Source organism: Phenylobacterium sp. (assembly GCF_044358365.1).
GTDB lineage: Bacteria > Pseudomonadota > Alphaproteobacteria > Caulobacterales > Caulobacteraceae > Phenylobacterium.
On record NZ_JBIKNZ010000018.1, the window covers coordinates 1 to 55,018 of the forward strand.

Below are 55,018 nucleotides of genomic sequence, written 5' to 3' on the forward strand. Positions count from 1 at the left end.
GGGTCGCGTGGTCACGGCCATCGATTGCGGCACGGCCATCTCGCCCGATCAGATCGCCGCCCAGATGGAGGGCGGCACCTGCTACGGCCTGTCGGCGACCCTCTACGGCGAAATCACCCTGACCGATGGCGTGGTCGACCAGGGCAACTTCGACACCTACCGGGTGCTGCGCAATTCCGAGGCTCCGACGGTGGAAACCCACATCCTGCCATCGACGAACCCGCCCACCGGGGTCGGTGAGCCCGGAACGCCGGTGATCGGACCCGCCGTCGCCAACGCGTTGCTGACGCTCACTGGAAAGCCGACGTTGAGCCAACCGTTCGTCAAGGCCTGATCGGGATTTTGCGCAGCCGAATGGGGTGGAAACCCTGATTCCCGTGCTACCGCTGCGTCGATGAACTTCGACCTGATGCGGTTGATCGCGGCGCTGCTTGTGGTGGTGAGCCATACCTACCCGCTGGCCGGGCAGGCGCCCGTGCGGATATGGGGCGTGGAGGACCTGGGCGCGCTCGGCGTCTCGATCTTCTTCGTGATCAGCGGTTACCTGGTGACCGGCAGCTACCAGCGAGACCCCAAGTCTTACCTCGTCAAGCGACTGCTGCGGATAGAGCCAGGCCTGATCGCGTCACTGGTGGTCACTGTCGTTGCGCTCGGGTTTTTCACGACGGCGCCGGCGGCCGAATACTGGCCCAAAGCCGCGCTCTATGTCCTGCGAAATGCGCTGCTGTACCCGGCCACCTATGACCTGCCGGGCGTCTTCGAGACCGTCGCCCTACCCAACGTCGTGAACGGCGTGCTCTGGACGCTGCGTCTGGAGTTCACCTTCTATCTGGTGCTGATGCTGATCCGGGCGCGACTGGCGTTGGTCCTGGCGCTGACGGCGGCATGCGGCGTGGTGTGGCTCGTGATGACGTTCACCCACCCGAACTGGGCCGATGAGCGCGCGACACGGATCGCGTTTCTGGGCGCCCGGAACGGCCTGTTATTCTTCGCCGGCGCCGCCCTCTATCTGACGCGCGCAAGGATCCCGCTCTGGATCGGTGTGATCGCGGCCGCCATCTTTCCGCTGATTGGCCCCCTGGCCCTGCCGTATGCAGTCCTCGGTCTGTCCCGCCCGGGAAAGCTCAAGGCGGATCTCAGCTATGGCATCTACATCTACGCCTTCCCGATCCAGCAGATCCTCGCGGGGTACGGCCAGCTTAACCTGCTCACCGCCATTCTCGCCGTTCTGCCCTTTGCTGCCTTTAGCTGGTTCCTGGTGGAGCGACCTGCCATGCGTCTGAAACCAGCAGCTGGGTCAGGTCCGCCGGAAGGATAAACCGGCCTGACATGGAACCGGACGGCGACTTCGCGCGCTGTGCCGCCAGCAACAGCTGGAGAACATAATGCGCAAGACTGGACTTATCGCCCTCGCCGCCCTCGCGTTGGTGGGCCTGAGCGCCTGCAGCAAGACAGAGAAAGCCATCGACGCCAAGGCCGACACCGTTGAGGCAGACGCCAAGGTCGTCGCAACGGACCTCAGGAACGAAGCCGACTCCGTAAAGGTCGCGGCCGAGGCAGAGGCTCAGGCGATGAAGGCAAAGGCGGCCGCTGTGAAGGATATGGCGACGTCCGAAGCCAGATCTCTCGAGAAAAAGGCCGACGTCGTGAAGGCGCAGGGCGAAGTCGCCGCCGAAGCGATGCGAAAGTAGCAAGTCCGCCGCCGACAGGGTTCAACCTTCAGGCGGCGGCTTCCGCTGAAACCCCCGGCCGCGCTTCAGCACGCGCGGCTCGCCCTTGGCCTTTGCATTGATTTCCTTGAGCTTGCGGTGCTGCATGGCAGACAGCGCCTCACCAGGGGCGCCCTTTTCGGGGTCGCCGAAGGCGCGGCCGTAGGTCTTGATGCGGTCGGCGACGCTGCCGAGGAATTCGCCCTCCCATTCCGAGAGCTCAATCCCCGCCTTGTCAGCGAGACGACGGGCGCGTTTCAGGGCGTTCAGCGCAGAGCGTTGGGCCTGCGCCTTGCGATCTGGAACGCCGCGCTTCAAATCTCTCCGATGGCCGAGAGATAGAGATCGAGGATCGCCTCTTCCTCCTGGCGCTTGGCGCGGTCCTGTTTGCGGATTCGCACGACCTTGCGGATGATCTTGACGTCGAAGCCGTTGCCCTTGGCCTCGGCGAAGACCTCCTTGACCTGTTCGGCGATCTCGGCCTTTTCCTGTTCGAGACGCTCGATGCGCTCGATGATGCTCTTCAACTGCCCCTGTGCGGTCGCATTGAGAATGTCGGGGTGTCCGGAGGAGTCGTCGGCCATAGCCACGCCTTTTAAGCTGGATGCGGAGGAAACGGAAAGCGGCGGACCCTACTGTCCCGCCCGCGCACTGTCATCCACGTCCGTAGTCTGAATCAATAAAACCCCCTGCCATAGGCAGAGGGCTCTCGACGTCCGTTCAATGTGCGGGCCTTCACGCGGTGCAGAGCGTCTGCCGGCGGAGCCGAAGCCCATGATCATCATCGCCCAGGTGGCCTGTTCCGGCGCAGCGGCGATGGCGCCCGCGAAGTTGTCGACCTCAAAGGAGTTGCTGGAGGGGCGCAGGATCACCTGGTTCACCACGGCGCCGCCGAAGTCGAAGTCGACCAAACCCTGCACCGGCCATGCCAGTGCGCCGTCTAGAGCAGGCCGTGGCCCACGAGCGCCGGACGCAGCGCCGCCGGTTCCGTAAAGTGGTGCGTGGCGAACCCGAGGCTTCGGGCGGCCTCGATGTTGCGGGCGCTGTCATCAACGAACAGCATTTCGGAAGGCGCCAGGCTGAAGCGATCACAGCACAGCTGGAAGATCGCCGGATCGGGCTTCATCACGCCTTCAAGGCCGGAGGCCACGTAGCCTTGCAGGAGACCAAAGGCCGGGCTCATCGCCAGAGTCGACTCCAGCGTCTCGTGCGAGATGTTGGAAAGGCCGAACTGGGGAATGCTGCGCGCCTGCAACTCCGCCATGGCCGCTTCGGTTTCGGCGATGGCGCCGGAGAACATTTCATTCCAGCGATCGCGCCAGGCGAGAATCTCGGCCTCATGGTGCGGGTGGACGGCGATCAAACGGGCGCAATTCTCGGTAAAGGTCACGCCACAGTCCGTGGGCGCGTGCCAATCGAGCGTGCAGATTTGGGACAGGAACCGGTCGCGCTGGACCGGATCCGGGAAGATTTTTTCGTAGAGCGTGCGCGGATTCCAGCGCACGATGACATTGCCGAAGTCCCAGAGGACGGCTTTCGGCATCGTCTTGCGGGCTTAGCCCTGCTTGGCCTTGAAGCGCGGGTTCGTCTTGTTGATGACGTAGATGACGCCCTTGCGGCGCACGAGCTTACAGTCGCGGTGACGCGTCTTCAGCGACTTCAGCGAGCTTCTGACCTTCATTGGACCGTATCTTCAATCGGGCCGTCACCGGCCGTTGGCGAACAAGAGCGGGCGCATATACGGGGCGGCCCCGCTCAAGTCAACCTGACGCCGTTTTGATTGGGCGCCTGCGCGACACGTCGTAGATATCGCGAATGCGTCGTCGCCTGACACTCTCTCTGATCCTGCTTGGTCTGGGCCTCATCTCGCCGGCCGCCTCGCAATCGATTGCACCTCCCACGGCGTCGGGCGATCAGATTTTCGATGCATGGGCTTCGGAGTTTCAAGGGCGAGCCCTGGCTGCAGGGATCGACCCCGTGGTTCTGGCGCGCGAGATGGCAGGCCTGACCCCTGACGCCCGCGTCGCCTGCGCTGACAGTCGCCAGCCGGAGTTTTCAAAGCCCATCAGCGCCTATCTAGGCGGGGTGGTGACGCAGGATCGGCTGATCATCGGCCGGCGCCGCGGCGCCGAGGTGGCGGCATTTCCCGCAATAGAGGCCGCGTCTGGCGTCCCGCCGGAAATCCTGCTGGGCGTCTGGGCGCTGGAGAGCGGCTTTGGCAGCCTGCAGGGCAACTATGACACTCTGCGATCGCTGGCGACCCTGGCCGCCCAGGGTCGCCGCCGCGCCTGGGCCGAGGGTGAGATGATCGCCACGCTCAGGATCATCCAGTCCGGAGAACAGCCCCGCGCCCGCCTGCAGGGTTCGTGGGCCGGGGCCATGGGCCAGACCCAGTTCATCCCCAGCACCTACCTCTCGACCGCCGTGGACCAGGATGGCGACGGGCGTCGTGACATCTGGAGCTCGAGCGCCGACGCGCTGGGCTCTGCGGCCAATCTGCTGGCCAAGGCAGGCTGGGTTCGCGGACAGAGCTGGGCCCGGGAAGTGACCGTTCCGGCCGGGTTCGACTACAGCCTTACCGAAGGCCCCCGGGAGACCCCTGCCTGGTGGGCGCAGCGCGGGGTGATCCGGACGGACGGCCGGCCCTGGGCGGCGGCGGATGTTGACGCAAGGGCCCAGCTGATTGCGCCCGCCGGCGCGGAAGGACCACAGTTCCTGCTGTTCCCCAATCACTTCGCGATCCGCGCCTACAACAACAGTCTTTCCTATGCGCTGGGTGTCGGCATGCTGGCGGACGGGTATCGGGGCGAGGGCGCCTTGATCCGGCCCTGGCCGCAGGAAACGCCGCTGCCGCTCGTGGACCGCATGACCGCCCAGCGCGCGCTGGCTGCATTGGGCTTCGATCCGGGCGCGCCGGACGGCGTAGTCGGCATGGGCACGCGCCGGTCCCTGCGAGCCTGGCAAGCCGCGCGCGGGTTGGTAGCGGACGGCTATCTGTCACATGCTATGGTGTACCGCCTGAAGGTCGAGGCAAGCGCCTTGCCGACGATCGCGGGAGAGAACGTCCATGAATAGACGATATGGCTTGATCGCCTCTACGCTGGCCGCCGTCCTGGCTTGCGCCGGCCCGGCCGGCAGTCAGGCGCCCGCACAATCTGCGCCCCCGGCCAGCCTGACCCGCACCTCTGGCTATCTGACCGCGGGCGGCGCGCCCAGCAGCCTGGCCCTTGTGCCCCCTCCGCCAACCCCCGGCTCCGGCGCACAGGCGCGCGACGACGAGGCCTCGTTGGCAGGGCTGGCGCTCCATGGCGGACCTCGCTGGGAGCTGGCCACACAGGATGCAGATCTTTCATTCCCCTTTGCGGCAGGCACATTCTCCTGCGCCATCGGCACGGCGATCAGCGAAACGGACACGCCAAGGCTCTATGGTCTGCTGCGCCGAAGCCTGGCGGACCTCGGCCTCTCGACCTATCCGACCAAGACCAAGTACCTACGCCAGCGCCCCTTCATGACCAATGACAAGCCGATCTGTACGCCGGCGGTGGAGGCCGGGCTGCGGCGGGACGGGTCCTATCCTTCGGGGCACAGCGCGATCGGCTGGGGCTGGGCCCTGATTGTGGCCGAGGCGGCGCCGGACCGGGCCGAGGCCGTGCTGGCCCGCGGTCGGGCGTTCAGTGACAGCCGCCGTGTCTGCAACGTCCATTGGCAGAGCGATGTGGATGAGGGCCGCACCATGGGCTCCGCTGTGGTGGCCAAACTGCACGACTCTGTCGAGTTCCGCGCTGACATCGCCGTCGCCCGGGCCGAGATCGCCGCGGCGCACGCCAAGGGCCTGAAACCGGTGAGGGATTGCGCCGAGGAGAGCCGACGCCTTGCCGCAGGGTAACGCTCAGCCCTCGTCGCTCTTCTCGAGCGCTGCAAGTGTGGTGGCCTCCTGCGTGGCCGGCTTCGGATCTGCGTTGCGAAGGGCCGGGTTCCGGAACGCGTAGACCAGCAGCCCCAGCATCAGCAGCGTATTGACGATGAACGGAGCCGGCCCGAAGTGCTGGTACAGGAATACAAACAGCGGTGCGAAGATCACATTGATGCCGTTGACGGCGGCAATAGCCCCGGCGACACGCGCCTGTTCGGCCATGCCGACGGCAATGGAAGACCCGGCAGTGAACCCTGGCCGCGCCAGACCAAAGCCCAGGCTCGACACGGCATAACCCACGACCACCCCGTAGTAGTCAGGCGACAAAGCCACGATCAGGTTGCCCAGCGCCGCAACGCCCACGCCCCAGCGCAACAGCTGGCGCGGCGTCATCTCGAACATTCGGATCAGGCCCCACTGGGCCAGTAGCCCGGCGACCGCGCCGAACATCATGGCGATGGCAATGTAGGTCTGTGCCTTCGCCGGCGACAGATCCAGCTTGTCGAGGATCAGGAAGCCCAGTGTCTGGGCCTGGGCTGTCTGGCAGGTCGCCACGATGAAGCCATAGATCAGGAACGGCATGATGCGGGGATCACGCCAGATCGGCAGGGCGGCGGGCGCCCCGCCGACGACCGGGCGCAAAGGCCGGCGCGCATCCGGGTCCGGTTTTGAGTCTGGCAGAAACCGCCAGACCACGAACAGCATGCCAAGAGCGATGAAGGCGAAGCTGTAGAGCGGGCCGGCCAGTCCCACGCCAGGAAAGATAAAGAGCGGCGCGAGAAATGGACCGATGACCGTGCCCAGACCAAAGGCGCCGGCCAGATTGGCCATGGCCTGGGTGCGCCCCTCGATCGGCGTGCGTTCGGCCACATAGGCCTGGGTCGCCGGATTGCTGGCCGCGCCAAACAGGCCAAACAGCGCCCGAGCCAGCAGGAAGAGGATAAAGATCGTCATCGGCGCCGCCAGCTTCGCCAGTCCGGAACTGACCACCGCGCCGCACAGCATCATCGATACGAGAAACCCGCTGAGCCCGACCAGCATCAGGGGCTTGCGGCCATAGCGATCCGAGGCCCTGGCCCATCCCGGCGAAGAAAACGCCCAGAGCAGCGCCGAGAGCGAAAAGATCGCCGAGACCATGGGATCAGGAATGTCGAGCGAGCGGCCAATCGCCGGAAGCACCGAGATCAGGCCCGTGTTGCCCATGGCGGTGGCCATCGAGACGCCGAAGATGATCGCAAAGGACCGCCGGGGCAGAGCTGTCGTGTCCGGGGCCTTGTCCTGCATGCCTTGGGCTTTAGCCGCTTGCGGCATGGCGGCAAATGGGGGACGCGCTCACGGCCCATTAAACATTAACGGCTATAGTCCTTCTCACCTTGCGGGGAAGTCCATGTTCCAGATCATTGGTATCGTTCTGCTGTTTGCGATGGTGTTCGGCAGCTACATCATCACCGGCGGCAACATCGGCGTGATCCTGGCCGCAACGCCGCATGAAATGGCGGCGATCGGCGGCGCGGGCGTTGCGGCTTATCTGATCTCGAACTCGATGGCGGTGCTCAAGGGCACCGGAGGCGGGCTGGCCAAGGTGTTCAGCGGCGCCAAGTGGAAACCCTCGGACTATCGCGACCTGCTGTCGCTGCTCTTCCTGCTGACCAAAACCATGAAGTCCAAGGGCGTGATCGCTCTGGAAAGCCACATCGAGAATCCGCAGGAGAGCTCGATCTTCTCGCGCTTCCCGCGAATCCAGAAGGACCACTTCGCCATCGATTTCATCTGCGACACGCTGCGGATGATGACCATGAACCTGGAGGATCCACACCAGGTCGAGGATGCGATGGAAAAGCAGCTGGAGAAGCATCACCATGAGGCCCTTGGCCCTGGACACGCCATCACCAATCTGGCTGACGCCTTGCCCGCCCTGGGAATCGTGGCTGCCGTGTTGGGCGTCATCAAGACCATGGGTTCGATCACAGAGCCGCCGGAAGTGCTGGGCGGGATGATCGGCTCCGCCCTCGTCGGCACCTTCCTCGGCGTGTTTCTGGCCTACGGACTTGTGGGTCCGATGGGCACGCGCATGAAGGATGTGGTGGAAGAGGAAGGCGCCTTCTACCGCATCATCCAGGCCGTGCTGGTGGCCCACCTGCACGGCAACGCCGCCCAGATCTCGGTGGAAATCGGGCGCGGAAATGTGCCCTCCGGCGCACAGCCCAGCTTCCTTGAGCTGGAAGAAGTGCTCTCCAATATCCCTGCGGAAGGCTGATCCGGCGACTGCTTTTGAGTTCGCCGGCGTCGCCTTGGGGCAGACGTAAAAAAGTGATCACAAGTCCGTGATTTTATGACTTGCCTTTCCCCCAAACCCAAGCGTATCTCTGGTGACAGCGTCGGAAGGACATGTTTGCTCGTTCTAATTTTGACATCAGGCGGGGACGTCCAGCCGACGCGTGGCTCTCCGATCAAAGGATTATGACATGACCAAGGAACTGCTCGTCGCCGCCGCCGCTTTCGCCCTCCTGGGCACCGCTGCTTGCACGAAGAAGGAAGAAGCCCCCGCCGCCGAAGCCCCCGCTGCTGAAGCCGCTGCTGCTCCGGCCGCCGACGCGATGGCCGCTCCGGCCGCCGCTGCCGACGCTGCCGCCGCTCCGGCCGCCGATGCGATGGCTGCTCCGGCCGCTCCGGCTGCCGACGCCGCCGCCCCGGCCGCGCCCGCCGCGAAGTAATACACTTCACGACGACGCAATTGCGTTACGGAAGGGCCGCCCTCTGGGGCGGCCCTTTTTCGTTGTGCAGCACCATATGACCACAGACGCCGGCCAACTCGACTGGACCTCTGACGGGCAACCGCGATCACGGCGATTTGGTGATGTCTACTTCTCCACTGAGGATGGACTGGCCGAGGCCCGTGCGGTCTTCCTGCGTGGCTGCGGCCTGCCGGACGCCTGGCAGGGCCGCAGGCGTTTCGTCGTGGGCGAGCTGGGGTTCGGCGCCGGGCTCAACACCGCCGCCCTGCTCGACCAATGGCGCCAGACCCGGCCGTCCGGTGCGGTGTTGCATGTCTTTTCCATCGAGGCGTTTCCGATCAGTGCCGAAGATGCGGCGCGCGCCCTGTCGCGCTGGCCGGCGCTGATGCCGGTCGTCGCGCCGCTCATCGCCGGGTGGCCGGGGCAAACCCGAGGCCGGTATCGCCTGGAGTTCCCACACCTCTCGGCGATTCTCGATGTGGCGGTGATGGACGTGGTTGCCGCGCTTCAGGGATGGTCCGGATGCGCCGACGCCTGGTTCCTGGACGGCTTCTCCCCGGCGCTGAACCCCGACATGTGGCGCGAGGAGGTGCTGGCGCTGGTCGCCGCCCGCTCGGCGCCCGGGGCCCGGGCGGCGACCTTCACGGTGGCCGGCCAGGTGCGCCGCGGGTTGAGCGCCGCCGGTTTCACTGTGGAGAAGCAGGCCGGCTTCGGACGCAAACGCGAACGGCTGGAGGCGGTGCTGGCCGGGACGCCAGGAGACCTCGTCCGTCAGCGGGTGGCGATCGTCGGCGGGGGTATAGCCGGCGCCTCGGCCGCGCGGGCCGTGCGCGCGCTGGGCGGCGAGGCCGTGGTGATTGAGGCCCAGTACCCGGGCGCCGGGGCTTCGGGCAATCCTGCCGCGCTGGTGACGCCCCGACTGGACGCCGGGCTGGGCGAGGCGGCGGGGCTGTTCGCCCAGGCTTTCGCCCGCGCGGGCCAGCTATACGACGAGGTCCCCGGGGCTGTGATCGCCCGGGGCGCCCTGCAGTTTACGACCGATGCGCGGGACCTCGAACGTTACGGCCGTATCTCTCACTCTGATCTGTTTCCGCCGAAGACCATGAACCTCCTGGGCGGTCCTGAAGCCAGCGCTCGGATGGGCGAGGCGGACCTCGGCCCGGCGTTGGACCAGCCCGACGCTATGGTCGTTGATCCAGCGCCTATCCTCACCACTTGGATCGGCGAACCCCGACGCGCCCACGTCGGGGCCCTGGAGCCCGCCGGCGAGGAGTGGCGATTGCTGGACGGGCAGGGTGCGGAGATTGTTCGGGTCGACGCCGTGATCCTGGCTGCGGCGCTGGGTACGGATAGCCTCGCGCCTGGCTTGCCGCTGTCGGCGGTTCGCGGGCAGGCCAGCTGGACCACAGACGGCGCGGTCGGGTCTGCTGCCGCGTTTGGCGGCTATGTCACCGCGACCCGGTCGGGGATCCTGTTCGGGTCAACCCATGACCGTGACGACACGGGCGCTGATCTGCGGCCCGAAGACCACGCCCGAAACCTGGCCACCCTGCGCGAGCGCCTGCCCCGGCTGGCCGAGTCGGTCCAGGAGGCTGACCTTCAGGGGCGCGCGTCGGTACGGGCTGTCAGCCGTGACATGACGCCTATCGCCGGCGAGACCGATCAGGCCGGGGTCTATGTCCTGACAGGATTTGGATCGCGGGGATTCTCATTGGCGCCCCTGCTGGCCGAGCATGTGGCCGCTCTGGCCTTGGGCGCCCCGTCGCCGATCAGCGTTGCGGCGGCCGGCCTCGTGGCGCCGGGCCGGTTCGCCAGGCGGGCGGCGCGTCGGGGGCGTTCCTGAGCCCGGTGTTTCGGGGTAGTATCGGCGCTTGAGGGACGCGACCGGGACCTGGAAGGAACCCTGCATGATCTGGAAAAACGCCCTGATCGCGGCGGCGGTGGGCACGCTCACCGCCAGCACCGGGATCGCAAAGTCACCCGAGGCGGACAAGCCCGCCAAGCCACGCAGCCAGTGCTTCTGGACCAACCAGGTGAACAACTTCGCCTCGAACGACAACCGGATCGTCAATCTGCGGATCGGCGTGAGCGAGGTTTATCAGCTTGAGATGTTTGGCCGCTGCCTCGACGTCGACTGGACGCACAACATTGCTGTGGTCTCGCGCGGCGGATCCCATATCTGCAGCGGTCTGGACGCCGAGATCATCGCGCCCTCGCCGATCGGATCCCAGCGCTGTCCTGTGAAGTCCGTGCGCAAGCTGACCGAAGCCGAGATCAAGGCCCTGCCCAAGGCCGCCCGCCCGTAAGCCTGCGAGAGCCAAAGAAAAGGGGGCGCTGTCGCCAGCGCCCCCCGGTTCTCAGGTCTGTAGATCGGATCAGAAGGACTTCTTGACGCCGACCTTCAGGACGCGGCCCAGCGGGTTACCGTTGGTGACGTCGTAGTTGTAGAAGCTCTGGGCGAAGGGCGGATCCTTGTCGAACAGGTTCTGCACGCTGACCGTAGCCGTTGTTTCCCAAGGCAGATTGACCTGCAGGGTCACGTCGCTTTGCCAGAAGTCCTTCAGCTTGCCGACGCTTTCATAGACGCCGGACGTATAGTTGTAGCGGCAGTCCGGCGTAGCGCCGGCGCCCGCATCGCCGACGCAAACAGGCGCCGCGATGGTCGTGCCCTCACGATAGAGCAGCTGGTAACGCAGGTTCCAGTTTTCACCCGTGACGTTGATGAACGCCGAGGCCCGCGTCTTGGGGAACGAATAGAACTCGCCGGACAGGTCATGCAGACCGGCCCGATTCAACGCCGGCGCGATGATAACCGACGGGTCTTCCAGGAGGGTCGTGGCGCCGCGCTTGTATTCCTCGGTCAGGGTTGCCTCGCCGCCGACCGTGACCTTGGTGTCGTAGAGGTCCATGCCGAAAAAGTTGTCGAACTCGTACTGGGCGCGTAGGTCAAAGCCGGAAGTCTTGGTGTTCTGGCCGTTGACGATCTTGATCGTGCCCTGAAGCAGGTTGGCCCCGGTGCAGACGCCGCCGATGAACACGAACCGCGCCGCAAAGGCTGGTTTGGCGCAGTTCGTCGCGTTAATGGCGGCGACCAACTGGCCTGCGTCCTCCGTGATCAGTTCCTTCTTGAAGTCGAAGGTCCAGTAATCGACCGAGGCGCTGAAGCCACCGACGTTGAACAGGACGCCGTAGTTGCCGGTGGTGGCGGTCTCGGGCTGAAGGTTGGGGTTGTTCTCGGTCACGACGGCGCGATAGGACCCGCTGATCTGGCGGACGCCCTTGGTGCTGCCGGGGGTCAAGGCTGCCTGGCCCGGGGCCCGGAAGGTGGTGCCCCACGATCCACGCACGGCCAGCCAGTCCATGACCTGCCAGCGGCCCGAGACCCGCGGGTTGGTCGTGGAGCCTACTTTGCCGCCGAATTCTTCCTGCCGGAGGGCGGCGCTGACCTCAAGGTTTTCGAGGATGGGCAGCCTGATTTCGGCAAACGCGGCGGCGACCTTGCGATCGACGTCGTAGTCTTTCTGGGCTCCGAAGAACACGAACGGACCCACCGGGTTGGCGCACTGGCCCTGCTGCCCATCGATGGAGTCGACGCATGGCGTGGCGCCCACGTCACCCAGGCCTTCCCAGTCATCAATGTTGCGGTCGAAGCGATACTGCACGCCGGCGGCGAAGGCGATGTTGCCGCCGCCCAGGGCAATGCCGGTTTCTTTCGAGACCACCGCGTCCGCGACAAAGAGCTGGTTCGTGCGGACGTTGGTGTACTGCCCGTAGAGCCACTCGACGGCCTTCGGATCATTGGCCACAGACGAGACGAAGTAGGGGTTCGCAGCGCCGTTGATGGCGCTGGTGCGGATGGCGTTGCTGAAGGGGTTGATGTATTTGCAATTTCCGACGCCGGGGGTCCCGGTCCGGAAATCGCAATTGGGTCCGCCTAGTCCGTTGAAGCCGCGCTGGATCCGGTTCACCAGCAGGTCGTTCGTGGTGACGATGCCCTGGTTCTCCATGAACATCAGGTTGGTGTCCCAGGTCAGGCCGTCCAGGAAGCCGCCGTTGAACTTGCCGCTCAGGCCGGCGGAGATCCGGTACTGAGTCTGCTGGATGTCCTGGTAGTCGGCGCCGTCCTTGTTGGTGGGGTGGCCTTCAACCCCGATCAGACGCCAGGAGGTCTGGCTGGTGGTGACGCCTGCCGCCATCGCCGCGCACTGGGCGGCGGAGAGCGGCGCGGCGCAGTTGGTGCGCAGGGCGATCAGGCCGGGGTTGCTGGCTGGAACGAAGAAGCGGGTCTGATTGTTGAAGCCTGGCGCGACAAGCGCCCCCGATGTGTTGGCGGTCGGGAACTGGGTGGTCAGGTTGGCCGGTGAGATCCGCTGGTTGGGCACATTGTTGCGGTTCCAGGCCACTTCACCGTGGAACTTTGCGTCATCCGACAGCTCGAAGTTGACTTCGCCGTACAGTTGGTAGTGCTGCTCCTTGTTCACCAGGTCATTGAAATTGCTGAACTGGTAGCGGCAGAGCGGTTGACCGGCGCCATTGCCGGCGACCGGCTTCAACCCGCCCGACAGGATCTGCGACCCCAGCTCGTTACAGCCGTTGTCGCGGAAGAGCGTAGCCCCGGTGGCGGTGCCGTAGGTGCCCGGGCTGGCCGAGCCTGACCAGCCGCCGTAGAAGACCGACTCGAATGGCCGGACCGCATAGTCGCGATCCTGGGCGTCCAGCCGACCCCGCACGCGGTAGCCAGCTGTCAACAGGACATTGCCGCGTTCAAACACGTGCCCATAGGCCAGGCTGGCGTCGTAGTCGCCACTGGAGTCCTGGATCAGGGCGTAGTTTCCGTTGAACTCGAAGCCATTCAGGTCCTTACGGGTGAGGAAGTTGACCACCCCGGCGATGGCGTCGGAGCCGTAGGTCGCAGCCGCGCCGTCCTTCAGGATCTCGATCCGCCCGATGGCGGCCGTCGGCATGAAGTTCAGGTCCTGGCCGCCGCCCTGGAAGGCGGCTGCGGTGGTGTCGGCCAGACGTCGGCCGTTCATCAGCACCAGGGTGCGCGATGACCCCAGGCCGCGAAGGTTGATTGAGGCTGTGCCGGCGCCGCCGTTGTAACGGTTGCTCTCGCCGAGTGAGGATTGTGCCGCAGTCAGGGTCTTGACCAACTGGACCACGCTGGGCGCGCCCTGCTTGGCCAGTTCGGTGACGCCGATAACATCCACCGGCTGGGCGGCTTTCTCGGACGAACCCGCAATGAACGAGCCGGTGACGACGACTTCCTCGACGTCGGTCGCGTCCTTGTCGGCGGCGGACTGGGCCGAGGCCGATCCGGCGGCGCCGAGCATGAGTGCGACGGCCAGGAACGAGCCGCCACGGAAATAGCTTCGCTTGGTCATAGTACCTCCCCTAATTGCCCCGACCGCATCTGATGTGCGGTGACCCGTAATGTACGGTTAGAGCAATGATCCTCGGCTTTTTACGTTTGCGCCAGTAAATTTTCGCTCACCTGGCAAACCGCAATTTCGAAGGCAGGAGAATGGGGCGTACAATTGACGTCGTAGCCAAAAACAAGAACGCCGCCGGGGTTAGCCGGCGGCGTCCAGGGTTTCAGATTTTCGCCCGTTCTAGAACTTCTTGCGGACGCTCACCTTGAAGGTCCGCCCGTAGGGGTTGCCGATGAAGGGGTCGTAGCTGGGTTCAAGGCGTGCCGCCGACGGGTCACGGTCCAGGATGTTGAACACCGAGGCGGTAACCGTCATGTCACCGGCCAGTTGCAGGCGGTAGGTCAGGTCGAAGGTGTAGAACTCCTTCACCTTCAGACCCAGCGTCGTCAGCTGGCAGTTGATCGCCGTCCCGGCCCGGGCGTTGGCGACGTTACAGTTGGTCGATGAACCGGTCTGGATGGTGGTCGGGCCACGGTTGTCGGTGGCGCCGCCCACATAGGTCATGTCCAGGCGAAGGTTGTGCTGATCGCGCGAGTATTCCGCATAGGAGCCCGCGCGGAGCTTGGACACGGTTCCCGGGAAACGGTCGTAGTTCGCAAAACCCAGCGCGCTGTACGCCGACGACACGAACACGCCGCCCAGACGGAACTCGCCGATGTCGTATTTCACCAGTCGGCTGAACGAACCGCCCACCGTGACATCGCCGCCCAGCACGTCCTTCAGCTTGTAGTCGATGCTGCCATCGATGCCGGAGACCTTGATCCGCGGACCGTTGACGGTATCCGACTTCACCCGCTGGATGTCGTTGCCGACCGTGACGCCCTGGATACAGGCGTTGTTGTTGGAGAAGGTGATCAGGCCGCGCAGCGCGCTGGCGCAGTTGACAGCCTGGGCTCCATTGCCAACCCCGCCGACGGCGGTGGCCACGATCTGCGCCGGAACCGTGACGATCTGGTCTTCTATGTTGAAGTGCCAGTAGTCAGCGATGATCCGAAGGCCGCCGCTCTGGAAGATGGCGCCGACATTGTAGGTGAAGGCCTTTTCCGGGCCGACACCCGGATTGCCGGCAAAATCGACCGACTTGAAGTTGTTGCCCGCCGCCTGGATGCCGGAGAGACCGGTCACGCCAGCCGTGGAGCGATTGGCCGGGGTCGGACCACGGAAGGTGGTGCCGACCGAGCCGCGCAGGGCGAAGCTTTCCACCACCTGCCACTTGACCGCGACCTTGGGGTTCACCGTGGAGCCGGTGAGGCCACCGTAGTCCTCGTAACGGATGGCCGCCTGTGCGTTGATCGTGTCGGTGATCGGCAGGTTGGTCTCAGCGAAGAACGCATAGACCGAGTCTTCAAGCTGCGTCGGCGTGCCCTGACCCAGGAAGATGTAGGGGCCGGTCGGCAGCGAGCAGTTCGTCGCGCCCGGGACGGGGCACGGCGTGACGCGAACGTCCTGGAAGGGGCTGCGGAGCGTGGACTGGAAATCGGTGGTGCGATACTGGCCGCCCGCCGCCCAGCCGATGGCGCCGCCCGGCAGTTCGATCGGCAGTTCGCCGTTGAACACCAGATCGACGACGAAGAGGTCCTGCACCTGACGGGTTTCGGCGCCACGCTCGAACAGCGAATCGACCAGAGCCGCGCTGTTGGCGTTTGCGGAGACGAAGCCCGGGTTTGTGAGGCCCAGAGCCGGGTTACCCGAATAGCCGTTGGAGAACGGGTTGAAGTACTGGCAGCCGTTGGCGCCCGGCGTGGCGCCGGTGCAGTTGGTTCCGCCGAAGCCATTCAGCGCCCGCTGCAGCTTGTCGATGAAGATGTCGGGCGTGTACTGACGATTCTGGGTCCTGGAGTAGGTGACGCCAACATCATAGCCAATGCCGGCGAACGGAAGCTCGCCGTTCAGTCCCGCCGACACCCGGAAAATGTCGTAGTTGCGGTAACCCTTCTGGCCGCCGTTGTCGAAGATCGGGTTGCCGCCGGAACCCAGCGGACGGAACAGGGTCAGCGAGACGCGGCTGGTCGCCGCGATCTGGGCCGGCGTGAAGCCGGCTTGCTGCAGCGCCGTCACCGCGCCCGGATTGCTGATCGGCGTCGAGAACACGCCCACGCTGCCGGGGCCGTTCGGGCCCTGGATCGGCGGGAAGCCCGGCGAGAAGCGGATCTGCGGGATGTCAGTCTTGGCCCAGTAGGCCTCGACGTGCAGCTTGGTGGTTTCGTTCAGATCAACATTGGCCTGGCCGAAGACGTGATAGCGGTCTTCGCGTTCGATCAGGTTGTCGAAGGGAATGAAGGTGAAGAAGCAGGCCGGTGTCGTGCCCGAGAAGCCGGAGAACCCACCAACGGCGCCGCAGTTGGCGTCGCGGGTCGGGCCGGCGATCGGCGCGCCTGTGGCGCCCAGCGGCAGGAAGGTGCCGGGCTGGCCCAGCACCGAATAGCCGGAGGGGTTCTGGGTGTAGGGGAGATAGGACCAGTCGCGATCCGTCGTCTTGAGTTCCGACCGGCGCTGATATCCGGCCGAGACCAGGATATTGGCGTTGTCGAAATTCTTTCCGTAGACGGCGTTGGCCGTGTAGTCGCCGTTGGAGCCGTCAACGAGGCGATAGTCGCCGCTGACTTCCAGGCCGTCGAAATTGGTGCGGGTGATGAAGTTCACCACGCCGGCGATGGCGTCGGAGCCGTAGGTGGCGGCCGCGCCGTCCTTCAGCACTTCGACCCGGCCAATGGCCGAGGCGGGCAACAGGTTTGTATCGACGCCGCCGCTGCCGGGGCCGGCCGATGCCGTGATGCGGCGGCCGTTGACCAGAACCAGCGTCCGGAGGCTTCCGAGACCGCGAAGGTTGATGGTACCGGCGCCGACCTGGCCCTGGGCTGCGGTCGAGAACTGGTTGGAGTCACCCAGAACCGGGCCGCTGATCGGCAGGCTCTTGATGAGATCGAGGGTGCTGGGCGAGCCGCGACGCTGCAACTCGTCCTGGCCGATCACCTCGACCGGAAGGGCGGCGTCTTCGGGGGTGCCCCGGATGAACGAGCCGGTGACGACGACTTCGTCGACTTCGGTCGCGGCCTGGCCGCTGTTCTGGGCCATGGCCTGGCCGGACGCTGCAAGCGTCATCGCGGCGGCAAGCACAGAAGCGCTGCAGAAGAATCTGCTTCGGGTCATATTTGTCCTCCCCTGGTGGCCTCTGGAGCGGGCCGAGCCTGGAAGAGGCCGGGTTATGTCGCGAAGATGAATTATTCTAGTCCTATTGCGCGGCGAAGCGGCGAACTTTTGACGTTGATGCGGCTTTGCAACACTTTACCACGTAAGCGATTGCGCCCTCTCGCTGGCCGTGAGGGGCGATCGGCTTCGATGATCGCCAGCGGGTCACGTTTTCGACGGAGCTGCCGAAAATCTGCGAAGGTGCGAAGGGCTTGAGCACTTCGCCGGACAAGTGATTCCTGTTGCGCTTCAGAACTGGGCGCCCTCATTTTGCACAACGTGGCTGCCCGGGGCTGCGGGGCGCGTCGATCTCGTCAGACTGATCGTGAGTGACGCAGGAACCCCCCTTTGATCCGCAAACGATAGTATTCGAGGGGCCAAACCTGGCGCGGGGCGGCGGCGCCGGGCTGGCGCTGATCCAGGCGTGGTGCAGGATCGCCGAATGTTGTCGGAAGCGCGGACGCAACCGGGTGGTTTTTGATATGCATTTGTCATGAGCGGTCCCGCGGCGCCGACGCGACATCACTGGAAGCTGGACGCGGCCGCGTTCGCCGCTCGGCCAAATCTGATCGCCGCTGTTGCAGCCGGTCTGGTCGGCGGCGTCGCGGCGGCGGCGCTGACGCCGGACCTGCGACTGGTTTCTTCCATGATCGTCGGATGGGATGTCTTCTGCCTGACCTTTCTGGTGCTGACGCTTCGCAGCCATGCGGGTCATGGGCCCGATGACATCCGCAGCTCGGCAGCCAGGCAGGATCAGGGACGGGCCACGATCCTGCTGATCGTCCTGACGGCCAGCGTCGCCAGTGTCGGCGCAGTTGGTCTGGAGCTATCCTTGGCCCAGGCTGAAGCTGGCTGGGCGAAAGGCCTTCGCGTTGCCGCCTGCGTGTTGACGCTCGGGGTGTCGTGGTTCCTGATCCAGACGGTTTACGCGCTGCACTATGCCCACGCCTACTACACTGTGGATCCAGCGACTGGGCAGGATGTGCGGGGGCTGATCTTCCCGGGCGGGGAGCCTCCCGACTATCGCGACTTCCTGCATTTCGCGATCGTGATCGGCGTTGCGGCGCAAACCGCAGACGTGGCCTTCAGTGACCGGCGGCTCCGGCGGCTGGGAACCGGACACAGCTTGATCGCCTTCGTATTCAACACATTGATTGTCGCCCTTGCGATCAACCTGGTGGCGGGTCTTTTCTGACGTTCGAAGCTTATCCACAAGCGGCCAACAGAAGTCTTTGGCCGCAACCAAAAGGCCGCATGGCGCGGCGTACGCCCTTCGCTAGAACAGTCTTATGACGCTCATTTCGTTCCCGCCCGTCGGCCAGCCCGTGTCGCGCATTCCCGCTGACCTTGAAGTCGAACAGGCCCTGCTGGGCATCCTTCTCTATGACAACTCGGCCCACGAACGGATCAGTGTGCCGCTTTCGCCTGACCATCTGCATGAGCCCGTCCATGCGCGGCTGTTTGGCGCCATTGAAGATCATATCCGAGCCGGGCAGCTAGCCGACCCGCTAACCATCGCCCAGCGATTCCAGGGTGACGTGGCATTCGAGGAACTGGGCGGCGTACGCTATCTCGCCGACCTCGTGGACAAGGCCCCCCCGGCCGCCAATGCGGCGGACTACGCCCGGGTAATTCACGACCTTGCGCTGCGCCGCGAACTGATCCGGCTTTCGGGTGAGATGTCCCTGGCCGCCGTGTCAGACACCGAGATGTCGGCCAAGGACCAGATCGAGGTGGTCGAGCAACAGTTGTTCAGCCTGGCCGAGAGCGGCGCCTCGTCCACCGGGTTCACAACCTTTCCAAACGCCTTGGCCCGCGCGCTTGAAAACACCGCCGAGGCGTTCTCGCGAGACGGCGGTCTGGCGGGAGTGTCCACCGGCCTCCACGATCTGGACAGGATGCTGGGCGGCCTGCACTCTTCGGACCTGCTGATCCTGGCGGGGCGGCCGTCCATGGGAAAGTCGTCGCTGGCGCTCAACATCGCCTTCGATGTCGCGCGTAAGTACGCCTGGGAGCCGCGGCCCGATGGCTCGAAAAAGACCATCAGTGGCGGGGTCGTCGCCTTCTTCCAGTTGGAAATGTCGGCTGATCAGCTGGCCATGCGCCTGTTGGCCGAGGTCTCGGGCATACCGTCCAACCTGATGCGAAAGGGCGAGATCAATCCGTCGGAATACGGGCGCATCCGCGAGGCTGCGCTCGATATCGAGGGGGCGCCGCTCTACATCGACGACACCGGCGGGATATCGATCTCCCAGCTTGCGGCGCGGGCGCGGCGGTTGAAGCGCACCTCCGGCCTCGACCTGATCGTTGTGGACTATCTGCAGCTGGTCACCGGTTCGGCCTCCAAGCGCAATGAAAACCGCGTGCAGGAAGTCAGCGAGATAACCCAGCAGATGAAGTCGCTGGCCAAGGAGCTGCAGGTGCCTGTCCTGGCTTGCGCCCAGCTTTCACGCCAGGTGGAGAGCCGTGAGGACAAGCGTCCCCAGCTGTCGGACCTGCGTGAATCCGGCTCCATCGAGCAGGACGCCGACGTCGTGATGTTCGTCTACCGGGAGGCCTACTACAAAGCCCGCCTGGAACCCCGGGAAAACACCCCCGAACACCTGGCCTGGCAGGACGAAATGGACCAGATCCGCAACCTCTCGGAACTGATCATCGCCAAGCAGCGTCACGGCCCCATCGGCACGGTCAAGCTGCACTTCGACGAGAACCTGACCAAGTTCAGTGACCTCGCGCAGCCCGGTCGGTATGAGCCGAACTGACGGGTAAGGCTGGCGCCCCGAAAAATATCAAAGCGGACCTTGGTTCCCGGTCTTTTAATCCGCAGGGGTGGGCGCCTGAAGCCCCCCACACGCCAGCGCGTGCCGGAGGAGAACCATGGAGTCGTCCACCCCGACCCCGATGTCATTGCCGGGGATTGCTGTTGTCGGCATGGATGCCCCCTTTCGCTGGCTCGGCGGCGGCTGGGTTGATCTGTGGCGTGCGCCACTGCCCTGCCTGACCTACGGCCTGGCGCTGTCGCTGGTCAGCCTCGGGCTGACGGCATGGGTCTATGTTCATGGCGCGTCACACTGGATCTTCGCCCTGACCTGCGGATTTGTGTTCGTGGCGCCGATCCTTGCAATGGGTCTCTATGAGGCCGGGCGCAGGCTGGAACTGGGCCAGAGGCCACAGTTGCCCGGAATGCTCCTGGTCGGTGCGGCGTTGCGCCAGGACATCGCCTACCTGGGTCTCGCGTTACTTCTGATCTTTCTTACCTGGGGCGGCATCGCCCAGATTGTCTATGGGCTCTCGACCAGCCAGATCCACCGCAATCTACCCGACCTGATCGCCTTCGCCGTCGGCACGTTCGAGGGCCGGCGCATGGTTTTGGCAGGATCATTGATCGGCGGCGCCATCGCCTTCTTCGCCTACAGTCTCGTGGTGGTGACGGCCCCCATGCTTCTGGATCGCCGCAATGACGTGTTTCGGGCGGTGGTCACGAGCGTGCGCACCGTGATCACGAACTTCTGGCCGATGGTCGTGTGGGCTGCGATCCTTGCCGCAATGACCCTGTCAACTGCAGCCACCGGATTTCTGGGCCTGACGCTGGTCTTCCCGTGGCTGGGTCTGGCCAGTTGGCGCGCCTACCGCGAACTGGTGCCCGACGATGCATAGCTCGCGGCGACGGGAAGGCGCACCCGATCTGCTCTCCCGAGGTCAGGAAAGAATGGTGGACGCGACTGGGATCGAACCAGTGACCCCCTCGATGTCAACGAGGTGCTCTCCCGCTGAGCTACGCATCCATCCTTCGGGAAGCGGGGATATATAGAGGGGTACCTACCTTAGCAACCCAGGTTTCAGGCGGCGATCATCCGTTCGACCTCGTTGACGATCTCGCGCAAATGGATCGGTTTACTCAGGACCTTGGCGCCGGCAGGGGCCTTGTCGCCTGCAGCCAGCGCAACAGCGGCGAACCCGGTGATAAACATGATCCGGAGGCCCGGATGTTTGGCGGCCGCCTGGCGGGCCACCTCGATCCCGTCCAGACCGGGCATCACTATGTCGGTCAGCAACAGGTCCCAGGGCTCATCCAGAAACGTCACCGCGGCTTCGCCGTCGGCGCAGGCGATCACCTCGTGGCCGGCGCGCTCAAGAGCGCGGGCCAGAAAGCCGCGGAGGGAATCGTCGTCTTCGGCGAGGAGGATGCGTGACATGGGCCGCTGCGTGGTTGAACCTCCATAATAGCCCAAGAAGGGTAAAGGCGCGATGAAGGGTCGTTTGACGCTGGGGGGCGGGCGCCCTTCTATGGCCCTGATGACCGCCCTCGAGCCCCTGCCTGCCGCCGATTCGCCCGACTATGCGGCGGCATTCGTGGTGCGTCGCGCCGGAAGCGGTGCTCCGCCCACGCCGCTGGTGTTCGCGTCACCGCATTCGGGACGTCACTATCCCGATGATCTGATGTCGGCGGCGGTGCTGGATGCGGTCAGCATCCGTCGATCCGAAGACGCGTTTGTTGACGACCTGATCGCCGAGGCGCCTGCTCATGGGGCCGCCCTGATCACCGCCAATTTCGCCCGGGCCTATGTGGATCTGAATCGGGAACCTTTCGAGCTGGATGCTTCGATGTTCGCCGATGAGGTGCCAGAATTTGCGCGCGGCCGAACGGCGCGGGTAGCTGCGGGGCTCGGCACCATCGCCCGGGTGGTTTCCGAGGGCCAGGAGATCTACCACCGCAAACTGATGTACGCTGAGGCCGAGACCCGGATCGCCGGCGCGCACCGCCCCTACCATCAGGCGCTGGAGAAGCTGATCGCCGAGACCCGGGCCACTCATGGCTTCGCAATACTGGTGGACTGGCACTCCATGCCGTCGGCCGCCGCGCGGTCAGGCGCCAGGGACCGGCCCAGCGATATGGTGCTTGGCGACCGATTTGGCGCAGCCTGCGCTGGCGTTCTGCCTACTCGCGTTGAGCGGGGGCTGGCGGAGTTGGGCTACCGCGTCACGCGCAACACCCCCTACGCTGGCGGCTACACCACCGAACACTATGGCAAGCCGCACCGGGGCGTTCACGCCCTCCAGATCGAGATCAACCGGGCCCTCTATCTGGACGAGGCGACGCTGGAGCCGACGTCGGGGTTTGACCGGCTGAAGGGCCATGTGGAGGGGCTGACGCAGGCGCTGGCGGCGGCGGACTGGTCGGGACTGCGGGCGGCGTAGGCGCGCGCAGATCGATAAGCGTCTCGGGTGAAGCTCGCCAAACCCCGCTTGCGTCGAGCCCACTGACCCGGGTTTGCAGCGCACAAAGTTTGCGGCCCCACGCCCAGGATTTCAGGCGTCAGCACGAAAAGTCGCAAATTCCTCGCAAAAACAGTGTATGGCCTCGCGCCACGCCGCCACACCCTTATGTGCGCCGCACAACGGGGTGGTGATTGTGGTCGCCTTCCCCTACAAGCGCGCCCTTCCGAACGAGACTGCCGAACCATGTCCCTCCGAAATATCGCCATCATCGCCCACGTCGACCACGGCAAGACCACGCTTGTGGACCAGCTTCTGGCCCAGTCAGGCGTCTTCCGAGCCAATGAGGCGACGGTCGAGCGCGCCATGGATTCCAACGACCAGGAGCGCGAGCGCGGGATCACCATCCTGGCTAAGTGCACCAGCGTGCTCTGGCACGGCGAGGCCGGCGAGACCCGGATCAACATCATCGACACCCCCGGCCACGCCGACTTCGGCGGCGAGGTAGAGCGGATCCTCGGCATGGTGGATGGCTGCGTCATCCTGGTGGACGCCGAGGAAGGCGTGATGCCGCAGACCAAGTTCGTGCTGGGCAAGGCGCTGAAGATGGGCCTGAAGCCGATCCTGTGTCTGAACAAGGTCGACCGCCCGCACGCCGATCCCGACCGGATCCTGAATGACGCCTTCGACCTGTTCGCCGCCATGGGCGCCACCGACGAGCAGCTCGACTTCCCGCACATCTACGCGTCGGGCAAGAACGGCTGGGCGACCATGGACATGGCCCAGCCCAACGACAATCTGGCCCCGCTGTTCGACCTGATCGTGCGCCACGTGCCGGAGCCGAAGGTTGTCGAAAACAAGGACAAGCCGTTCCAGATCCTCTCGGTACTGATCGAAAACGACCCGTTCCTGGGCCGCCTGCTCACCGGTCGGATCCAGTCCGGCAAGGCGACCCCTGGCATGGCCATTCATGCGCTGTCGCTGGATGGCAAGGAAATCGAGCGCGGCCGGATCACCAAGGTTCTGGCCTTCCGCGGCCTGAAGCGACAGCCGATCGACGACGCCGAAGCCGGCGATATCGTTGCGATTGCAGGCCTTTCGAAAGCCACCGTGGCCGACACCCTGTGTGCGATGGAAGTCACCGAGGCCCTGCCGGCGCAGCCGATCGATCCGCCGACCATTTCCATGACTGTCTCCGTCAACGACAGCCCCCTGGCCGGCCGCGAAGGCGACAAGGTCCAGAGCCGCGTGATCGCTGCGCGTCTGCTGAAAGAAGCCGAATCCAACGTCGCCATCCGCGTCACAGAGACTCCCGACAAGGACGCCTACGAAGTCGCCGGCCGCGGCGAACTGCAACTGGGCGTGCTGATCGAGAGCATGCGCCGCGAAGGCTTCGAACTCTCCATCAGCCGCCCGCGGGTGGTGTTCCAGAACGATCCCGAGACCGGCGAGCGGCTGGAGCCGATAGAGGATGTCATGATCGACGTCGACGATGAGTTTTCCGGTATCGTCATCGAGAAGCTGTCGGCCCGGAAGGCCGAGCTGAAGGACATGGGCCCTTCGGGTGCGGGCAAGACCCGCATCAGCCTGATGAGCCCGTCGCGCTCGCTGATCGGCTACCAGGGCGAGTTCCTCACCGACACTCGCGGCTCGGGCGTGCTGAACCGCGTGTTCAGCCACTACGAGCCCTACAAGGGCGCCATCGACGCCGGTCGCAAGGGCGTGCTGGTCTCCAACGGCGATGGTGAGACGGCGGCCTTCGCGCTGTGGAACCTGGAAGACCGCGGCTTCATGTTCGTCGGCGCGGGCGAGAAGACCTACCAGGGCATGATCATCGGCGAGAACTCGCGATCGGACGACCTCGACGTCAATCCGATGAAGGCCAAGCAGCTCACCAACGTCCGCGCGTCCGGCAAGGACGAGGCCGTTCGCCTCACCCCGCCACGCCGCCCGACCCTCGAACAGGCCATCGCCTACATCGAGGAGGACGAGTTGGTCGAGGTGACGCCCAAGTCCATCCGGCTACGCAAGCGGGTCCTGAACCCTTCGTTCCGCAAGAAGCGCGTCAAGGAAGAGTAGGGGCCCAACGGCCTCAATCCTCGACGATCCGGCTTGCCTTGCGCGTATCGGGCATCAGCACGTAGACCGCCAGTGACGCCGCGATCACCACGGTAACGTAGGTGAAGAACCAGGTCTCGGCGCCGGCCTGTTTCAATGCCAGCGCCACATACTCCGCCGTCCCGCCAAATACGGCGTTGGCCAGGGAATACGGCAAGGCCACGCCGAGCGCCCTGACCTCGGTGGGAAACAGTTCCGCCTTTACAACCGCATTTACCGAGGAATAGGCCGAGAGCACCACCAGGGCGGCGGTGACGAGGCCAAACGCCAGCCAGGGGTCGCGCGTGGCTGCAAGCGTCGAAAGCATCGGCCAGGTCAGCGCTGCGCCCAGCACGCCGAAGGTCATCAGAATTGCGCGCCGTCCCACCCGGTCGGACAGGGCGCCCATCAGCGGATTGATCAGCATGAAGATCGCCAGCCCGGCGGCGACGATCAGGTTCGCCTGGTCCTTGGTGAAGCCCGAGGTGTTGACGAGGAATTTCTGGATGTAGGTGGTGTAGGTGTAATAGGCCAGCGTGCCCCCGGCGGTAAGGCCGATCACCGTCAGCGCCTCTCGCGGATGACTGCGGATCAGGCCTATCGTCGTGGCTCTGGGGCCTGTGCGGGCGTGAAACGACGGCGTCTCGTCCATCCCGCGCCTGAGCCAGAACACCGCCACCGCCAGACCGCCGCCCATGAAGAACGGAACCCGCCAGCCCCAGGCCTGCATCTCCTCCGGCGTCAGCACAGCCGTCAGCACCAGCAGCACGCCCATGGCCATCAGTTGGCCGGCGATCAGGGTCGAATAGAAGACGCCCGACCAGAAGCCGCGATTCTTCCGGCTGGCCATCTCCGACAGATAGGTGGCGCTGACGCCATATTCGCCGCCCATGCTGATCCCCTGCAGGATCCGGGCGAACACCAGGATCGCCGGGGCGGCCACGCCGATTTCGGCCTCACCCGGACAGACCGCAATGAGCAGCGAACCCGCACACATCAGGCTGACCGCCAGCACCATCGCCGTTTTGCGACCGACCCGGTCGCCGTAGAGCCCCATCAGCCAGGCGCCCAGTGGCCGCGCCATGAACCCCACGCCGAACACCGCCGCCGTGCTCAGCAGTTGCGCGGTCCGGTCGCCTTCCGGAAAGAAGACCTTGGAAAAATAGAGGCCGAACGCCGCATAGACGAACCAGTCGAAGCTCTCGACCAGATTGCCCGCCGATCCGGCCAGGATCGAGCGGAGTCGGTTGGCGGGCAGCCCCGCAGTCTGCGTCATCGGTTGTTCGCCGCCCCCGTTCGCGGCTATCGATATCGCGAGAGACGAGGAAAGCCATGCTGAAACTGTTCACCGCCACCGGAACCATCGGCCTGGCCTGTGAGATCGCGCTTGAGGAGGCCGGTGCGGCCTGCGAGGTCGTCCGGATGAACTTTGCCGACAACGCCCAGCGCCAGCCGGACTACCTGGCGATCAACCCCAAGTCCCGCGTGCCGGCGCTGGTCTGCGACCAGGGCGTGATCACCGAAGCGCCGGCGATCCTCGGCTATGTGGCCCAGGCGTTCCCTGGCGCAGGCCTCGCACCGCTGGGAGACGCCTTCGCCATGGCCCAGGTGCAGGCGTTCAACAGCTATCTGTGCTCCTGGGTTCATCCCGCTGCCGCGCACCGTCACCGTGGCTATCGCTGGGCCGACACCCCCGCCGCCCTAGCCGATATGCGCGAAAAGGCGCCGAAGGTGTTCGCCGAGGCGATGGGCCTGATCGAGGCGGAATACGTGCGCGGCCCCTGGGTGATGGGCGAGCGCTACACGATCTGCGACCCGTACCTCTATGTGGTCTCAAGCTGGCTACCGCGCGACGGCATCGACATGGCGCAGTTCCCGAAGGTGGCTGACCACTTCGCGCGGATGGGCGAACGGGCCGCGGTGAACGCCGTGTTGGCGCGAGTGGCGGCCGGGTGACAGGAACGTCTGCAGGTGTAGGCCCAGCCTTGGGAATGACATCTGTTCGGCTTAAGAGACGGTCATGACCTCCTTAACGCCCCCTGCGAAACCCCCGCGCCACTATCCGACGTCAGCGGCCAAATGCGCTGATCTGGTGGTGCACATCGTGGGCCTGACGCTGGCTCTGGTGGGCGGGATCGTGCTGCTGGTGCTGGCAGTCCGCGACGGGTCGATCAGCCAGGTGGTGGGCGTATCCATCTATGCTGCCGGCGTGGTCGCCATGCTGGCCTTCTCGACCGCCTACAATTTCGCCAAGCCTCAGTATCGACCCACGCTGCGACGGCTGGATCATGCCGGCATCTTCCTGATGATCGCGGCTTCCTACACGCCCTTCACCACCCAGGCTCTGACCGGGCGGTGGGCGTGGGGCATGACCATCGCGGTCTGGTCGATCGCCGGGCTGGGTGCGCTGGGAAAGTTGTTCCTGCCGCACATCGGTCGCAAGCTGTGGGTGGCGGTCTATGTGGCGCTGGGCTGGCTGGTGGTGGTGGCGCTCAAGCCGATGATCGATGCCCTGGCCTGGTACGCCCTGTTGCTGCTGGTGGCCGGCGGCCTGCTCTATTCCACGGGCGTGATCTTCTATGTGAACAAGCAGCTGAAGTTCGCCCGCGCCATCTGGCACGGCCATGTGGTGGCCGCCGCCGCGACTCACTGGACCGCCGTGCTGGTGGGCGTGGTTCTGACCTCACAGACCTGAGTTCCAGTCGCCCCCTTGTGCTTGGGGGTAGGATTACGATGATGACCGGACAGGGCATCGTCGAACAGGGCCGCCACGACGATCTGATCGCGGCGGGCGGGGTCTATGCGGGCCTCTACAGTGTGCAGGCCAGTCTGTAGTCAGTAGGGCCGCTCCATGAAGACGTCGGCCCGAACGTAGGGTGTGTCTGTCGGCGGCAGGTCTCGAAAACCCATGGCGCGGTAGAGCGCCAGCGCCGGGGCAAGGTGCGAGCTGGTTTCAAGGTAGAGCCGGGTCGCGCCCGCTTCGGCGCCGGCGTCGATACAGCGCTGCATCAGACAACGACCCAGTCCCGAGCCCCGCAGGGTCTCGGCGACCGTCATCTTGGCGACCTCGAACCCGCCGTCTGCCATCTTCATCAGCGCCACGCAGCCGACCGGCGCGCCATCCAGCATCGCCATGAATATCCGACCGCCTTTGTCGATAATCTTCAGCTGGGGTTGACCCAGGACCTCGCGATCCTTGGCCTCGAGCGCGAAATACTTCTCGATCCACGCCTCGTTCAGCGTTCGGAACGCCTCGGCATGGGCCGGTTCGAATTCGACGATGTCCATGGCGCGTCCCCAAGGGTAGTCAACGGCCCAGTCCAAAGCCAAAGTCGCCGCCATGGTCAATTCGATTTACGCCGCCCTGCCCACCACGGTCTTCGCCGAGATGTCGGGGCTGGCCGCCCAGCTGGGCGCCATCAACCTCGGCCAGGGGTTCCCGGACGATCCCGGCCCGGAGGCCGTCCGTGCAAAGGCCGCCGACGCGGTGCTCAACGGCTATAACCAGTATCCGCCGATGACGGGCCTGCCGGAACTGCGCCAGGCGGTGGCGGCGCACTATAACGCTACGCAGGGGCTGGATCTCGACTGGGCCGGCGAAGTCACCATCACCTCCGGCGCCACCGAGGCCCTGGCGGTGAGTTTCTTCGGGCTTATCGAGCCGGGCGATGAGGTGATTGTCTTCCAGCCGTTCTACGACAGCTACCTGCCGGTGATCCGCCGCGCCGGCGGCGTGCCAAGACTGGTGACGCTGAAGCCGCCCCACTGGCGGTTCGATCGGGCGATGCTGGAGGCCGCCTTCAGCGCGCGCACCCGGCTGGTGGTGCTCAACAATCCCATGAACCCCACCGGCGTCGTCCTGCCCGATGAGGACCTGGTATTGCTGGCGGCGTTCTGCGTGGCCCACGATGCCGTCGTGGTCTGCGACGAGGTCTGGGAGAAGGTCGTGTTTTCGGGCGCTCGCCATCGTCCCCTGATGAGCTATCCCGGCATGCGCGAGCGGACGGTGAAAATCGGCTCGGCCGGCAAGATGTTCGGCCTGACCGGCTGGAAGGTGGGCTACCTCTGCGCCGCGCCGGCTCTGACCCACGCCCTGACCCGCGCCCATCAGTTCCTGACCTTCACCACGCCGCCCAACCTGCAGACCGCCGTGGCCTGGGGGCTGGAGAACGCCCACGACTGGTTTCGAGAGATGCCGGCGGGCCTGGAACGATCCCGCGACCGGATGGCCGAGGGGCTGCGGCGCGAGGGATTTTCGGTGCTGCCCGCTGACGGCACCTATTTCCTCTGCATGGATCTGATGGCCTCGGGAATCGAAGAGGGCGACCGCGATTTCTGCCTGCGCGCGGTCAAGGAGGCCGGCGTCGCCGCGATCCCGGTCTCGGCCTTCTATGAGACGGAGCCGGTGACGGGCATCGTGCGGCTGTGTTTCTCCAAGGCGGACGACACGCTTGACGAGGGCGTCCGTCGGCTGGCGCGGGCGCGAGACCTTTCGCGCGCGACCACGGCCTGATGCCTGAATACCGCATCTACCGGACCGACATCGTGCCGGAGCCACTGTTGATCGGCGCGGCGATCTTCGCCACGGATCAGGCCGCCCTGGCCGACACGGCGCGTTCCAGGCCGGACGGATGGGTCGTGGAGGTCTTCCGGCCCGCCCAGGACGTCTTCGTGGGTCGTATCGAAGCGGACGGTCGCGTCACGACCGAGCTGGATCCGGCGTAATCCGCGCCGGGCGGCCTGGCGCCTTACCTCCCGCCGCTATGCGGGGGAGGTAAAGTCGTTAGTCAGCAGGTGGACCCGCCATCCACAACGATCGTCTGGCCCGTGGTCCACGCCCCGGCGCGTGAAGCCAGGTAAAGCGCCGCGCCAGCCAGATCGTCCGGTTCGCCCAGACGGCGCAGCGGCGTGCCCGAACTGGCGCGTTCCTCGCCGGCCGGAGTATCCCACAGCGCCTTGGCGAAATCGGTCTTCACCAGACCGGGGGCCACGCAGTTGATGCGGATGTTGTAGGGTCCCAGCTCCTTGGCGAGGTTGCGGGCCAGCTGCATGTCGGCGGCCTTGGAGATGGCGTAGGCGCCGATGACCTCCGTGCCACGCAGGCCGCCGATGGACGAGATCACGATGATGGCGCCGTCCTTCCGCGCTTTCATCTCCGGCGCCACCATCTGGATCATCCAGTTGTTGGCGATGATGTTGTTGCTGAGGATCTTGCTGAAGGCCTCGTCGCTGATTTCCAGCTGGCTGCCGTAATAGGGGTTGGAGGCGGCGTTGCAGACCAGAATGTCGATCTTGCCGAAGGCCTTGCGGGTTTCGTCCATCAACCGCTGAAGATCATCTTTCGAGGAGATGTTGGCCGGGACGGCGATGGCATGGCCGGGGCGCTGCGCGTTGATGCCGGCGGCGACCTCATCGCAGGGGCCAGGCTTGCGCGACGAGATCACCACCTTCGCGCCCTGCTCGGCCATGCGCTCGGCGATGGCGCGGCCGATGCCGCGGGACGAGCCGGTGATCACAGCGACCTTGCCGGTCAGGTCGAACAAGCCGCCTGCGCCGACCATGGGGGCTTCCAGTACCTGGCTCACAGCATCTCTCCCGAACACTTGTTTGACTTTGAAGGCCATTTGCGATGGCGCCCGGCCTGCGGTCAAGCGTCCCAAGGTGGACGCGGGCGCAGGATGCCGTATCTTCGAAAACGAATGGGGACCGGTGAAGTCTTCGGTCTGAATCGGGGGAAGCAAATGAGAGTTCTGGGAAGCCTGGCGGCAGCGTTCGCCGTGGCTCTGACCTGGGTCGGATCTGCGGCGGCGCAGGACGACACCGCCCGACAGTTGCCGCATCCCGGCCAGGCGGTCTATCGCGCCAACTGTGCGGCTTGCCACGACAATCCCGAACAGACGCGTTCGCCGGCGAAATCGACGCTCGGGTCCATGAGCTATCAGGTCCTCAGCTTCGCCCTGACCAAGGGCAAGATGCAGGCGCAGGCCGCCGCCCTGTCCGAGGCGGATCGTGGAAACCTGATTAACTATCTCACGGGTCGTTCCACCGCGACTCTGGACGCATGGAGCAAGCCCATGATGTGCGGGGCTTCGCGCATACCCGTTGATCTGAAGCCGACGCCCAGCATCTCCACCTTCGGCTTTGATGCGCGCAACACGCGCACACTGACCGCCCGGCAGGCGGGCCTCACCACCGCGCAGTTGTCAAAGCTGGATCTGGCCTGGGCGATCGCCTTTCCTGACGCCACCATGATCCGGGCCCAGCCGGCGGTCGTGGGGAACACCCTGTTCCTGCCGGTGGCCGAAGCGTCGGCCATGTACGCCTTTGACGTAAGCGACCGGACGAAGCCCTGCATCAAATGGATCTACAATTCGCCCGGCGGCGCGCCGCTTCGCTCCAGCCCGGGCTTTGGCGTGATTTCTGATGGGCGATCAGTTCTCGCCTTCTCGGGGCTGGATTCCACAGTTCATGTTGTGGACGCGGCCACCGGCAAGGCGATCTGGACGAAGAATGTCGCAGCCTATTCCTACTCCCTGACCACCGGCACGCCGCGCGTCCTGAAAGACCGGATCATCGTGCCGGTCAGCCAGTTCGAGATCATGCAGGCGGCCGACAACGCCGTGACCTGCTGCACCAACCACGGCTTTGTCCTTTCGCTGAACCCGAAGACCGGCGACCAGCAGTGGCGCTATGACACCATGCCGGACGCCCAGCCGATCCGGGATCGCGGTGATGGCAAGATGCTGTACGGTCCGTCCGGCGCGCCGATCTGGAACTCGCCGGTGGTGGACGAGGCGCGCGGGCTGGTGTTCTTCGGAACCGGCGAGGCCAATTCGCCCCCCGCGCACCACAACACCAATGCCCTGATCGCCATCCGCCTGTCGGACGGCAAGGAGGTGTGGAGCCACCAGGCCACCGCCAACGACATCTTCAATGCCGGCTGCGGTCCAAAGCCGCGCCCCAACCAGTTCAACTGTGTCAGCGACACAGTCTATCGCGACGTGGATTTCGGCGCCTCGCTGATCCGGGGCAAGCTGAAGGACGGTCGCGAGATGGTCTTCGCCGGCCAGAAATCCGGCACGGTCTGGGCCATGCATCCGGACACCGGCAAGGTGATCTGGCGTCGCGATATCGGCACCGGCGCGCCCAACGGCGGGATTCACTGGGGCATCGCCTACAAGGACGACACGGTGTTTGTGCCGGTCGCCCAGATCGGTCGGCCGTTGCCGGGCGGGGAGCCCATTGATCCCGGCCTTCAGCGCGGCATGTACGCCGTCGACGCCCGTACCGGCGCAATCAAATGGCACTATACGGTCATGCCGGACTGCGCCAACGGCCGGGATAAGAAGGCGCCGCGCTGCGATCGGAACTATGGGTTCTCCGGCGCGCCCACAATCGTCGACGGCGCGATTATACAGGGCAGTCTGGATGGCCGGTTGTTCGCGCTGGACCTGAAGACCGGCCGCGAGATCTGGACCTTTGACACGCTTCGCGACTACGCCACCCTGAACGGCGTACCAGGAAAGGGCGGATCCATCGATGCGGCGTCCATCGTGGCGGTGAACGGGTTGCTGTTGTCGGGATCCGGCTACGGAATGTTCGGACAGGCGCCGGGCAATGTGCTGCTGGCGTTCAAGCCGAAGTAACGCGAAGGGCCTAAATCGTCAGGTAGCGCCCGGGGCGGCCATGGTTTTTGCGCAGCCCGCTTGCCGGACGGCGTCGGGATCAATAACTCCAAGGGTACGAAACATGGCCGTAGCGAGTCTGCGGCGACAGGATCAAGGCGACCCCATGCTGAAATGGACTTCCTACCTCGACGACGAAGATGGCGACGAGGACGAAAAGGGCGGTCGCCCCGACATGCCGATGACCGCAGGTCCTGTCCAGAACGCCCTGTTCAAGTCACGCACGGTTCTGATCTTCGGCGAAATCAACATGCGCCTTGCCGAGCGGGTCACCGCCCAGATCACAGCCTTCGCCGGCGAAAGCGACAAGCCGATCCGTGTGATCATCAATTCGCCGGGCGGCCACGTGGAAAGCGGCGACACGATCCATGACATGATCCGCTTCTGCGGCGCACCGGTGAAGGTCATCGGCACCGGCTGGGTCGCCTCGGCCGGCGCGCACATTTTCCTCGGCGCGCGCAAGGAAAACCGCCTCTGCCTGCCCAACACCCGGTTCCTCCTGCACCAACCCGCCGGCGGCGTGCGTGGCCAGGCTTCGGATATCGAGATCGAGGCCGAGGAGATCATCAAGATGCAGGAGCGGGTCAACCGCATGATCGCGCTTGAGACCGGCCAGACCTACGAAAAGGTCGTCAAGGATACGCTCCGGAATTTCTGGATGAGCGCCGACGAGGCCGTGGCCTACGGCCTGGTTTCCAAGGTGATCACGGACGCTAGCGAAGTCTGATTGAACAGGGCGCTCTCTCCTCCTCCATCGGGGGAGGGGGACCACGCGCAGCGTGGTGGAGGGGGCTTCGCAACAGGCTCGGCGGATGGGGCTGGCCCCCTCCACCGCGTTCCGCGGTCCCCCTCCCCCGATGGGGGAGGAGATGCAAATGCCCGAGGCTCAACCCTGGTGGAAGGGCGCGATCCTCTATCACGTCTACGTCCGCAGCTTCTTCGACAGCAACGGCGATGGCCACGGCGACCTGCCGGGCGTCATGGCCAAGCTGGACTACATCAGGAGCCTCGGCGTCGATGGCCTGTGGCTCTCGCCGATCCATCCCTCGCCCAACCGCGACTGGGGTTATGATACGGCCGACTACGAAGGCGTTCAGGCCGACTACGGCACGCTGGAAGACCTTCAACGGCTGCTCGACGCCGCCCATGCCATCGGGCTGAAGGTGGTGCTGGACGAGGTGCTGAGCCACACCTCCGACGTCCACCCCTGGTTTGTGGAAAGCCTTACCGGAGGTAGGGATGGTCCCAGGGCGAACTGGTACGTCTGGGCAGACCCCCAGGAAGATGGAACCGCCCCCAACAACTGGCTATCGGTGTTCGGCGGCCCGGCCTGGGCCTATCAGCCGGCCCGTCGCCAGCACTATCACCACAAGTTCCTGCGCCAGCAGCCCAAGCTGAACTGGCGCGATCCGGGCGCCCGGGAAGCCGCGCTGTCGGTGCTGGACTACTGGCTGGAGAAAGGTGTCGACGGCTTCCGGCTCGATGTGGCCGGTACATTCCTGCACGATGCCGACCTGACGCCCAATCCGGCGGTGCCGATGAACGAGCGCCGGGGCTATAACTGGTCGCATGCCGGCAATCTGCAACGCCACTTCTACGACTCCAACCTGCCGGAGAACGTCGAAACCCTCTATGAGATCCGCCGGCGGGTGGATGCGTTCTCCGGCCGTTTCGTGTTCGGGGAGTTTTCGGAGGAAGAGGAACGCTGCGGCGCCTATCTTCCGCCCGAAACCGGGCTGCACTCCTCCTACACCTTCGTGATGCTGCTGGCGCGCAAGCTGCAGTCGAGCTTTGTCACCGACCACTATGCAACTCTGGCCGCCCATCCCCACCATTGGCCGACGATCAGTTTCTCCAACCACGACGTCCCGCGCACTGTCAGCCGGTTCGGCGGCAAGGCGGCGTCGCCGGAGTTGGCCAGGATGCTGTTCGCCCTGCTGGTCGCGTTAAGGGGCACCACCCTGATCTATCAGGGCGAGGAACTCGGCCTGCCGCAGGCCGCCCTGCCGCGAGACCTTTTGCGCGATCCGGTGGGAGACCTCTACTGGCCCTATGACGGCGGTCGCGACGGATGCCGTACGCCAATGCCCTGGACAGCTGGTCCGCAGATGGGGTTCACCACCGGCGCGCCCTGGCTGCCGCTGGCTGTCGAGCATCGGGGCCTGAGCGTCGAGGAACAGGCGGCAGATCCGGAGTCGAACCTGGCGTTCTCCCGCGCCATGATCGCCTTCCGGAACGGCTCGGAAGCCATGCGGCTGGGCGAAATCAGCTTTATCCAGACCGCAGACCCCGTTTTGGGCTTTGTGCGGGAGTATGCCGGCGAGCGCATTGTCTGCCTGTTCAACCTTTCGGATGAGCCCCGGTTTGTGGAGTACCCGACCCTGGAGACGGCCAGTCTATTGCCGGTCAGGGCAGGCGACGCCGACATTCGCGGCGCCTCGATCGGGCTGGCGCCCTACGCAGCGGTCTTCCTGCAACTGCCCTAGGCGGCTACAAGCTCTGGATGGAAGACGATGCGCCCCGGACTTCAAAAGCCGACACCCGGTTCGGTCAGGGCTTCCTGACGGACACCTGGTACCTGGGTGCGTTGTCCCGCGATCTGAAACCTGGCCGGCTCACACGGATCGAGATTCTGGGCGAACCTGTGATGCTGGGGCGCTCGCGCCGGGGGGATACCTTCGCGCTGCGCGATGTCTGTCCGCACCGCGCCGCGCCGCTGTCGGCGGGGTCGTTTCATCTCGACGCCAAAGGTGTCGAAACCGTGCAGTGCCCCTACCATGGCTGGCGGTTTGGTCAGGACGGCGCCTGCGCGGCTATCCCCTCCCTCACGGCAGATCAGAGCCTTGATGTATCGAAGATCACGGTGCGGCGTTATCCCGTGGTGGAGAGTCAGGGCATTGTCTTCGTCTGGATGGGGTCTGCGCCGGCCAGCGAGCCCGACGGGCCGCCGCCGAATTTTCCGGGCATCGTGGGAGGGTCGCCCAAGCTGGTCGATCAGGTGGTGTTCGACTCCCATATCGACCAGGCGGTGGTAGGCCTGATGGACCCGGCTCACGGGCCTTACGTGCATCGCCAGTGGTGGTGGCGCAACTCGGGCAGCGAACACGACAAGCGAAAACGCTTCGAACCGCGCGAGCACGGGTTCGCCATGGTCCGTCATGAACCCTCGAAGAACAGCCGCGCTTATGCGGTGCTGGGCGGCCAGCCGCTGACGGAGATCACCTTCCGGCTCCCGGGCATGCGCTGGGAGCATGTGACGGTCGGCAAACACCAGGTGCTGTCGCTGACTTGCCTGACACCGATTGATGCCACGCGGACCCGTGTGACGCAGATCGCCTGGTCGGATCACCCGGCTTTCCTGCTGCTGAAACCTGTGATCGCGGCGTGGGCCCGCACCTTCCTGCGCCAGGATGGCGACATGGTGAACCTGCAGAACCAGGGGCTGAAGTACGATCCGACCCTTCTGTGGATCGACGACGCGGATCGTCAGGCCAAGTGGTACCAGGCGCTGAAGCGCGAATGGGTCGCCAGTCGGCGCGAGGGCCGGGCCTTCGTCAATCCCGTCGAGGCCGCGACGCTGACGTGGCGAAGCTAGGGTTCCTGGGGAGCCTTGCCGGGGTCGCCCTGATCGTCGGCCTGGGAAGTGCGGCAGGCGCTTCGACAGCCCAGCCCGCGCCCGACCTGGCGCCGCCATCGCTGGCTTGCCGCATTGAAGGCTGGACCGCAGCTTCGGAGTCCAATGCGGCGTCTCTGACCACGCTCCTCTGGAGGCCGTTCGGACGAGATGAGGTGGGCTGGGAGATCTACGCGCCGCTCATCCAGCGCGAAATCGCCACGACATGTCCCGTGACCGGCGAAGGCTTTGCCGCCGCGCTGGCCGCCTGGCAGTCGACGAGGAACCTTCCTGGCGACGGGGTGCTCAGCGAAGCTACACTCCTGCAGTTCAAGGCCCAGGCGCAGGCGCGACGGCCGTTCGTCGCGGCCATTACCGCCGGGATCTGCCCGGAGACGCCGGATCTGATCACCGAGGCTGCGCGCAGTGAGGGCACAGGCGGCAAGACCGTCTGGATGCAGCCGGCGGCCCTGCGGGCCTGGCGGGCGATGGCGGCCGCAGCGCGTGCTGAGGTCCCCGGGATCGCCGCCGACCCTGATGCGCTCACCATCTTCTCTGGCTATCGCAGCCCAAGCCTCGACGCCGCCCGATGTCTGGCCGAGGGCAACTGCGATGGTGTTGTCCGCGCCCGCTGCTCGGCGCACCGAACGGGAACGGCCGCGGACCTCTATGTGGGTCATGCGCCCGGCTATTCGGCGGATTCCACCGCCGACGAGAACCGCCTGTTCATGACGCGGACGGCCGCGTACCGGTGGCTGGTGACGAACGCGGCGCGGTTTGGCTTCGTCAATTACGCCTTCGAACCCTGGCATTGGGAATGGACGGGCGAGACTCCCTGATCCAAGCTCACAGCATGGCAAATGCAATCCTGAACGGCGTCTCCATAGCCTTTGACGACATTCCTCCGCCTGGCCCTGCGCAGCGGACGATCCTGTTGCTCCACGGCTTCGCCTCGAACCGCAACGAGGGCTGGAAGCGCACAGGCTGGTACTCCGCCTTCGAACGACGCGGCATCCGAACCCTTGCGCTGGATCAGCGCGGCCATGGCGAGAGCATGAAATCCCATGATCCCGCCGACTATGGCCGCGAGCACATAGCCGCCGACGCCCTGGCGTTGCTGGATCATCTGGGCGTCGGACGCTGCGATGTGTTCGGCTATTCGATGGGCACGCGCACGGCCATGCAGGTGGCGCTCGACGCCCCTGACCGGATCTCCAACCTGATGCTGGGCGGGATCGGCGGCAAACTGTTTGACCCACGCCCGGCAGGTTCGGTGGAAGCCATGGCCGAGGCCATGTCGGCCGAGGATCCAACCAACATCAAGACCGAGATGTTGAAAAGCTTCCGCCAGTTCGCCGATGAACAGGGCGAGGACCGGATGGCGCTGGCCGCCTGCTCCGCCGCCGACAGCCGGTCACTGGAACGCGACGCGCTGGGAACGCTGGCCATGCCGGTGCTGGTGGTCGCGGGCCGTCACGACGAACTGGCAGGTGATCCGGATGAGCTGGCGGCCGTGTTTCCGCGCGGCAAGGGCGTCACCCTGCCAGGCTGCGACCACTTCTCGGCGATCCCGCACGGCCTGTTGAAGGCGACCGTTTTCGACTTCCTCGACGGGATGCTCGACGACGACTTCCCGGACAACTACCGCTAGATCACGTCGAGATTGGATTGAATCAATCCAATCTCGAAAAACGTGATCGCCCTCATATGTCCAGAGCGGGTTGCGGGCGGAAAACCGTTTCCCACTCTTCCTCAACCCACTCTAGGTTTTCGGACCCATGTTGTAGGGGCCGCCCTTGGCCAGCGCGGTCTTGTAGGCCGGACGCGCCTGGAAGCGGTCAACCCATGCTGCGATATTAGGGTATTCGCCGCCGCGACCGGTCGACTTCACGATCTCGCCGACAAAGCTCATCTGGATGTCGGCGGCGGACAGGGCGTCACCCACCAGCCAGTCGCGACCGGCCAGCGAGGCATCGACATAGCCCAGGTGATTGGCCGTCTCGCTGTCGATGCGGGGTTTCAGCGGCGCGGCCGCCTCGCCAAGGCGACCCGTGTACATGGCCAGCATGAGCGGCAGCATCGCCGAGCCCTCGGCATAGTGAAGCCACTGGTTCCAGCTCTCATAGTCGGCGCTGCCTGCCGCCGGGACCAGTTGGCCGCCGCCGTGCTTGCGCACGATATAGTCGATGATGGCTCCGGATTCGATGATCGTATGCCCATCCTCCGTCACTACGGGCGACTTGCCTAGACGATGAACGGCCACCAGCTCCGGCGGCGCCAGACGGGTTGTCGCGTCGCGGGCATAGTGCTTGATCTCGTAGGGTACGCCCAGCTCCTCCAGGAGCCACAGGATGCGCTGCGAGCGTGAGTCGTTCAGGTGGTGGACGGTAAGCATGGGCGCGGTTCCCGTGATTGATTGGACTTATCCATCGCCCATTCCCCTTACGCAACGCAAGCCGCCTATAGTGGCGACATGACCCTGATCCTTCCCCATCTCCCGGACCTTCTGGACGAGGCGGCGCTTGAGGCCGCAGCTCTTGTAGCCTCTCTGCAATCCGCCGTGCTCGGCCGCGTCCAGAAGGATGGCCGGCTGGACCGGACCGCCCTCGACGCCGAGCAACATGCCTCCCACGGTCTCGCCTGGGCGGCGGCCTATGCCGAGACCCTCCGGCAGACGGCGGTCTGGGCACGGTCGCTGGGCGATGACTTCGGCGAGGCCGAAGCCCTGCCCGCACAACTCCTTGCTCACGAGTATCTGAGCCAGCTTGCCGGCGGCCTGCCCATGAACCAGGGCGAGATTTTCCGGCCGGCCGACGTGTTCGCTCCGGCAGATCGGCTGGGCCATGTGATCGGACGGCTGAGGGCCGGCGCCTCACAGGAAGTGAAGCTCCGGATTGTCGAACTTCTTGACGCAGCCCGCGGGCGGCCCTCGCTGGAGACAAGCGGGCTGGACGAAACGCTCGAGGCGGTTCGGGACCAGTTCTATGCCTTCACCGCCGAGAAAATCACCCCGCACGCCCAGGGCTGGCACCTGCGCGATGAACTGATCCCGCTCGGTCTGCTGGAAGAGCTGGGTGATCTGGGCGTATTTGGCCTGACCGCGCCTGAGGCCTGGGGCGGGGCGGGCATGGGCAAGGTGGCGATGTGCGTGGTCTCCGAAGCGCTATCGCGCGGCTGGATCGGCGCCGGCTCACTGGGCACCCGGTCCGAGATCGCCGCTGAGCTGATCCTGGCCCACGGCACGGATGACCAGAAGGCGCGATGGCTGCCGGGAATCACCTCGGGCCGGACCATTCCTACCGCCGTGTTCACCGAGCCGGAGGCCGGATCCGACCTGGGATCCCTGCGCACCCGGGCTGTCCGCGACGGCGACAGCTGGAGGGTCTACGGAGCGAAGACCTGGATAACCCATGCTGCACGGGCCGATGTGATGACCCTGCTGGTCCGCACCGAGCCCGCCTCAAAGGACCATAAAGGGCTTTCGATGTTTCTGGCCGAGAAGCCGCGGGGGACCCTGGCAGACCCCTTCCCCGCGATCGGTATGAGCGGCGGCGAGATCGCGGTCATCGGCTATCGCGGCATGAAGGAGTACGAACTGGCCTTTGATGGTTTTGAAGTCGCAGACCGCAACCTGCTGGGCGGCCAGACGGGGCAGGGGTTTGCCCAGTTGATGGCCACCTTCGAAAGCGCCCGGATCCAGACCGCGGCACGGGCCATCGGTGTGGCGCAGAACGCCCTCGATCTGGCCCTCGATTACGCGCTCCAGCGGCGACAGTTCGGCGGACTCATCGCGGCCTTCCCGCGTGTCGCCAACAAGCTCGCCATGATGGCCGCGGAGATTCTAGGAGCCCGGCGGTTGGCCTGGTTCGCCGCGCGCGCCAAGGACGAGGGCCGTCGCTGCGATCTTGAGGCCGGGATGGCTAAACTGACGGCGGCCCGCATCGCCTGGGCGGCGGCGGACAATGCGGTGCAGATTCACGGTGGAACCGGCTTTGCCGTCGAGCAACCCGTCAGCCGCGTGCTGGCTGACGCGCGCATCCTCAACATCTTCGAAGGCACCGGGGAAATTCAGGCCCAGGTGATTGCGCGGCGCCTGCTCGAAGGCGCGAACTGAGGCGTTGGAGCCTATCCGGTTCAGATGGAATCATCTGAACCGGATAGACAGGCTCGTTTCCATACATTTAGAGTGCGACGGTCGCTTGAACCGGTAACCAGCTACAAGCTTACGCGCTCACATCTAGCTGCGCGGCCTGATGCCGTCTACAATCAAGGCGATCCGACGATCCATTGCCGCGATCATCGAGCGGGCGTCCGATCCTTCAGTCGCCATCCGGAAGGTCCAGGCCTGAACCGCGAGCAGCAGGGCGACGATCTCATCCAGGTTCGCATCGGCTGCGATGTCGCCGTCTTCGACACCCTTGGCAAGGCAGTCGTAGAGCACCGACCTCAGCTGCGCATTCTGACCAAACGGCCGGACGCCCGGTGTCTGCGCCAGATCGTAGGCCGCCGCTATATGCGCCAGGAACAGCCTGGGGTGTTGCATCTCGAACTGGATGTGCGCGCCGAACATGGTCTGCAACCTGTTCAGCGTCGAGCCGCGAAGATGGGGCAAAACCCGATCCAGTTCTCCCGAAAGAAACTTGCTCCGGGCATCCATCACCTCGGAGAGAATCTCGCCCTTGGAGGCGAAGGAGGTGAAGACAGTGCCTGCCGCCACGCCTGCATCGCGGGCAATATCCCGGATGGTAGTGCCCTCATAGCCCTGGACGTTGAAAAGATTGCGGGCCGCCGCGAGCACCCGCTGCCGCGTTGCTTCCTTCTGGGAGGCGCGCACCGGCGACGCAAAAGCGATGGAACCGGTATCGACCTTCATTCCAGAGCATTTATCAGCCGCGACGCGCTCCGGCGAGCACTATCCGGATCTGGTCCTTGGCGCGGGCCTGCAGCGCGTCCAGGCTCCACCCCTCGAAAATCGCCTGGGAGAAGTTGGCCAGGAAGCAGTCCATCAGCATCTGGCTGCGCAGTTTGACCTCGGGTTGCTGGGACAGTTCCCCGCGTTCGACGGCCGAAGTGAGTTGCTCGCTGAAGACGTCCTGAAAGCCGCGACTCAAGGCAAGGGCGCGAAGCGCCGGCCCGCCATCGATATCCCATGCAACGCTGAAGGCGGCGCGCGCCAGTTGCATGCGGGCCTTGTAGAAGGCGTAACCCGCCATCAGGACTTTCAGCAGGCTGTCCTCGATTTTGCCGCCCTGGGTCCCTGCTGTGCGCATGACGACAAGCAACGTGTCGAGATCATCGGACATTATCTCGCGGAACAAATCCGACTTGTCGCGGAAACTGGCGAAGACCGCGCCGGTCGACATGCCGGCGGCGGCGGCGATATCACGTATGGTGGCGCCCTCATAGCCCTCCTCGCTGAACAGATTGCGGGCGGCATTGAGCACCTTCAGTCGCGTCTGGCGCTTTGCAAGCGCACGGCTTGTGGGCGCGCGTTTCGGCGTTTCGCCTTCTGATCGGATTGCCGCGCTTTGGATCATCTGACTCTGTGGCTGTACCGGACCAATAATGTCCCGGGCGGTATACTCGATGGCGGCTAGCGACAAAGACGCCGAAGGCCACAGTGAACATGTTCATTGCAAGTTGTGTTAGGCAACAAATAATCCCTTATGGAGGGCTTGTCGACTGCGACATTTTGCCACCCACACGCGTTCTTGGCCATGCTGGCAACCCTTAAGGAGCAAAAATTGTGCCTATTCGGCCAGATTTTCCGGGAAAGTGGAAATGCTGCCAACCATCGTTCGCTGAACGGAGTCGTTCCAGTCATTGCGCAGGGTCAGTTGTGGTCCTTAGGGATTGATGTAGCGGGACCCGGCCCTGTCGGCCTAAGATCAATCCATGGGTATCTTTGACTATCTCATCTATGCCGCGCTCGCGGCGGTCAGCTTGGTGCTGCTGGTTGGACTTTTCGCCCTGTTCCGAGGCGGCGAGTTCGGGCGGTCCTATTCCAACAAGCTGATGCGACTGCGCGTGCTGATGCAGGCGATCGCCATTGCGGTGCTGGTAGCTGCCGCCTGGTACCGGGGCCAGGGCTGATGGTCACGCTCAATCGCATCTACACCCGCACCGGTGATGCGGGTACGACGCGCCTGGCTACGGGCGCCACGGTCAGCAAGGCCGACATCCGGGTTGAAGCCTATGGCGCTGTCGACGAGACCAACGCCTGCCTGGGCCTTGCCCGTGTCCATACCGTCGGGGACGCCCTGCTCGACGCCATGCTGGCGCGGATCCAGAACGAACTCTTCGACCTTGGGGCAGACCTGTCGACCCCGGCAGCCCCTGATGAGATTGCAGGTTCGAAGCTGCGCATTCTCGACAGCCAGGTCGGCCGGCTTGAAACCGCGATCGACGAACTGAATACGAAGCTGCCCGATCTGATGTCCTTTGTGCTGCCTGGCGGGACACCGGCCGCCGCAGCGCTGCACCTGGCCCGCACCGTTTGCCGGCGCGCCGAGCGGGAGGCTGTGAGGCTGATCGAGGCCGGCGAGCCGGTGAGCGGTCCGGCCCTTCGCTACATCAACCGGCTGTCGGACTTTCTGTTCGTCGCCGCACGCTGGGCCAATGGCCGCGGCGAGGCCGAGGTGTTCTGGGTTTCCGGGGCGACGCGTTAGGGCTTTGCGGCGGCGGGCGGCGCGGGGCGGCCGATGGCGGCGTTCGCCTCGGCCTCGGCGGCCTTGTCTTCGATGGTGCGGCCGGTGATGTCGGAAATCAGCACCGGCTGTGCGCAGACCCGCTGGTCGACATCCCACCACTTGCGGGCTGCCTCGCACTTCTTTTGCGGGATAATCCAACCCACCTGCCATACCAGCACGCCCGCGACGATCACGGCGAAGAGGGCGACAAAGATGAGCTTGAGGCGCTCAATGTTCGGGTTCATGGATGCCTTTTACGTAACGAGAGGGGGGTCTGGCTAGTGCCCGGTCACAATGGGAATGAGGTCTCGCAAGCTTGCAATGCGCGGCGGAACCGCTATTGCCCTCCCGCTTATTTCGTTCAGAAACCCCAATTTGAGGCGCTAGCAACCCATGAAGGTGTTGGTCCCGGTCAAGCGGGTGATCGACTATAACGTCAAGGCCCGCGTGAAGGCCGATCAGACGGGCGTCGACCTCGCAAACGTGAAGATGTCGATGAATCCCTTCTGTGAGATCGCGGTCGAAGAAGCCGTGCGACTCAAGGAGAAGGGCGTGGCGACGGAGGTCGTGGCTGTTTCCATCGGTCCGGCCCAGGCGCAGGAGACCCTGCGGACCTCGCTGGCCATGGGCGCTGACCGCGCCATCCTGATCCAGACCGACCAGGACCTGGAGCCGCTGGCGGTGGCCAAGGTGCTGAAGGCGATCATCGCCGAAGAAAATCCCGACCTCGTCCTGATGGGCAAGCAGGCCATCGACGGCGACAACAACGCCACCGGCCAGATGCTATCGACGCTGCTCGATTGGCCCCAGGCGACTTTCGCCTCGGCACTCACCGTCGAAGGCGGCAAAGCCAAGGTGACCCGCGAGGTCGACGGCGGCCTGCAGACCCTGGAAGTGAACCTGCCGGCAGTTGTGACGGCGGACCTGCGCCTCAATGAGCCGCGCTACGCCAGCCTACCCAACATCATGAAGGCCAAGAAGAAGCCGCTGGACGTCAAGGAACTGGCTTCGCTCGGCGTCGATACCGCGCCGCGCCTGAAGGTGATCAAGGTCACCGAGCCGGCCAAGCGCTCGGCCGGCATCAAGGTGGAAGCCGCCGCCGACATCGTCAGCAACCTCAAGACTTCGGGGGTATTCTAGATGGCCGTTCTCGTAATCGCCGACCACGACAACGCGACGCTAAAGGACAACACCAACAAGGTAGTCACCGCAGCCCTGGCCATCTCGGGAGACGTGGATGTCCTCGTGGCCGGGACAAATACGGCTGCGCTGGGCGCCGACGCCGCAAAGATCAGCGGCGTGCGCAAGGTGCTGACGGCGGAAAGCGCCGAGCTTGGCCAAGGCATCGCCGAGGCTGTGGGCGACCTGATCGTCGGTCTCATGGGGGGCTATGACGCCGTCCTGATCCCCGCCACCTCGCAGGGCAAGAGCTTCAGCCCTCGTATCGCCGCCAAGCTGGATGTGGCCCAGATCTCCGAAGTGATCGAGGTGGTCTCCGCCGACACGTTTGTGCGTCCGATCTACGCCGGTAACGCCCTGGAAACAGTCCAGTCGGCCGACGCCAAGAAGGTGCTGACCGTGCGCCCCACCGCCTTCAAGGCGGCGGCTACCGACGGCTCGGCCAAGGTCGAGGCTGCCGCTGCCCCCGGCGCGCAGGCCAAGGTGCATTTCATCGGCCAGCAGATCGTCAAGTCGGCCCGCCCGGATCTTGGCGCCGCCAAGATCGTGGTATCCGGCGGCCGTGCCATGGGCTCTGCCGAAGAGTTCCAGAAGGTGATCGAGCCTCTCGCCGACAAGCTGGGCGCCGCCGTGGGCGCCAGCCGCGCCGCCGTTGACGCGGGCTACGCGCCCAACGACTACCAGGTGGGCCAGACTGGCAAGGTCGTGGCGCCGGAACTCTACATCGCCATCGGCATCTCGGGCGCCATCCAGCACCTGGCCGGCATGAAGGACTCCAAGATCATCGTGGCGATCAACAAGGACGGCGACGCGCCGATCTTCCAGGTCGCCGACTTTGGTCTGGTGGCCGACTACAAGACTGCGGTGCCGGAACTGATGAGCTCACTGACCGCCGCCGGCGTGTAGGCGCAGTCGGACGTGAATTGAATCGGGGGGTGGTCTCATCGTGAGGGCACCCCCTTTTCGTGTTCGGCGCACCTCTGGGAAACCCGGCGCACCACAGCACTTCGGTTCGTCGACCTGTTGCGCCGCAGCAAACCGCTTGCCGCAATGCGCCATTCACGTGCTAGAAAGCCTGCCCTGAGTTTGGGCGGTGCTCGCCCGAAGGCATCGAGGCCAAGGCAGTATGGTTGATATCAGGACAGTCGGCATCATCGGCGCGGGTCAGATGGGATCGGGTATCGCCCACGTAGTGGCCCTGGCCGGGTACGACGTCCTGCTCCACGACGTCAGCGCCGAGCGGATCGCCCAGGGTCTTGCCCTGATCGAAAAGAACATGACCCGCCAGGTCAGCCGCAACATCATCGAGCACACCGCCATGGAAGCGGCGATAGGCCGGATCAAGGCCGCGCCGGAACTCCGGTCCATCGGGACCACGGACCTCGCCATCGAGGCGGCCACGGAAAACGAAGAGACCAAGAAGACCATCTTCCGCGCGCTCGGCCCCCACCTCGGCGCTGACACGATCCTGGCCTCCAACACCTCCTCGATTTCGATCACCCGCCTGGCCTCGGTGACCGACCGGCCGGACCGGTTCATCGGCCTGCACTTCATGAACCCGGTGCCGGTGATGAAGCTGGTGGAGATCATCCGCGGTATCGCCACGGGCCCCGCCACTTACGAGACTGCCGTCAGTTTCGCCCAGTCGCTGGGCAAGACCACGTCCAACGCCGAGGACTTCCCGGCCTTCATCGTCAATCGCGTGCTGGTGCCGATGATCAACGAGGCGATCTACACGCTCTATGAAGGCGTCGGTACGGTCGACGCCATCGACACCGCCATGAAGCTCGGCGCCAACCATCCCATGGGGCCCCTGGAACTGGGTGATTTCATCGGTCTGGATACCGTCCTGTCGATCATGAACGTGCTCTACGAGGGCCTCGCAGACTCAAAATATCGCCCCTGCCCGCTGCTGACGAAGTACGTCGAGGCCGGTTGGCTGGGTCGCAAATCGGGTCGCGGCTTCTATGACTACCGCGGCGCCGTGCCCGTTCCGACCCGTTAATCCCGGTCAGGACCGAAACGGGCTGGAGACTTCCGCAAAGTCACCTTCCTATTGCCGTTTGCCTTAGCGAAAACGGTAACTGGAATCCTGCTCATGTCTGACGACATCACCGCCGACTACATCATCGTAGGCGCAGGCTCGGCCGGCTGCGTGCTGGCCAACCGGCTGTCCGCCGACCCTGCCAACAAGGTGCTCCTGCTGGAAGCCGGCGGCGACGACCGCCCTACCCGGGAACTGGGTCAGTTCATGTCGAACGTGATGATCCACGTTCCGGTGGGCTATGCGCAGACATTGAAGGATCCCAAGGTCAACTGGCTCTATCCCACCGAACCGGATCCCGGCACCGGCGGGCGGGTGCATGTCTGGCCACGGGGCAAGGTTCTGGGTGGGTCATCATCCATCAACGGCCTGCTCTACATCCGTGGCCAGCAGGCCGACTATGACGGCTGGCGCCAGCTGGGCTGCGAGGGCTGGGGCTGGGACGATGTGGCGCCCTATTTCAGGCGCTCCGAACATCAGGAGCGCGGGGCCAGCGCCCATCACGGGGTCGGCGGACCGCTGAACGTTTCAGATGTCACCACCCGTCATGAGGTGTCCGATGCGGTGGTGGAGGCCTGTGTCGAGGCCGGAATCCCCCGCAACGCCGACGTCAACGGCGAGGACCAGGAAGGTGTCAGCTACTACCAGCTCACCGTGAAGAACGGCCAACGCTGCTCGGCCGCCGTGGCCTATCTGCACCCGGCCATGGCCCGCGCCAACCTGGCCGTGGAAACCCGCGCCCTGACCACGCGCGTGATCTTCGAGGGCAAGCGCGCGGTCGGGGTGGAGTACCTGCAAAACGGCGTTCGCAAGGTCGCCAGGGCCCGCCGCGAGGTGATCCTGGCCGGCGGCGCGATCAATTCGCCACAATTGCTGCAACTCTCGGGGATCGGGCCGGGCGACCTGCTGCGCGACCACGGCATCGAGGTGATCGCCGACCTGCCAGGCGTGGGCGAGAACCTGCAGGACCACTACGTCATGGCGGTCACCTATCGCCTGAAGGCCGGAACAGTGTCGGTCAATGAGTTGACCAAGGGCCCGCGCTTCGTGGGCGAGGTGCTGAAGTACGCATTTCAGCGCAAGGGCCTGCTGACTCTTTCTGCGGCCCACGTGGCGGCGTTGTGCAAGTCCCGGCCTGACCTGGCGGGGCCTGACATCCAATTCCATATCCTGCCGGCCTCACAGAATCTGGAAAAGGCTGTGACGGAGGGCAAAATGGAGCTGGACAGCGCGCCTGGCCTGACTATTGCCCCCTGCCAGGTGCGTCCGGAGAGCCGGGGAACCATCCGGATCAAATCCGCCGATCCCACCGTCTATCCGGCCATCGCGCCCAACTATCTCGCCGATCCTCTGGATCAGGAAGTGGCGGTGGCGGGGCTGAAGTGGGGCCGCAGAATCGCCAGCCAGCCGGCGCTGGCCCCCTACATCGACCACGAGATGCTGCCGGGGCCAGATTTCACCAACGACGAAGCCCTGTTGGGCTACGCCCGCATGGCTGGCTCAACCATCTATCACCCGGTGGGCACCTGCCAAATGGGCCATGGGCTGCGAGCTGTGGTCGACGCGCAGTTGCGGGTGCATGGCGTGGAGGGCCTGAGAGTGGTCGACGCCTCGGTGATGCCGCGTCTGGTGTCCGGCAACACCAATGCGCCAACCATCATGATCGCGGAAAAGGCGTCGGACTTGGTGTTGGGGCGGTAGGCTTGATCCTGCGTTAACCCCTCCCAAACCCGACCACGGTTAATGAATTCGACTAACCGGGTGCGCGCAGTCGATACTCTGGGTGATTCGGAACAGGATCCATGCGGCGGCTGACCCTCGGGCTCCTCATTGCGACCTACCTTTGCCTCTCGCTCATCGTTGCGCTCACCCTGTGGCGCAACGGGACGGGCTGGGGCGTAGCGGTCTCTGCTCTCATGGGCGGCCTGGGCGTGTGCCTGGCGTCGCACGGCATGATCATGCGCTTTCTGGAGATGCGCGACATGCGCGCCGAGGTCGGCGCCGTGCGCGAGGCTCACAAGATCCTCCTGGAGCAGGTGGAACGCATCGATGGCCGGGTGACCATCGTGGCGCGCGCGATCGACGCCGACCTGACCCGCAGCGCCGAACTGACCGACGAGGTCCATATGCTGGAGGATCTCGTCCACAAGATGAGCCGCCGTTTCGAGGAGCGTCCCGCCGTCGGATATGGCGGCGCCCGCGGCGGGCCCGATCCGGTTCCCTCACGCGGCCTCATGGAGATTGTGCGCGAGGCCCTGGCCGAGAACCGCGTCGACCTCTACCTGCAGCCGGTGGTCTCGCTGCCGCAGCGTCGGACGATGTTCTATGAGAGCTTTAGCCGGCTGCGCGACCCGACCGGCAAGATCATCATGCCTGCCGAATACCTGGCTGTCGCCGAGCCGGCCGGCCTGGTGACCGCCATCGACAATCTGCTGCTCTTCCGCTGCGTGCAGATCGTGCGCCGCCTGGCCGCCCAGGACCGCCAGGTGGGTATCTTCTGCAACGTGGCCATGGCCAGCCTGGGCGACGATGAGTTCTTCCCCCAGTTTCTGGAACTGCTGCGCGCCAACCGCGACCTGGCGCCGGCCTTGATCTTCGAGGTGGGGCAGGCGGCTTTCGACGCCCGCACGTCGGTTGAGGCGCGCAACATGGGCAAGCTGGCAGAGCTCGGCTTCCGGTTCAGCCTCGACAAGGTCGCAGACCTGGATCTCGACCTTCAGGACCTTTCCCGGGCGGATGTGAAGTTCGTGCGGATCGGCGCCCAGCGGTTGCTGGATGATCTCACCGATATTGGTGAGCGCCTGGTATTCCGTTCCATGCCCGACCTGGCCGCCGAAGACTTCGCGCTCCTGATGCGCCGCTACGGGGTGGAACTGATCGCAGAGAAGGTGGAGAACGAACGTCAGGTGGTGGATATCCTCGATCTCGATATCCAGATCGCCCAGGGTCACCTGTTCGGTGAGCCGCGCGCGATCAAGGACGCCGTGCTGGCCGAGACCGGTCCACCCCCTCGCCGGGTGATCGAGATGCCCCAGCGTCGCGCTGCGTTCGGTTGAATCTCCGGCGAACCTGATATCGGCGCCGGCAGGCGTTGACCCGGGGCGATCCAGCACGTACCGCCCCGTTCATGAGCTCTTCCACGCGCTTGCCCACTGCCGTTGGCGGACTGTCCGAGATCGCCGGGCGCTATGACCTGCTGCTTTGCGATGTCTGGGGCGTGATCCACAACGGTCGGGAGAGCTTTCCGGCCGCCTGCGCAGCGCTGTCGCGGTTCAGGGCGCAATGCGGGCCGGTCATCCTGATCTCCAACGCCCCGCGACCTGCGCCGCCCATTGTTGAACAGCTGGATTCGCTGGCAGTGCCCCGGGCGGCATGGACCCGGCTGATCACCTCCGGCGACGCGACGCGGGACCTGCTGACGGCTCAGGGCGCGCAGGAGGTCTGGGCGATCGGACCGGACCGCGACGAGGTTCTCTATGAGGGCTTGGGCCTGAGGCTCTGCGAGCCTGACGAGGCGGCTTTCATATGCGTGACCGGCCCCTTCGACGACGAGAACGATGAACCGGGCGACTATCGTGACCGGTTCAGGGCGTGCGTGGCGCGCGGCCTGCCGCTGATCTGCGCCAATCCGGACATTGTGGTGCAAAGGGGCGACAAGCTGATCTACTGCGCCGGCGCCCTGGCGCAACTCTATGAGAGCCTGGGCGGTCAGGTGATCATGGCGGGCAAACCCTTCGCGCCGATCTATCAGATGGCGCTGGCGGCGGCAGCAGCCGAGCTCGGTCGCGAGATCGATCCCCGCCGGGTCCTGTGTGTCGGCGACGGTCTCCCCACCGATATTCGCGGCGCCAACGCCCAGGGACTTGACGCCCTGTTCGTAGCCAACGGCATACACGGCGCCGAGACCGTGAACGCCCAGGGCCTGATCATGCCGGTCGTGAACGATCTTTTGCGCCAGGACGGGCTTCACGCGACCTGGGCCATAGCCGATATGGTGTGGTGAGGCCAAAGAGGGGTGATCGCGGTGCAGGGTTTCTATTTCGACGAGCTTAGCGTGGGTCAGGCCGTGGAGATCAGCCGGGTGGTGGGCGCCGCCGACATCGAGGCCTTTGCTGAGGTCTCCGGCGACAACAACCCCGTGCACCTGGACGAGGACTATGCCCGCACCACCCAGTTCGGCGAGAGGATCGCCCACGGCATGCTCTCGGCGGCCTATATCTCGGCCATCCTGGGCACCCGGCTGCCGGGGCCCGGCGCGATCTACCTGTCTCAGTCCCTGCGCTTCCGGCGGCCGGTCAGGATCGGTGATCTGGTGGTCGCCCGCGCCACCGTGACGGCGCTGGACGAAGCCAAGGGGCGGGTCACGCTCGAGACCGTCTGCGAAGTGGGTGGCAACACGGTGATGGACGGCGAGGCCGTTGTTATTGCGCCGCGCCGAGCCGCATGAAGCGCATCCGGGTCATCCGCGGCTGGAAAGACCTTCAGGCCGCTGATCGCGGCGCCTCGGTCGCCATGGGCAGTTTCGACGGCGTGCATCTGGGCCATCAGCAGGTGATCGCGCTCGCAGCCGACGCCGCGCGTGATCTGGGCGCACCGCTGGGTGTGATCACCTTCGACCCGCACCCCCGGGTATATTTCCGGCCGGACGAGCCTGCATTTCACTTGATGCAGCCGGATCAACAGGCCCGTGCGCTCGAAAAGCTGGGTGTCGACATGCTCTATGTCCTGCCGCTCGACGCCGAACTGGCCGGGATGAGCGACCGGGAGTTTGCCAGCGAGGTCCTCAATGAGGGACTGGGCGCGCGCCATGTCTCGGTGGGCTTCGACAACTCCTTCGGCAAGGGCCGCACCGGCACGCCGGACACCATGGCCGCCTACGGGAGGGAAATGGGCTTCGGGGTCTCGGTAGCCGCGCCGTTCGGCGACGAGACCGGCGACAAGTTCTCTTCCACCGCCGTCCGCAACGCCCTGCGCGACGGCAAGCCCGAGGTCGCTGCCGAGATCCTGGGCCGCCCGTTCGCCATCGAAGGGCCCGTGCAGCGCGGTCGCCAGCTGGGCCGTAAACTGGGCTTTCCCACGGCGAACGTGGCGCTGGCCGACTATGTGACCCCGCGTTTCGGCGTCTACGCCACCCGCACGCGCCTGTCTGACGGCCGTGAGCTGGCAGGCGTGGCGAACATCGGGGTCAACCCCACGGTCCATGGCGTCACCGCCCCCCTGCTTGAGGTCTGGCTGTTCGACTTCGACGAGGACATCTACGACCGCATCATCGAAACCGACCTGATCGCCTTCCTGCGGCCTGAGGAGAAGTTCGACAGCCTGGCGATCATGACGGAACAGGTGATGGCGGATGCGCAGGCCGCGCGGGAGCTGTTGACATAGAGGACCCACGTTGGCGGACCCGATCTCGTTGCCTTCAGGTCTTGGACACGCAGTGCTGTTCGCAATCGGTTGGCTTGGCAGTGTGACTTTGCTCAGCCTGATGTCGGGCTGGGGTCGGCTGAGCCGCCAGTTTCCGGATCGACCCGATCAGACTTTGGCAAATTTCAAGTTCTCCTATGGCGAGATGCGCCTGGGTGTTTTCTGCATCCTGAACCTCACGGTCTGCGAAGGTGGGCTGCGTTTTGGCATCCCTTGGATCTTCGGCCCCTTTGACCGTCCGTTCTTCGTCCCTTGGGATCAGATCCTCGTCGAGCCGAGCCCCCGCCCGCTACGCCAGCGCGCGAAACTTTGCTTTGGGCGTCCGCCGGTAGGCCAACTCGAGATTTCAGCAACCCTTGCGGATCGTCTGGCGCGAGCCGCCGGTCATCGCTGGCCGGAGCGGCTCCCCGGCGATCCTCCAGCTTGACCGGGTGGCGTCGGATTGCTTCCCCGCCCGCCAAGCTTAGCTGTACTCAAAGTTGCAAGACACATTAAATAGTTGTTGACAATTCCAGGCCGAGTCCAGCACCTTGGGATCGTTCCAGTACCCTTGCACTCGACGCCGCGTAGCCGTCAGAACGTCGTACCGCTGGCCCATTCCGGGTCGGGGCGCGCCTGACCGTGTCTGTGACTTCAACTTAAGGAGTGAAGACCATGACCGACGAAATCCGTCGCACCAGCCTCTCCAACCGTGAAATGGAACTGGTCAGATCTGTCCGCGACAGCGGAATCGTCAACTTCGAGCAACTGGGCAAGCTGGTCGCCAAGGTGACGCCGGAACTGTTCGATCCCGGCGTCGTGGCCGACGACTACATCGCCTCTGGCTACAGTTCGGTGATCAAGATCTGGAAAACCGGCCTGGGCCCCCAGCTCGAGGGCCTGGACGTCCTGCGCAACATGGGTCCGGAGATGAGGCGCTAATGGCGGCAGGTGCCGGGTCCAGTCCCTCAAGGGGGCTGGACCCCATCTCGTCCCACGATCTCCGGCGTCGGCTGGGCCGCATCCTGGAGCTCGCCGAACGCTCCGTGCTGGTGCTCGCGGTCGACGGTCCCGGGCCCCCTGGAGATCGCCAGGCCTATCGCAAGGAAAAGTTCATCTGCGAGACGGCTTTGCTGGTCTACGCCACAGCGCCGGCTGCGGCGTCGGACCCGGAGCTGGGGCCAATCTGGCTCCGCCTTGCGCGGCGCCTGGTCCCCTACGCCCGCAGCGAGGACCTGCTGACCAGAATCCGGATGCGACCAACCATGGCGCCCGAACTCAGCGTCGCCCACGCCTGCCTCACGCGGGCCGGCCTGCCTGACACGGGCTTCGACGCCCTGCTGATGGATGCGGTGGCGGCAGGCTACCTCGTGCCCGAACGCGCGGCCTGGAAGGACATCGAGGCGGCCTGGCTATCCTCCAAGATGCCGGGTTTCAAACCCCCCGCAGACCTCGACCGGTCTATCGGTCGGACCACCCTGGCCACTGGCCTGGACGCGCTTTCCGCCCGCCGTGAAGAACTCTACGCCTTCACCCACGCCTTGATCTACCTGAGTGACTTTGGCTTCCGCGAGCTTGCGCCGCCCCGCGCTCCGGCAGACCTCTTTGAAGACGCCGAAGCCGCGCTGGCCCGTTGCCTCGACGACGACGATTTCGATCTCTGTGCGGAACTGCTCTTCACCTGGCCCTATCTGCGCGCGCCCTTGTCGCCGATCGCCGGATTTGGGCTCGACGTGCTCCGGCGCGTGGAAGACGACGTCGGATTTCTGCCCTCCCTCAGCCTCAGCGCAGCGCAGACGGCGGGCCTGGACGATGCCGTTCGTCAGCGGGCTATCTTCGATGAGGCCTATCACACCGCCTTCGTCATGGGTCTGCTGGCCGCAGCGCTGCTCCTGCCGCAGGCTTGTCTCCAGCCGGTCCCGCAGGACGGTGTCCCGCCCGGCGCTGCCAAGACGCTGATGGCCTTGATGCCACCACGGACGCCCGTTCCGCAGTGGGAGCGCGACTTACACGCGCTGGATGACGCGGCTCAGGACCAGCTGGCCACATTGCTCGCCACCATCGCCCTGCGCCGCGCCCTGGCGGGTCATGACCTGCGTCTGGTGCGTGAGATCGTCTCGGCCTGCATCGACCTGCGCCTGTTCGCCTCGGCGGCGGCGGTGCAGGCTGGTGAGTTGCTGCGGCGGTTCACGCCGCAACATCGACCGGAACCGGCGTACGCCCGGGGATGACGACCCGGCCTGGCTCTGATAGAGCCACGCCCATGATTTCGGTTCGGACCTCCCCGCGAATTACCCGCCCGGCGTGACGCCGCGGACGGTTTCGTTCCAGCGCGCGCCGGGTCCCTCTCGCACCCCAGAAACACCGAACCAGCCTGGATACGCTCATGGCCGACGACGCCACCTCGACCGCACGCGATTATCGCGAAACCGTCTTCCTCCCCGAAACGCCCTTTCCCATGCGCGCAGGCCTGCCGCAGAAGGAACCGCAGATCCTCGCCAAGTGGGACGAGATCGGGCTCTACCACGCCATCCGCGCCGAGCGTCAGAGGGCCGGCGCCCCGTTGTTCGTCCTGCATGACGGCCCGCCGTACGCAAACGGCGCCATTCATATCGGTCACTCCCTGCAGAAAACGCTGAAGGACTTCGTCGTCCGCTCGCGGTTCCTGCTGGGCTACGACGTCGACTATGTGCCCGGTTGGGACTGCCACGGCCTGCCGATCGAATGGCAGATCGAGAAGGAGCTTAAGGAAAAGGGCCGGCGCAAGGACGAGGTCTCCAAGGCCGAGTTCCGCACCCGCTGCCGCGAATACGCCAGCCACTGGATCGACGTTCAGATGGCCGGTTTCAAGCGCCTAGGCGTGATTGGCGACTGGGAAAACCGCTACGCCACCATGGACTATTCCAGCGAGGCCACCATCGTGGCCGAGTTCCACAAGTTCATGGCCTCCGGCCAGCTCTATCGCGGCTCGAAGCCCGTGATGTGGAGCCCGGTGGAGCGCACCGCCCTGGCCGACGCCGAGGTGGAGTATCACGACCACACCAGTCCGACGATCTGGGTGAAGTTCCCCGTGGTCGAAGGCTCCGACGCCACACAGGGCGCCTCGGTGGTGATTTGGACCACCACGCCCTGGACCATCCCGGCCAACCGGGCCGTCAGCTACAATGAGAGCATCGACTACGCGGTCTACCAGGTCGAGGCCATGGAAGCGGGCCTGGCCTTCGAGCCCTGGGCCAAACCCGGCGACCGGCTGATTGTGGCCGAGAAGCTGTCAGGCGATGTCTTCAAGGCCGCCATGATCGCCAGCGCGCGCAAGATCGAGGCCGTCGACTGCCAGGGCATGGTGCTGGCCCATCCGCTGGCCAGTCTGGACAACCACTACGGCTTCCCCGTGCCGATGCTGTCCGGTGACCATGTGACCGACGACGCCGGCACCGGCTTCGTCCACACCGCGCCCGGCCACGGCGCGGACGACTATGTGGTCTGGATGGCTCACGGACACCGTGAGATCCCGGAGACGGTAGATCCCGACGGTGCCTACTATCCGGGCGTGGCGCTGTTCGCCGGCCTGAAGGTGCTGGAAACCGAGGGCAAGAAGTCCGGCAAGTTCGGCCCCGCCAACCCGGCCGTCATGGACAAGCTGATCGAGGCTGGAAACCTGCTGGCGCGCGGGCGGCTGGAGCACAGCTATCCGCATTCCTGGCGGTCCGGCGCGCCCGTCATCTTCCGTAATACGCCGCAGTGGTTCATCCGCATGGACGAGCCGCTTGAGGACAAGGCGCATAACGGCCGCACCCTGCGCGAGACCGCACTAGAGGCCATCGAGGCGACCAAATTCTATCCCGCCGGCGGCAAGAACCGTATCCGCTCGATGGTGGAAAGCCGCCCCGACTGGCTGATCAGCCGCCAGCGCGCCTGGGGCGCGCCGCTCGCCATGTTTGTCGACAAGGAAACCGGTCAGCCCCTGCACGACGAGGCGGTCAATCGCCGCATCGTCGACCTGATCGCCAAAGAAGGCGCCGACGCCTGGTTCAATCGCCCTGACGCCGATTTCCTGGGCGAGCACGATCCCCAGCGTTTCGAAAGGGTCGAGGATATCCTCGATGTCTGGTTCGA

At 65.1% G+C, this 55,018-nt stretch carries 55 protein-coding genes and 1 tRNA gene (1 of these 56 cut by a window edge); 39 read left to right on the forward strand and 17 right to left on the reverse strand.

Annotated elements, in window-relative coordinates:
* The 3 genes from ACIQ3B_RS07090 to ACIQ3B_RS07100 form a co-directional block, all read left to right on the forward strand.
* Positions 1-334: molybdopterin cofactor-binding domain-containing protein (locus tag ACIQ3B_RS07090; protein WP_397401025.1), on the forward strand; the 334-nt coding region annotated here is incomplete at its 5' end.
* Positions 335-394: 60 nt separating this feature from the next.
* Positions 395-1,318 (forward strand): acyltransferase family protein, encoded by a 924-nt coding sequence (locus tag ACIQ3B_RS07095; RefSeq protein WP_397401026.1) that lies wholly within the window; start codon positions 395-397, stop codon positions 1,316-1,318.
* A gap of 67 nt (positions 1,319-1,385) precedes the next feature.
* On the forward strand, positions 1,386-1,691 hold the full coding sequence (locus ACIQ3B_RS07100; RefSeq protein WP_397401028.1) for a hypothetical protein: 306 nt from the start codon (positions 1,386-1,388) through the stop codon (positions 1,689-1,691).
* 21 nt (positions 1,692-1,712) lie between these two features.
* Here the strand turns inward: ACIQ3B_RS07100 and ACIQ3B_RS07105 are convergent, their stop codons facing one another.
* The 5 genes from ACIQ3B_RS07105 to ykgO are packed head-to-tail and all read right to left on the reverse strand — an operon-like array spanning position 1,713 to position 3,390.
* Complete coding sequence (locus ACIQ3B_RS07105; RefSeq protein ID WP_397401029.1) at positions 1,713-2,027, reverse strand: hypothetical protein; 315 nt, start codon at positions 2,025-2,027, stop codon at positions 1,713-1,715.
* The gene (locus ACIQ3B_RS07110; protein ID WP_397401031.1) at positions 2,024-2,293 is read right to left on the reverse strand and encodes a DUF2312 domain-containing protein; all 270 of its coding nucleotides are present in this window, start codon (positions 2,291-2,293) and stop codon (positions 2,024-2,026) included. Before ACIQ3B_RS07110 ends, ACIQ3B_RS07105 begins: the two co-directional genes overlap by 4 nt.
* 48 nt (positions 2,294-2,341) lie before the next feature.
* Complete coding sequence (locus tag ACIQ3B_RS07115; protein ID WP_397401033.1) at positions 2,342-2,620, reverse strand: hypothetical protein; 279 nt, start codon at positions 2,618-2,620, stop codon at positions 2,342-2,344.
* 29 nt (positions 2,621-2,649) lie between these two features.
* Complete coding sequence (locus ACIQ3B_RS07120; RefSeq protein WP_397401035.1) at positions 2,650-3,252, reverse strand: HAD family hydrolase; 603 nt, start codon at positions 3,250-3,252, stop codon at positions 2,650-2,652.
* Between the two features lie 12 nt (positions 3,253-3,264).
* A complete protein-coding gene (ykgO, locus tag ACIQ3B_RS07125) occupies positions 3,265-3,390 on the reverse strand; it encodes a type B 50S ribosomal protein L36 (protein WP_397401037.1) in 126 nt (41 codons plus the stop codon).
* Between the two features lie 134 nt (positions 3,391-3,524).
* Here ykgO and ACIQ3B_RS07130 point away from each other — a divergent pair, with 134 nt between their 5' ends.
* Both ACIQ3B_RS07130 and ACIQ3B_RS07135 read left to right on the forward strand, forming a co-directional pair.
* Positions 3,525-4,784, forward strand: coding sequence for a lytic murein transglycosylase (locus tag ACIQ3B_RS07130; protein WP_397401039.1), 1,260 nt, complete (start codon positions 3,525-3,527; stop codon positions 4,782-4,784).
* Complete coding sequence (locus ACIQ3B_RS07135) at positions 4,777-5,595, forward strand: phosphatase PAP2 family protein (protein ID WP_397401041.1); 819 nt, start codon at positions 4,777-4,779, stop codon at positions 5,593-5,595. The genes ACIQ3B_RS07130 and ACIQ3B_RS07135 overlap by 8 nt, the downstream gene beginning before the upstream one ends.
* A 3-nt stretch (positions 5,596-5,598) precedes the next feature.
* Here the strand turns inward: ACIQ3B_RS07135 and ACIQ3B_RS07140 are convergent, their stop codons facing one another.
* On the reverse strand, positions 5,599-6,906 hold the full coding sequence (locus ACIQ3B_RS07140) for an MFS transporter (protein ID WP_397401043.1): 1,308 nt from the start codon (positions 6,904-6,906) through the stop codon (positions 5,599-5,601).
* Between the two features lie 103 nt (positions 6,907-7,009).
* Here ACIQ3B_RS07140 and motA point away from each other — a divergent pair, with 103 nt between their 5' ends.
* The 4 genes from motA (at position 7,010) to ACIQ3B_RS07160 (ending at position 10,663) form a co-directional block, all read left to right on the forward strand.
* Positions 7,010-7,879, forward strand: a complete 870-nt coding sequence (gene motA / locus ACIQ3B_RS07145) for a flagellar motor stator protein MotA (protein ID WP_397401045.1) — start codon at positions 7,010-7,012, stop codon at positions 7,877-7,879.
* A 208-nt stretch (positions 7,880-8,087) separates the two neighbouring features.
* Positions 8,088-8,336 (forward strand): hypothetical protein, encoded by a 249-nt coding sequence (locus ACIQ3B_RS07150; protein WP_397401047.1) that lies wholly within the window; start codon positions 8,088-8,090, stop codon positions 8,334-8,336.
* A gap of 76 nt (positions 8,337-8,412) precedes the next feature.
* The gene (gene mnmD / locus ACIQ3B_RS07155) at positions 8,413-10,200 is read left to right on the forward strand and encodes a tRNA (5-methylaminomethyl-2-thiouridine)(34)-methyltransferase MnmD (RefSeq protein WP_397401049.1); all 1,788 of its coding nucleotides are present in this window, start codon (positions 8,413-8,415) and stop codon (positions 10,198-10,200) included.
* Between the two features lie 64 nt (positions 10,201-10,264).
* Entirely contained in the window at positions 10,265-10,663 is a 399-nt protein-coding gene (locus ACIQ3B_RS07160; RefSeq protein WP_397401051.1) for a DUF6491 family protein, read from the forward strand.
* A 69-nt stretch (positions 10,664-10,732) separates the two neighbouring features.
* Here ACIQ3B_RS07160 and ACIQ3B_RS07165 read toward each other — a convergent pair whose 3' ends face one another.
* A complete protein-coding gene (locus ACIQ3B_RS07165; protein ID WP_397401053.1) occupies positions 10,733-13,741 on the reverse strand; it encodes a TonB-dependent receptor plug domain-containing protein in 3,009 nt (1,002 codons plus the stop codon).
* A 228-nt stretch (positions 13,742-13,969) separates the two neighbouring features.
* On the reverse strand, positions 13,970-16,939 hold the full coding sequence (locus tag ACIQ3B_RS07170) for a TonB-dependent receptor domain-containing protein (protein WP_397401055.1): 2,970 nt from the start codon (positions 16,937-16,939) through the stop codon (positions 13,970-13,972).
* Positions 16,940-17,471: 532 nt separating this feature from the next.
* Between ACIQ3B_RS07170 and ACIQ3B_RS07175 the strand changes: the two genes are divergently transcribed.
* From ACIQ3B_RS07175 to ACIQ3B_RS07185, 3 genes are all read left to right on the forward strand, one after another.
* Positions 17,472-18,173, forward strand: a complete 702-nt coding sequence (locus ACIQ3B_RS07175) for a DUF1345 domain-containing protein (RefSeq protein ID WP_397401057.1) — start codon at positions 17,472-17,474, stop codon at positions 18,171-18,173.
* Positions 18,174-18,267: 94 nt separating this feature from the next.
* A complete protein-coding gene (locus ACIQ3B_RS07180; protein WP_397401059.1) occupies positions 18,268-19,740 on the forward strand; it encodes a replicative DNA helicase in 1,473 nt (490 codons plus the stop codon).
* Positions 19,741-19,855: 115 nt separating this feature from the next.
* Positions 19,856-20,635: a DUF2189 domain-containing protein gene (locus tag ACIQ3B_RS07185; RefSeq protein ID WP_397401061.1), complete on the forward strand. Its 780-nt coding sequence runs from the start codon at positions 19,856-19,858 to the stop codon at positions 20,633-20,635.
* 53 nt (positions 20,636-20,688) lie between these two features.
* Here the strand turns inward: ACIQ3B_RS07185 and ACIQ3B_RS07190 are convergent.
* Positions 20,689-20,763: transfer RNA gene (locus tag ACIQ3B_RS07190), tRNA-Val, on the reverse strand.
* A 54-nt stretch (positions 20,764-20,817) separates the two neighbouring features.
* Positions 20,818-21,174 carry a cell cycle two-component system response regulator CpdR gene (gene cpdR, locus ACIQ3B_RS07195; protein ID WP_397401063.1) on the reverse strand — a complete coding sequence of 119 codons (357 nt, stop codon included), beginning with the start codon at positions 21,172-21,174 and terminating at the stop codon, positions 20,818-20,820.
* 100 nt (positions 21,175-21,274) lie between these two features.
* Between cpdR and ACIQ3B_RS07200 the strand changes: the two genes are divergently transcribed.
* Positions 21,275-22,177, forward strand: a complete 903-nt coding sequence (locus ACIQ3B_RS07200; protein WP_397401126.1) for an N-formylglutamate amidohydrolase — start codon at positions 21,275-21,277, stop codon at positions 22,175-22,177.
* 264 nt (positions 22,178-22,441) lie between these two features.
* Positions 22,442-24,274: a translational GTPase TypA gene (typA, locus tag ACIQ3B_RS07205; RefSeq protein WP_397401065.1), complete on the forward strand. Its 1,833-nt coding sequence runs from the start codon at positions 22,442-22,444 to the stop codon at positions 24,272-24,274.
* Between the two features lie 13 nt (positions 24,275-24,287).
* Here the strand turns inward: typA and ACIQ3B_RS07210 are convergent, their stop codons facing one another.
* On the reverse strand, positions 24,288-25,568 hold the full coding sequence (locus ACIQ3B_RS07210; RefSeq protein ID WP_397401067.1) for an MFS transporter: 1,281 nt from the start codon (positions 25,566-25,568) through the stop codon (positions 24,288-24,290).
* Between the two features lie 56 nt (positions 25,569-25,624).
* Here ACIQ3B_RS07210 and ACIQ3B_RS07215 point away from each other — a divergent pair, with 56 nt between their 5' ends.
* Together ACIQ3B_RS07215 and ACIQ3B_RS07220 are read left to right on the forward strand one after the other, a co-directional pair.
* Positions 25,625-26,248 (forward strand): glutathione S-transferase family protein, encoded by a 624-nt coding sequence (locus ACIQ3B_RS07215; protein ID WP_397401069.1) that lies wholly within the window; start codon positions 25,625-25,627, stop codon positions 26,246-26,248.
* Between the two features lie 64 nt (positions 26,249-26,312).
* The gene (locus tag ACIQ3B_RS07220) at positions 26,313-26,987 is read left to right on the forward strand and encodes a hemolysin III family protein (protein WP_397401071.1); all 675 of its coding nucleotides are present in this window, start codon (positions 26,313-26,315) and stop codon (positions 26,985-26,987) included.
* 140 nt (positions 26,988-27,127) lie between these two features.
* Here ACIQ3B_RS07220 and ACIQ3B_RS07225 read toward each other — a convergent pair whose 3' ends face one another.
* Positions 27,128-27,580: a GNAT family N-acetyltransferase gene (locus ACIQ3B_RS07225; RefSeq protein ID WP_397401073.1), complete on the reverse strand. Its 453-nt coding sequence runs from the start codon at positions 27,578-27,580 to the stop codon at positions 27,128-27,130.
* Between the two features lie 52 nt (positions 27,581-27,632).
* On the opposite strand from ACIQ3B_RS07225, the gene ACIQ3B_RS07230 reads away from it, so the two are divergent.
* Positions 27,633-28,805 carry an aminotransferase gene (locus ACIQ3B_RS07230; protein WP_397401075.1) on the forward strand — a complete coding sequence of 391 codons (1,173 nt, stop codon included), beginning with the start codon at positions 27,633-27,635 and terminating at the stop codon, positions 28,803-28,805.
* Entirely contained in the window at positions 28,805-29,017 is a 213-nt protein-coding gene (locus ACIQ3B_RS07235; RefSeq protein ID WP_397401077.1) for a hypothetical protein, read from the forward strand. Before ACIQ3B_RS07230 ends, ACIQ3B_RS07235 begins: the two co-directional genes overlap by 1 nt.
* A 62-nt stretch (positions 29,018-29,079) precedes the next feature.
* On the opposite strand, the gene ACIQ3B_RS07240 is transcribed toward ACIQ3B_RS07235, so the two are convergent.
* Entirely contained in the window at positions 29,080-29,853 is a 774-nt protein-coding gene (locus ACIQ3B_RS07240) for an SDR family oxidoreductase (RefSeq protein WP_397401128.1), read from the reverse strand.
* 180 nt (positions 29,854-30,033) lie between these two features.
* Here ACIQ3B_RS07240 and ACIQ3B_RS07245 point away from each other — a divergent pair, with 180 nt between their 5' ends.
* The 6 genes from ACIQ3B_RS07245 to ACIQ3B_RS07270 all read left to right on the forward strand — a co-directional run bounded on the left by ACIQ3B_RS07245 (position 30,034) and on the right by ACIQ3B_RS07270 (position 37,241).
* On the forward strand, positions 30,034-31,938 hold the full coding sequence (locus ACIQ3B_RS07245; RefSeq protein ID WP_397401079.1) for a PQQ-binding-like beta-propeller repeat protein: 1,905 nt from the start codon (positions 30,034-30,036) through the stop codon (positions 31,936-31,938).
* Between the two features lie 145 nt (positions 31,939-32,083).
* Entirely contained in the window at positions 32,084-32,704 is a 621-nt protein-coding gene (locus ACIQ3B_RS07250; protein ID WP_397401081.1) for an ATP-dependent Clp protease proteolytic subunit, read from the forward strand.
* Between the two features lie 148 nt (positions 32,705-32,852).
* On the forward strand, positions 32,853-34,463 hold the full coding sequence (locus tag ACIQ3B_RS07255) for an alpha-glucosidase (protein WP_397401083.1): 1,611 nt from the start codon (positions 32,853-32,855) through the stop codon (positions 34,461-34,463).
* A 17-nt stretch (positions 34,464-34,480) separates the two neighbouring features.
* Positions 34,481-35,572, forward strand: coding sequence for a Rieske 2Fe-2S domain-containing protein (locus ACIQ3B_RS07260; protein WP_397401085.1), 1,092 nt, complete (start codon positions 34,481-34,483; stop codon positions 35,570-35,572).
* Positions 35,560-36,429 carry a D-alanyl-D-alanine carboxypeptidase family protein gene (locus tag ACIQ3B_RS07265; RefSeq protein WP_397401087.1) on the forward strand — a complete coding sequence of 290 codons (870 nt, stop codon included), beginning with the start codon at positions 35,560-35,562 and terminating at the stop codon, positions 36,427-36,429. The genes ACIQ3B_RS07260 and ACIQ3B_RS07265 overlap by 13 nt, the downstream gene beginning before the upstream one ends.
* Positions 36,430-36,443: 14 nt before the next feature.
* Positions 36,444-37,241, forward strand: coding sequence for an alpha/beta fold hydrolase (locus ACIQ3B_RS07270; protein ID WP_397401089.1), 798 nt, complete (start codon positions 36,444-36,446; stop codon positions 37,239-37,241).
* 111 nt (positions 37,242-37,352) lie between these two features.
* Here ACIQ3B_RS07270 and ACIQ3B_RS07275 read toward each other — a convergent pair whose 3' ends face one another.
* On the reverse strand, positions 37,353-37,985 hold the full coding sequence (locus ACIQ3B_RS07275) for a glutathione S-transferase family protein (protein ID WP_397401091.1): 633 nt from the start codon (positions 37,983-37,985) through the stop codon (positions 37,353-37,355).
* A 78-nt stretch (positions 37,986-38,063) separates the two neighbouring features.
* Between ACIQ3B_RS07275 and ACIQ3B_RS07280 the strand changes: the two genes are divergently transcribed.
* On the forward strand, positions 38,064-39,704 hold the full coding sequence (locus ACIQ3B_RS07280; RefSeq protein ID WP_397401093.1) for an acyl-CoA dehydrogenase family protein: 1,641 nt from the start codon (positions 38,064-38,066) through the stop codon (positions 39,702-39,704).
* A 123-nt stretch (positions 39,705-39,827) separates the two neighbouring features.
* On the opposite strand, the gene ACIQ3B_RS07285 is transcribed toward ACIQ3B_RS07280, so the two are convergent.
* A complete protein-coding gene (locus ACIQ3B_RS07285; protein WP_397401095.1) occupies positions 39,828-40,463 on the reverse strand; it encodes a TetR/AcrR family transcriptional regulator in 636 nt (211 codons plus the stop codon).
* 13 nt (positions 40,464-40,476) lie between these two features.
* Entirely contained in the window at positions 40,477-41,127 is a 651-nt protein-coding gene (locus ACIQ3B_RS07290) for a TetR/AcrR family transcriptional regulator (RefSeq protein ID WP_397401097.1), read from the reverse strand.
* A gap of 358 nt (positions 41,128-41,485) precedes the next feature.
* On the opposite strand from ACIQ3B_RS07290, the gene ACIQ3B_RS07295 reads away from it, so the two are divergent.
* Together ACIQ3B_RS07295 and ACIQ3B_RS07300 are read left to right on the forward strand one after the other, a co-directional pair.
* Positions 41,486-41,683, forward strand: a complete 198-nt coding sequence (locus ACIQ3B_RS07295; RefSeq protein WP_397401099.1) for a twin transmembrane helix small protein — start codon at positions 41,486-41,488, stop codon at positions 41,681-41,683.
* Positions 41,683-42,258 (forward strand): cob(I)yrinic acid a,c-diamide adenosyltransferase, encoded by a 576-nt coding sequence (locus ACIQ3B_RS07300; protein WP_397401101.1) that lies wholly within the window; start codon positions 41,683-41,685, stop codon positions 42,256-42,258. The genes ACIQ3B_RS07295 and ACIQ3B_RS07300 overlap by 1 nt, the downstream gene beginning before the upstream one ends.
* Here ACIQ3B_RS07300 and ACIQ3B_RS07305 read toward each other — a convergent pair.
* On the reverse strand, positions 42,255-42,524 hold the full coding sequence (locus ACIQ3B_RS07305; protein ID WP_397401104.1) for a hypothetical protein: 270 nt from the start codon (positions 42,522-42,524) through the stop codon (positions 42,255-42,257). The genes ACIQ3B_RS07300 and ACIQ3B_RS07305 overlap by 4 nt on opposite strands.
* Before the next feature lie 148 nt (positions 42,525-42,672).
* On the opposite strand from ACIQ3B_RS07305, the gene ACIQ3B_RS07310 reads away from it, so the two are divergent.
* The 12 genes from ACIQ3B_RS07310 to ileS all read left to right on the forward strand — a co-directional run.
* Complete coding sequence (locus ACIQ3B_RS07310) at positions 42,673-43,419, forward strand: electron transfer flavoprotein subunit beta/FixA family protein (RefSeq protein ID WP_397401106.1); 747 nt, start codon at positions 42,673-42,675, stop codon at positions 43,417-43,419.
* On the forward strand, positions 43,420-44,364 hold the full coding sequence (locus tag ACIQ3B_RS07315; RefSeq protein WP_397401108.1) for an electron transfer flavoprotein subunit alpha/FixB family protein: 945 nt from the start codon (positions 43,420-43,422) through the stop codon (positions 44,362-44,364).
* Between the two features lie 220 nt (positions 44,365-44,584).
* The gene (locus ACIQ3B_RS07320; protein ID WP_397401110.1) at positions 44,585-45,463 is read left to right on the forward strand and encodes a 3-hydroxybutyryl-CoA dehydrogenase; all 879 of its coding nucleotides are present in this window, start codon (positions 44,585-44,587) and stop codon (positions 45,461-45,463) included.
* A gap of 93 nt (positions 45,464-45,556) precedes the next feature.
* Positions 45,557-47,203 (forward strand): GMC family oxidoreductase, encoded by a 1,647-nt coding sequence (locus ACIQ3B_RS07325; RefSeq protein WP_397401111.1) that lies wholly within the window; start codon positions 45,557-45,559, stop codon positions 47,201-47,203.
* A 101-nt stretch (positions 47,204-47,304) separates the two neighbouring features.
* Positions 47,305-48,558, forward strand: a complete 1,254-nt coding sequence (locus ACIQ3B_RS07330; RefSeq protein WP_397401113.1) for an EAL domain-containing protein — start codon at positions 47,305-47,307, stop codon at positions 48,556-48,558.
* Between the two features lie 71 nt (positions 48,559-48,629).
* Positions 48,630-49,505, forward strand: a complete 876-nt coding sequence (locus ACIQ3B_RS07335; RefSeq protein ID WP_397401115.1) for a TIGR01459 family HAD-type hydrolase — start codon at positions 48,630-48,632, stop codon at positions 49,503-49,505.
* 21 nt (positions 49,506-49,526) lie between these two features.
* Positions 49,527-49,949 (forward strand): MaoC family dehydratase, encoded by a 423-nt coding sequence (locus tag ACIQ3B_RS07340; protein WP_397401130.1) that lies wholly within the window; start codon positions 49,527-49,529, stop codon positions 49,947-49,949.
* Positions 49,946-50,884 (forward strand): bifunctional riboflavin kinase/FAD synthetase, encoded by a 939-nt coding sequence (locus tag ACIQ3B_RS07345; RefSeq protein ID WP_397401117.1) that lies wholly within the window; start codon positions 49,946-49,948, stop codon positions 50,882-50,884. The genes ACIQ3B_RS07340 and ACIQ3B_RS07345 overlap by 4 nt, the downstream gene beginning before the upstream one ends.
* A 52-nt stretch (positions 50,885-50,936) precedes the next feature.
* Positions 50,937-51,350, forward strand: coding sequence for a hypothetical protein (locus ACIQ3B_RS07350; protein ID WP_397401119.1), 414 nt, complete (start codon positions 50,937-50,939; stop codon positions 51,348-51,350).
* Positions 51,351-51,577: 227 nt separating this feature from the next.
* Complete coding sequence (locus ACIQ3B_RS07355; RefSeq protein WP_397401121.1) at positions 51,578-51,844, forward strand: hypothetical protein; 267 nt, start codon at positions 51,578-51,580, stop codon at positions 51,842-51,844.
* The gene (locus tag ACIQ3B_RS07360) at positions 51,844-53,133 is read left to right on the forward strand and encodes a DUF6895 family protein (RefSeq protein WP_397401122.1); all 1,290 of its coding nucleotides are present in this window, start codon (positions 51,844-51,846) and stop codon (positions 53,131-53,133) included. Before ACIQ3B_RS07355 ends, ACIQ3B_RS07360 begins: the two co-directional genes overlap by 1 nt.
* Before the next feature lie 155 nt (positions 53,134-53,288).
* Positions 53,289-55,018, forward strand: part of the annotated coding region (ileS, locus tag ACIQ3B_RS07365) for an isoleucine--tRNA ligase (protein WP_397401124.1) (this coding region is incomplete at its 3' end). 542 nt of the annotated region lie beyond the right edge of the window; 1,730 of its 2,272 annotated nt are in view.

Bases quoted from the DNA above. Each gene is read 5' to 3' on its own strand.
- typA (WP_397401065.1), top strand. From the start codon at position 22,442: ATGTCCCTCCGAAATATCGCCATCATCGCCCACGTCGACCACGGCAAG.
- ACIQ3B_RS07175 (WP_397401057.1), top strand. From the start codon at position 17,472: ATGAGCGGTCCCGCGGCGCCGACGCGACATCACTGGAAGCTGGACGCG.
- ACIQ3B_RS07100 (WP_397401028.1), top strand. From the start codon at position 1,386: ATGCGCAAGACTGGACTTATCGCCCTCGCCGCCCTCGCGTTGGTGGGC.
- ACIQ3B_RS07260 (WP_397401085.1), top strand. From the start codon at position 34,481: ATGGAAGACGATGCGCCCCGGACTTCAAAAGCCGACACCCGGTTCGGT.
- ACIQ3B_RS07305 (WP_397401104.1), bottom strand. From the start codon at position 42,524: ATGAACCCGAACATTGAGCGCCTCAAGCTCATCTTTGTCGCCCTCTTC.
- ACIQ3B_RS07345 (WP_397401117.1), top strand. From the start codon at position 49,946: ATGAAGCGCATCCGGGTCATCCGCGGCTGGAAAGACCTTCAGGCCGCT.
- ACIQ3B_RS07330 (WP_397401113.1), top strand. From the start codon at position 47,305: ATGCGGCGGCTGACCCTCGGGCTCCTCATTGCGACCTACCTTTGCCTC.
- ACIQ3B_RS07320 (WP_397401110.1), top strand. From the start codon at position 44,585: ATGGTTGATATCAGGACAGTCGGCATCATCGGCGCGGGTCAGATGGGA.
- ACIQ3B_RS07130 (WP_397401039.1), top strand. From the start codon at position 3,525: ATGCGTCGTCGCCTGACACTCTCTCTGATCCTGCTTGGTCTGGGCCTC.
- ACIQ3B_RS07335 (WP_397401115.1), top strand. From the start codon at position 48,630: ATGAGCTCTTCCACGCGCTTGCCCACTGCCGTTGGCGGACTGTCCGAG.
- ACIQ3B_RS07140 (WP_397401043.1), bottom strand. From the start codon at position 6,906: ATGCAGGACAAGGCCCCGGACACGACAGCTCTGCCCCGGCGGTCCTTT.
- ACIQ3B_RS07120 (WP_397401035.1), bottom strand. From the start codon at position 3,252: ATGCCGAAAGCCGTCCTCTGGGACTTCGGCAATGTCATCGTGCGCTGG.
- mnmD (WP_397401049.1), top strand. From the start codon at position 8,413: ATGACCACAGACGCCGGCCAACTCGACTGGACCTCTGACGGGCAACCG.
- ACIQ3B_RS07360 (WP_397401122.1), top strand. From the start codon at position 51,844: ATGGCGGCAGGTGCCGGGTCCAGTCCCTCAAGGGGGCTGGACCCCATC.
- ACIQ3B_RS07295 (WP_397401099.1), top strand. From the start codon at position 41,486: ATGGGTATCTTTGACTATCTCATCTATGCCGCGCTCGCGGCGGTCAGC.
- ACIQ3B_RS07150 (WP_397401047.1), top strand. From the start codon at position 8,088: ATGACCAAGGAACTGCTCGTCGCCGCCGCCGCTTTCGCCCTCCTGGGC.
- ACIQ3B_RS07200 (WP_397401126.1), top strand. From the start codon at position 21,275: ATGACCGCCCTCGAGCCCCTGCCTGCCGCCGATTCGCCCGACTATGCG.
- ACIQ3B_RS07310 (WP_397401106.1), top strand. From the start codon at position 42,673: ATGAAGGTGTTGGTCCCGGTCAAGCGGGTGATCGACTATAACGTCAAG.
- ACIQ3B_RS07235 (WP_397401077.1), top strand. From the start codon at position 28,805: ATGCCTGAATACCGCATCTACCGGACCGACATCGTGCCGGAGCCACTG.
- ACIQ3B_RS07290 (WP_397401097.1), bottom strand. From the start codon at position 41,127: ATGATCCAAAGCGCGGCAATCCGATCAGAAGGCGAAACGCCGAAACGC.
- ACIQ3B_RS07280 (WP_397401093.1), top strand. From the start codon at position 38,064: ATGACCCTGATCCTTCCCCATCTCCCGGACCTTCTGGACGAGGCGGCG.
- ACIQ3B_RS07225 (WP_397401073.1), bottom strand. From the start codon at position 27,580: ATGGACATCGTCGAATTCGAACCGGCCCATGCCGAGGCGTTCCGAACG.
- ACIQ3B_RS07315 (WP_397401108.1), top strand. From the start codon at position 43,420: ATGGCCGTTCTCGTAATCGCCGACCACGACAACGCGACGCTAAAGGAC.
- ACIQ3B_RS07275 (WP_397401091.1), bottom strand. From the start codon at position 37,985: ATGCTTACCGTCCACCACCTGAACGACTCACGCTCGCAGCGCATCCTG.
- ACIQ3B_RS07170 (WP_397401055.1), bottom strand. From the start codon at position 16,939: ATGACCCGAAGCAGATTCTTCTGCAGCGCTTCTGTGCTTGCCGCCGCG.
- ACIQ3B_RS07185 (WP_397401061.1), top strand. From the start codon at position 19,856: ATGGAGTCGTCCACCCCGACCCCGATGTCATTGCCGGGGATTGCTGTT.
- ACIQ3B_RS07325 (WP_397401111.1), top strand. From the start codon at position 45,557: ATGTCTGACGACATCACCGCCGACTACATCATCGTAGGCGCAGGCTCG.
- ykgO (WP_397401037.1), bottom strand. From the start codon at position 3,390: ATGAAGGTCAGAAGCTCGCTGAAGTCGCTGAAGACGCGTCACCGCGAC.
- ACIQ3B_RS07240 (WP_397401128.1), bottom strand. From the start codon at position 29,853: ATGGTCGGCGCAGGCGGCTTGTTCGACCTGACCGGCAAGGTCGCTGTG.
- ACIQ3B_RS07245 (WP_397401079.1), top strand. From the start codon at position 30,034: ATGAGAGTTCTGGGAAGCCTGGCGGCAGCGTTCGCCGTGGCTCTGACC.
- cpdR (WP_397401063.1), bottom strand. From the start codon at position 21,174: ATGTCACGCATCCTCCTCGCCGAAGACGACGATTCCCTCCGCGGCTTT.
- ACIQ3B_RS07215 (WP_397401069.1), top strand. From the start codon at position 25,625: ATGCTGAAACTGTTCACCGCCACCGGAACCATCGGCCTGGCCTGTGAG.
- ACIQ3B_RS07250 (WP_397401081.1), top strand. From the start codon at position 32,084: ATGCTGAAATGGACTTCCTACCTCGACGACGAAGATGGCGACGAGGAC.
- ACIQ3B_RS07220 (WP_397401071.1), top strand. From the start codon at position 26,313: ATGACCTCCTTAACGCCCCCTGCGAAACCCCCGCGCCACTATCCGACG.
- ACIQ3B_RS07160 (WP_397401051.1), top strand. From the start codon at position 10,265: ATGATCTGGAAAAACGCCCTGATCGCGGCGGCGGTGGGCACGCTCACC.
- ACIQ3B_RS07300 (WP_397401101.1), top strand. From the start codon at position 41,683: ATGGTCACGCTCAATCGCATCTACACCCGCACCGGTGATGCGGGTACG.
- ACIQ3B_RS07355 (WP_397401121.1), top strand. From the start codon at position 51,578: ATGACCGACGAAATCCGTCGCACCAGCCTCTCCAACCGTGAAATGGAA.
- ACIQ3B_RS07165 (WP_397401053.1), bottom strand. From the start codon at position 13,741: ATGACCAAGCGAAGCTATTTCCGTGGCGGCTCGTTCCTGGCCGTCGCA.
- ACIQ3B_RS07095 (WP_397401026.1), top strand. From the start codon at position 395: ATGAACTTCGACCTGATGCGGTTGATCGCGGCGCTGCTTGTGGTGGTG.
- ACIQ3B_RS07255 (WP_397401083.1), top strand. From the start codon at position 32,853: ATGCCCGAGGCTCAACCCTGGTGGAAGGGCGCGATCCTCTATCACGTC.
- ACIQ3B_RS07285 (WP_397401095.1), bottom strand. From the start codon at position 40,463: ATGAAGGTCGATACCGGTTCCATCGCTTTTGCGTCGCCGGTGCGCGCC.
- ACIQ3B_RS07210 (WP_397401067.1), bottom strand. From the start codon at position 25,568: ATGACGCAGACTGCGGGGCTGCCCGCCAACCGACTCCGCTCGATCCTG.
- ACIQ3B_RS07135 (WP_397401041.1), top strand. From the start codon at position 4,777: ATGAATAGACGATATGGCTTGATCGCCTCTACGCTGGCCGCCGTCCTG.
- ACIQ3B_RS07180 (WP_397401059.1), top strand. From the start codon at position 18,268: ATGACGCTCATTTCGTTCCCGCCCGTCGGCCAGCCCGTGTCGCGCATT.
- ACIQ3B_RS07110 (WP_397401031.1), bottom strand. From the start codon at position 2,293: ATGGCCGACGACTCCTCCGGACACCCCGACATTCTCAATGCGACCGCA.
- motA (WP_397401045.1), top strand. From the start codon at position 7,010: ATGTTCCAGATCATTGGTATCGTTCTGCTGTTTGCGATGGTGTTCGGC.
- ACIQ3B_RS07270 (WP_397401089.1), top strand. From the start codon at position 36,444: ATGGCAAATGCAATCCTGAACGGCGTCTCCATAGCCTTTGACGACATT.
- ACIQ3B_RS07230 (WP_397401075.1), top strand. From the start codon at position 27,633: ATGGTCAATTCGATTTACGCCGCCCTGCCCACCACGGTCTTCGCCGAG.